A 57671-nucleotide genomic window follows, 5' to 3' on the forward strand; every position below is an offset into this window, starting at 1 on the left:
CTGAAAGAAAAACACCCTGTCAGCGTACCGCTACAGGGTGGGGGTGACCATCTCATTAACCCCCATGTTTCAGCGCCTGCGTGGCTATCGCTTTCTGAAGATGCGCACGGATAGCAACGGGGTGCTCGTCGGCTTTGATGGCGTTGCCGCCCACATTGCGCGCGTGCACCAGTTCGGCCAGTGCGATCAGATTGGCCCCGGCACCTTTGCCAAATACCCGGTGCGTGAATTGCTGGGCCTGTCTGCCGCCGACCTACAAGCGATTGAACACGCCGCGATCAACAGCCTGGGGAGTGCTGTCCCATGAGTGCCGAATTGATGCGCCTGCTGGCGAATATTTTACGCGTTGGCGTGGTGGCGGAAGTGAACCCGATAACCTGGCGCGTGCGTGTCAAAAGCGGCGAACTGGTTACCGACTGGTTGCGCTGGAATACTCAACGTGCCGGTGCGTTCAAGGTCTGGATCCCGCCTGCGGTGGGGGAACAGGTCTGGTTAGGTTGTCTCGGTGGCAACCCGGAAACCGCCGTCATTATCGGCAGCCTGTACAGCGACGAGAACCCCGCGCCGGGTAGCAGTCTGCAAGAGATTGTCATTACCGCACCGGACGGTGCCCGCTTTCGCTATGACGCGGCCGCCGGTGCGCTGGAAGCCGTCGGCATGAAAACCGCGCAGGTGAGCGCCCAAACCCGTATCACCCTGGACACGCCGGAAGTGATTTGTACCAACAAGTTGACGACGGGCACGCTGGAAGTACAAAAAGGCGGGAAGATGAGCGGCAACATTGCACACAGCGGCGGCGCGTTCACCTCCAACGGCGTGCAGATTGACGACCACGATCATGGCGCCGTGCAGCACGGTGGCAGTTGGACGGAGGGCACCCGATGAGTGCGCGTTATACCGGCATGAACCCCGACGGCGTTGGCGTGCTGACGGATACCGATCAGTTATGGCATTCCGTGCGCGACATTCTGACCACGCCGCTGGCGTCTCGCGTCATGCGCCGTGAATACGGCAGTCTGGTGCCTGACTTGCTGGATGCGCCGCAGAACGCCGCAACACGACTGCAATTGATGAGCGCGTGCGTGATTGCCCTGGCGCGCTGGGAGTCGCGGATTGCGCTGAATGCGGTTGATATCCGGTTTTCACCCACGGGCGCAACAGACGTTGAACTGTCAGGTCTGATCACCGAAAGCATGCAAACCGTGCGCACCACAATGACACTCAAGGGGGTAATCAATGGCAACCGTTGACCTATCGCAACTGCCCCAACCACAGATCATTGAAACACTGGATTTTGAAGTGATCCTTCAGGAAGTGAAAGCGCTCATGATTGCGGCATTTCCGGTGGAACAGCGCGCCTCGGTGGCGGCAGCGCTTGAACTGGAATCCGAGCCGTTAAATGTGATCGCGCAGGTCATTGCCTATCGCGAAATGATGTTACGCCAGCGGATTAACGAAGGGGCCGCTGCGTGCATGCTCAGCCATGCGGTGTTCTCCGACCTGAATAATCTGGCGGTGAATCTTAACACCCAGCGCCTGACCATCACGGAGACCACAGATATCGCTGATGCGGTGATGGAAAGCGACAGCGCATTTCGTCTGCGCGCGCAGTCTGCCTTTGAAGGGCTAAGCGTGGCGGGCCCGACGGGAGCCTATGAATATTTTGCCAAGAGCGCCAGCGGCCAGGTTGCCGACGCCAAAGCGATCAGCCCGTCACCGGCCACGGTAGTGGTATCCATTCTTTCGAGTGAAGGGGATGGCAGCGCCTCACAAACGTTGCTGACGCAGGTCAACGCAGCGCTCTCTGCGGAAGATAAACGCCCGGTGGCTGACCGGCTGACGGTACAGAGCGCAGAGATCATCAGCTACGCGATTAACGCGCGGCTCTACCTTTACCCCGGTCCGGAATCGGAACCCATCACCAAGGCCGCACAGGATTCACTGCGTGACTGGATTGGTAACCAGGGCAAGATTCGGCGTGATGTGGCCCGCTCCGCGATAATGGCCACCTTGCATGTACAAGGTGTTCAGCGCGTTGAAATCATCGCGCCCGCATAGGACATGGTGATCGGTGACACTCAGGCGGCGTATTGCACGGGTTTCACCCTGTTGGAAGGGGGGACGGATGAATAACGATCTGTTGCCACCCTCTGCCAATGCCTTTATGCGCCATGCCGCAGCGACCAGCCAAATCCTGACGGAAATGGCGGTTGATCTGAATACCTTGTGGGATGGCGAGAAATGCCCGGTAGACCTGCTGCCCTTTCTGGCCTGGGCGTTGTCCGTTGACCGCTGGGATAAACGCTGGTCAGAACAAACCAAGCGCCAGGTGATTAAATCGGCCTGGTTGATACATCGCCAGAAGGGCATCATTTCCGCTCTGCGCCGTGTTGTTGAGCCGTTTAGTTACTTGCTGCGCGTGATCGAATGGTGGCAAACCGGCGGCGTGCCGGGAACTTTTCATCTTGATATCGGTGTGCAGGACAGCGGTATTACCGAGGAAACCTTTTTAGAGATTGAGCGGCTGATTGCTGACGCCAAGCCGCTTAGCCGTCACTTGCTGGGGCTCAATATCACGTTGGATACGCAAGGTGCGGCGTATGTCGCGGCCAGCGTTTACGACGGCGATGATTTGACCGTATACCCCTATTTCCCTGAAACCATCACCGTGTTTTCACCGGACTGTACCGGTGCAGGCATTCATGTGATTGATACGATGAGCATAACCGTATGAGTACAAAGTATTTTGTCCTGTTAACCAACATTGGCGCAGCCAGGCTGGCAAACGCAACAGCGCTCGGTTCGCGCCTGGATATCACGCATATGGCAGTCGGTGACGGCGGCGGCGTATTACCGACGCCAAACCCGGCACAGACCAAGCTGATTAACGAGAAACGCCGTGCGGCCATCAATAGCCTGCGTGTCGATCCCGACAACGCCAATCAGATTATTGCCGAGCAGGTGATCCCTGAGAACGAAGGTGGTTTCTGGATCCGTGAACTCGGCCTTTTTGATGCTGAAGGTAATTTGATTGCGGTTGCCAACTGCGCTGAAACCTATAAGCCACAGTTGCAGGAAGGCAGCGGACGCATTCAGACCGTGCGCATGATTTTGATTGTCTCCAGCACAGAAACGGTATCACTCAAGATTGATCCGGCGGTAGTGCTGGCAACGCGTGGCTATGTGGATAGCGCGGTAATTGAGGTGAAAGCCTATGCCGACAATGTGATGAAAGCGCATCTTGCCGCTGCTGATCCTCATACACAGTATGCCCCTAAAGCCAGCCCCGCGTTGACAGGAACGCCCACGGCACCAACGGCATCGCAGACCGTTAACAACACTCAGATTGCGACCACGGCATTTGCGAAGGCGGCTATCGCGGCGTTAGTGGCTTCATCACCGGCGGCGCTGGATACGTTGGATGAACTGGCGGCAGCGTTGGGGGATGATCCTAATTTCTCTACAACAGTACTCAACGCGATTGCTGTAAAATTGGGAAAAACAGAAACAGCGGCGTCAGCAACAAAATTGGCAACAGCAAGGAAAATTAATGGCGTTGTGTTCGATGGGACAACCGATATCAAGCTAGACCTCGGTCTTTCATTAAAAGTGCTGGCACAATTCTCCACAGAAACGTGGATACAGGTAAACCTTACTGCAATTAATGCCAATACGGTCACAATGACCATAGACGATGCATCCAGAGGGTTATATGTCGTCCCTGGTCAAACACAAGTGGTATTGTGTGAGAATGCTGCCACCAATGTTACGGTCAGCGGTGTGTCTTACACTCGGTTTAATATGTTAGGTCGGTTTGCAATACCCAGCGCGCCGACTAAAAATGCTGATGGTTCGACCACGTACACCATTACTTATCCTGGTCATGGGATAGTTGTTGGGCAACAAAAGACGGTCAGGTTAGGGTCATTTGTTTACAGAGAGCTAGGCTATACGTATCAGGGGCAAGCTAGCAACCAGGACGGTCTTGTTTACCATCATAAGATCGTACTTAATTCAGTGGCCAGTGGTATCAATGTACCGGTGATCGGCTATGCGACTCCTGGTGTTCCTGACTGGTCATCACCGGGTGTGAATAATGCGGGGGCGGTGAACGCTATTGGCTGGGATATATTCCCACGAGATAATTACGGCTCACATCTATCTGCGTTCATGTCAACGCCTAGCCTTCTGTTAGCGTCAACAAACTATGGGACTCAGCCAACAGCATCTCATAGCCCTATGGTTACTGTTATTGTTTACGACTTCGTCTGACCAAACCCATTTCAGTGGTGATTCTTTATAATCCCCAATGAAAAGCCCGCTACTTTCGGCGGGCTCTGTTTATCGAGTACAGTCATTTTATCTATGCTTCAGCACAGTTAATAAAGACTGTGCTGGCCATCAGAATAACCCTTTCACCGCGTTCACCGCGTTCACCGCATCATTAGCGCTGCTGCGTGCATTGTCCATCAAGTCACTGAATGACGAGGATTGAAGCCGCTCGCGCAAATCTTCATCGCAGCGCTGAAAACTTATCGAAAACTCTATCTTCTTCGCCTTGCCATAGCAGTCAAGTTCTGTGCGCGTTGTCTGCATGCCGGTGAGCACATACATGCCATAAATCTGCCCGGTGCCCTCAATCAGCGGCCAGGGGCGACCACTGTACGCCTGGGTATTCAGTGCGGTTAATGACATCTCACCGCCGGTAATTTCCGGGTACAGATGCCGTCCAGCGTGATTTGATCTTCTCCCGCGCCGATGTACTGCCACTTTGCCGAGCGGTTGATACACTCATTTTTAACGTGCCGCCATTGCTTTGACTGGCGTAGCTGCTGGTGTGGCAAGGTTTTCAGTTCAAACACAAAAAGCCCATAAACCATCATCATGGTGACTTTCTCCTGTTAATCCGCGTCTCTGAAACTGCCGTGCTTCATCCGGTCAAGGCGCGCCAACTCAGCGTTAAATTTTTCACTGACAATGCGCCCGATTTCGCGCGCATCCTGCCGCTCTACGCCGTGCAGATGGATATGGATTTCAGGAGGGAGCGAACCCACTGCGGAAGGTAACGCCGGGGCACGGTTGGCGGGTGAAACGGGCGGAAGTTCCGCCTGAAACACTGGTTGTGACGCCGCAACGACCACGAGGCGCGAGGTGATTGCCGCGATATCAGCGTTAGGTTGCATTGCCAGCGTGCTGGGTTTGGCACCGGTTTTTGCCGTTGGCAGGCTGGCAAGTCGCGATTCCTGCCACTCACCCCGCACTGCCAGTGCGCGCGGCAGGTTTTTAAAGATGATATCGCCGGGGCCAATCTTCTTCGTGTTGTCGGCTGTTGTTTTGGTGTTGCTGTCAATATTCTGCAACCGGCGCATTGTGCCTTAATCACCGCTTAGCGGCAGTTTGTATCCGGGGGGGGGGACTGTGGGCCAACAAACGGATTATTCCCGTTATCACTTTTTTTAGTGGTAACTGAGGCAACAAACCCCTGAAGAAAGGCGGCTTTATCATTGAGAAGTGCCAATTGCTGGACTTCTTCTATTTTTTTGCGGGCTTTCTCGGCCTCATCAGGCAATACGCCAAGTTTTTCAAGTATCCATGCTAACGTATCAAGTAGCATTTTTGCCGGAGTAAGCACAAGTTCCAGCGCGCCTCCAAGGACTTTACCAAAGACTTCGCCCGCACTAGCGCACTTATCCAGTGTTTCTTTACTGGATTCCATCGGGATCAGTAAGTTCCTGAACCAGTTCACTACGTTGCTGATAGCCGTTCCTATTGCATCAAAGATAGGACTGAACTGCGAGAAGGTTTGTGAAAAGGCGTCACGTAGTGGGGCTAGCCTTTCCATAATTCCGCTAAACATGCCACTGAAAAAGGCTTTGATCGGCTCCCAGTTACGCCAGATAAGCACACCGACACCGACGAACGCGGCACCAATCAGCCCTATTGGGCTTAACAGCGCCGACAGCGCACCACCCAGCAGGGACACCGCACCGGTGATAATGCCCCATATCGCAGGCAAGCCCGTTAACCGTAACAACAGGCCGCCAATGCCTTTACCCAGCGACGCCAACGCTGAAAGCGGGGGAGGTGAACACGAAAAACAGCATGCCGCGCACAGGTGCCAGCAGCGCAGGCAACCGGGTAAATCCGCCTGATAGCGATTTCATTATCTGCGACCAACCGCCAACGCGTGCCATTGAACCGCCCGCGACACCACCCAGCGTTTGAAGTTTGAAACATCGTGATCGCGCCGCCAATACCGCGCCCACCGGTCAATAACGTAAAACCTAATTGCAGTTTTGCCAGCGGGCCCAGCAACAAACCCGCAGCCAGCGAGGTGGCACCAATGGCCGCCGTCAGGGCTAAAGCGCTTCCCCCCACAATCATCAGTGTTCTGGCTAGTTCAGGATTAGCCTGTACCCATCCACGCAACTGATTTACCCATTGTGTCGCAGTTTGCGTTAGGCCACGCAATCCGACCGTGATCCCGTTGAATACATCCGCTCGCAAACCGGATAGCGAACCAACCAATTTATCAAGATCACCTTGCAGGGTGTTCCTGAGCGTATTGCCCATTTGGTCAGCTTTGCCTTGCACGTCGCCAAGACGATCGGACGTGTTCGCCAGTGCAGATAGAAAAGCAGGGATTTGATCAACGGATAAATTTTCTATTGGGGTGCCGAACAGACTGATTGCTGCATTTGCCCGTTCTGCTGGATCACGAATAGCCAGTAACCCCCTGGCGGTTTTCTGCATGGCCGCTCGCGCGGGTACGCCCCCGCGGGCTATGGCGGATGACATGGCATCTGCAGTGAGCCCGATTTGCTTGTAAGCCTCAATGCTCTTTTTCGACATGTCGGAGCCGCGAATACTGAACTCTTTGATCGCATCTCCGGTTTTATCTAGGGCAAATTTCCCCTGCTGCGACATGTCAACCAGCAGTGACATGGCTTCCCGGCCAGTGAAGCCCATATTGCGGAAATGAGTAGAATATTCATGTAGAATTTCCGGCAACTCGCCGCGCATGCTAGCACTCATTTTTTGCATGCCTGCCGTCATCAGATCGAATGCTTCATCACTACTGTTGGCGAGTTTATTTTTCATCAGGATTGCGGCGGTCTGGATCCCTTCTGCAAGGTCAGTCTTAAAGACTTTCTGCATATCCAGTGTCTTGCGCGTGATGCGCGACAGTTCGCTATCACCCACATCACCAAGGGATCCTAGTGCGCTACGTACGACAGACAGCGCCTCGGACGCCGCTTCTAGGTTATGGCTGACCCCACTACTGTTGATATCCTGAATGAGGCGGGTATAGCGCCCACCGTCGGCAGCATTCTCGCCACTCTGCGCAGCAATTACTGCACCGCTCCCCTCTGCTTGTACCTGCGGGGTTAGCATCCGTGTACCAACGTACATCCCAGCAGTTGCGGTGGCCATGGCAACTACCCCACCATTACGCATCTTTTGGGCGGTCTGCTGCATGCGGTCATACTGTGCGCGAGCCTGCGTTACAGCGGCTAGTTGTCGCCGCTCTCGCTCTAACGTTTGGTTGTATTGTTCAGTGCGCCGGATGGCACTTTGAATCGTGGCCGTGCTTCCTGTCAGTGATACGCCGTGACCGCGCAATGCCTGTGCGCTGGCGCGCAGTTTGACCATTTCCTGATCACGTGTCGCGTTAAGGCGTTCCATTTTTGCCGCCAGGGCAGCCATGTGTTCGCGCTGTTTGTCCGTCAGCACGGTGCCATTGCGCTGGGCCTTGTTGAGTCCTTCCAGAGAACGGCCTGCCTCGTCAATCTGATGCGAGGTTTTTTGCACGCTATCGCGCAGGCGGTTAAAGGTTTTTGACTGCTTATCCAGATCGTTAATCGCGGTCTGAGTTTTTTTGAGGGATTCAGTCAGACCGCCCGCACTCTGGCGGGCGGCATTGACCGGGCGGGTTAGGCGGTCTACCGCGCTGAACGCAACGCGGATATCAAGGCTTTTCATCGTCACTGGCTCCACTGCGGATAGCCGCCCGCTCGCGCTAGGCTATCACCTCGCCCAGATCCATGCTGAAGAGTTCAGAGGGCGGCCAGTTAAAAACAACGGCAATATCGGCGACCAGATCGTCTGATCTGGTCAAACAGCAACAGCGTTATGCTGTCTCCGTCTCCACCTCGTTCAATTCGCCAGGCTCCACAGGTGCCAAAAAAGGCGTTAACGCCTCCGCGAGTCGGACAAAATCGCGGGTATCCATGGCGTTGATTTCTGCCAGTTTCAGTTTGGGAGACGTGACACGGGTTAACAACGTGGTGACTGAATTCGCATCCATATTCAGCACGTTAACCAGACGCAAAACACGCAGTGAACCGGCCTGTTTGATCTCGTCGGTAATGGCGACGCGGGTGATTTTATCGGCATCCCGTACAATCGGGGTGATCAGCGTTAAGACGTTATCGTTTTTCTTACTCATCGTTATGTTCTCCAGACGGCCAGAGTGACCGCCATCAGTGCAGTTAATTAGCTACCGAGACCCAGCGCAGAGGTAATGCGATCCGGGTAAATGTTTTTGCCGTCTTTCTTGTAGATGAAGTTCAGCAAATCAATTTCGATAATCGGTTGATCGTCAATCGATAGTTTGTAGTAGGTGTTCTTCAGCGCATAGGTGACAGAAGTGTCATCACCTTGTTTGGCTTCTCCGCTGTCAATTTCAATAACACGCCCGCGCATTTCCACTTCCGCTAACAGGCTTTCACCGTCGGTGTAATATTCACCGGCAAAACGCAAACGGGTTTCATCAATACCGCCGCCGTATTCCTGCAACAGCGTCTTGACCATGCCACCGACCACCATTGACGCATCCAGCGCGCCACCATCCAGACCGAGATCGACGGCCGTCGATCCAATCATGCCACCGCCGTGAAAATCTTTCGTCTTGCGGGTTAGTTTGGGCAACGTGACAGAAGTCACTTTACCGATTTGGTTATTGCCGTTCACAAAGGTGGTGAACAGGCGCAATTTATGCGGGATTGCCATTATTCACCTCCCAACGATGCAAACGCGGATTCAAAGTATTCATCCGTGAAGGTTTGGTACAGCGTCAGATCTTCCAGCGGCGGTACGGGCGTGTATTTGTAGCGCACACGCACTTGCCCCTGGCGTAACCCTGGCGTTGGGTTGTCCACAATGTCAAACCAGCAATCCGCGCCGATCAGTTGCCCTTTCGTCACCAATGAACTGAGTTTGCCTGAAATGCCGCTGACCACGTCTTTTACGTTGGCCGGGGTAAGCGGTTCATCCACGCTTTCAAATTGCGCCTCGGCAATATTGTCAGCGATAATTTGCGCCGTACGGGTATACACCTCAAAGATGTATTCACTGGTTTCCGTGGTGCGGTTGCCCCAAAAACGAAAACCATTGCGTTTGATCAGCGTGGTAACCTCTTTGCTGTTCAGCGCGTTGGCGTCGCTATCTTCTGCCTGCAATGACCAGAACACATAACGGGAAATGCTCAGCACATTATTCACCGGCACATTGGACTGTGACTTGTGCCAGCCCTGATCGTTATCGATGGCCGTACGTAAACCACAGGCATACGCCGGGGCCGGGAAGGTTTCATTTTCACCGGTCAACGAGTTATAGGCGATAAAGTCCGGCCAGATCAGCATTAACTCGCGATAGGCAAATTTCCCACGATAGGCGATGGCCTCCGCCATTGTGGTGCAGTCATGGCACCCGGCATAAACGAATGCCCGCAGGTTCTGAGCAATACCGCACAGTGCGGCGGTCACTTCCTCAGAATCATAGCCAGGAACGGCCAGCACGCGCGGGCGATAGTCAACTTTTGCCTCTGCTGTCAGCAAGGCATACATGCCGGTATAGCTGCCGTCAGCCAGCGTGCCGCCGATAATCAACTGCGATTGTGTCTTTTCGCCGTCTTCCGTTGCTGCTGCGACACGCACCACAATGACTTTGGGGCTGGTCTGGTCAGAAATGGCTTTCAGCGTTTTGTACAGGGAGCCGGTTTTACCCGCCTTGCCAAGTACACTGTTAACCCGTGTCAGTAGCACGGGAGTATTCAGGGGAAAGGTATCCGGGTCTGCATCATCCGCCACACACACTACGCCAATTACACTGGAATCAATGTCATTGATCGCGGTAACGAGGTCGGTATTTTCGCGAACGCGGGCACCGTGGAAACGTGTCTCTGACATGTTAACCACCATTACGTTATTGAGTTCGCGGTGATAATCCCTCATGTCAGACCGCGACTCACGCCGTTTGCGGTCTGACAAACACGCGACAACAAAAAGCCATTTTTCCCCGCTCGAGCGCGTGAAATCATGCGACAAAACACGGGGGCGATATGGCACTTTCAGGATTGGCAGACACGTTGAGCAGTAAGGTCACGAATTACAACAACACGCTGACCGATGCGGTAAAAGTCCCGGCGTTTAACGTAACGCTGGGCGGGAAATCGCTTAAAGAGCTAAGCGATCGTTTAATGTCTCTTTCACTTACCGATAATCGCGGGTTTGATGCTGACCAGTTGACGATCTCACTGGATGACACCGATGGTCTGATCGGTCTGCCCTCGCGCGGCGCAGAGATCGCGCTGTCTATTGGCTGGCTGGGTGAACCGTTGATTTACAAGGGTCTGTATACCGTTGATGAGATCGCCCATGAGGGCCCGCCGGATGTACTCAACATCACGGCACGCAGCGCTGATTTTCGTGATGAATTTAACGTTAAGCGTGAGGTGTCCTGGCACGATGTGACCGTTGAGCGTGTGGTGTCTGCTATCGCGCACCGCTACGGGCTGAAAGCGCAAATCAGCGACATGCTGATGAATATCGAGATTGACCACGCCGACCAGACACAAGAAAGCGATATGTCGTTTTTAACCCGAATGGCAGAAATGCTGGGCGCGATTGCCACGGTTAAAAACGGGGCATTGCTATTTATCCTGCCCGGTGGCGGAGTAACGGCATCCGGCAAGGCGTTACCATCAGTCAGTATTACCCGCAACAGCGGTGACGGGCACCGCTTCCGTATTGCTGATCGTGATGCTTACACTGGTGTGCGCGCCTACTGGCTGAATCTCAACTTTGGCAAAAAAAAGAAAGTCAGCGTAAAACAACGCAGAACCAAGGCCAAACAAAAAAAGGAGAAAAGCAGCAGCCGTGAGGGCGAATACATGGAGGGGGCCGACGGCAACGTGTATGTGTTGCGTAAAACCTACCAAAATGAAACCACCGCCAAACGCGCAGCGGCAGCAAAATGGCAACAGCTTCAACGAGGTGCCGCCGAGTTCTCTATCACCCTGGCGCGTGGCCGCGCTGATTTGTACCCGGAAATGCACGTTACCGTCACCGGCTTTAAAACAGAGATAGATAATCAGGAATGAATTATTTCACGCGCGGAACATGTGATTGACAGCAGTGGCTTTACCACGCGTTTGGAGCTGGAAGCGAAAATATCTGACTGGATTGCAGAAAGTGAATAGAATAACCGTGAGTTCAACTCCCGCAGGGGGGATCATTATGTTCACTTGTCCATTTTGCGGCGCAGTAGCCCATACCAGTCGCCGCTGTTGCGAAATGACTATCCGGCAGTATCATCAGTGTCAAAATCTGGAATGTAGCGAAACCTTTACCACGCTTAACACCGTAGAGCGCCAGGTGTCAAAGCGTGCGCGAGAGGAACCCTTGCCGCCTGACTTTATCCCGCAAGATGCTTTTCCGGCGTCGCACTATGGGCGGGATCAGTTGAATTTAGCTTTGTAATAAAATGTGTATAAGAATTTTCTGTGTTTATTATAAAATCCCAAAGCAACTAAAAATTTATAGAAGTTAATATGTCTGACATGGTTTTTTGTCGGGGATGTGGTAAGGAGATTCATAGCACGGCGAAAGCTTGTCCACAATGTGGTGCGGCTCAAAGTGCCGTAGGTACAAAAAGCCGCATTTCTGCGGCTTTGTTTGCTGCTTTCCTCGGCGGCTTTGGTGCTCATAAGTTCTATCTAGGAAAGATAGGGCAAGGATTCTTGTACCTTATCTTTAGCTGGACTTTGATTCCATCAATTATCGCCTTCATTGAGTTCATTATTTACCTTTGTAACTCTGATGAAGAGTTTGCAAGGAAGTATGGCTGAATCATATGGGGTTACCACAGAGAATGAAGCCGCGATAGTTCGCGGCTTTTTTGTCGATGTGGTCAATGTGTGGACATTGTAAGAAATAAATCATTATTTTTCATATATATATGAATATATTGCACACCATCCCTGTCTTTTGCCCGTCATGATGACGGGCTTTTTTTTGGCTGTTTTTTAGGAAAAGGCTTTCAAAAACAGTGGGGTGTTAGGGAACGAAACGCCAGATAAAACCAGTAAATTCATCCCTATGCTCAGTGATTACACCTGAGTTGATACCTAAAATCGGCGCTGTTCTTCGATTAACTGCCTAAAAAAAGTACCACAGCCCGCCTCGATTCAGCGTAAAATGTGATCTGCTTTGCAGATTTTGGTCAGTGCAGGCACTGCCTTTGGTGTAGCCCGGCCATTTTTCTGTTCGCGTGCAGCGTTCGATGCCTCTCCCAGCGGCGCGACGCGCTGCCGATTTTCTTTCTACGTTGTTGATATCTGCCAGTGTGCAGCCCATGACCCTTTCATCCCGTTCGATAGCATGGTTTCGTGTTATCAGCCTCGCTATGGCGGCCTTCATTTTTAATACCGCTGAATTTACGCCCGTTGCCTTGTTGTCCTATATTGCCGTCAGTTTTTCGATGAGTGCCGCACAGGTAGGGTTGATTATCACGATTTATGCCTGGGTGGTGGGCACCATGTTGTTGCCCTTTATGCTGGCATGCAGTGATATGGAACGGCGGGGACTGCTGATCAAAGTGTTTATCCTGTTCGCCGTGTGCAACATCATTTCCGGTTTGGCCTGGAATTTCTGGGTGCTGGTGTCGGCGCGTATCGGTGTGGCGCTGGCGCATGCCATTTTCTGGTCAATCACAGCCTCGTTGGCGGTGCGTTTGGCACCTCCGGGCAAAAAAGCGCAGACGCTGAGCCTGTTGGCAACCGGCACCGCGCTGGCAATGATACTGGGCCTGCCGCTCGGTCGTCTGATCGGGCAGTACATGGGATGGCGCGTCACCTTCAGCGGTATTGGCGTGGTAGCTTTTGAGATTCTGCTGGTGTTGATGAAACTGTTGCCTCCGATGCCCAGCAGCCATTCTGGCTCTCTGAAAAGCCTGCCATTGCTGCTCAAGCGCCCGGCGTTGCTGTGTATTTATGCATTGACGGTGCTGGTGGTGACGGCCCATTTTACCGCTTACAGCTATATCGAACCTTTCGTGCAGCGGTTCGCCGGATTAAGCGAAAATTTCACCACCGTATTGCTGCTGATTTTTGGCGGTGCCGGTATCATCGGCAGCATGCTTTTCAGCCGCTACAGCAACCGCTATCCAGCGGGCTTTCTGGTGGCGAGCATCGCGGCATTGCCGTTGTGCATGGCGCTGTTGCTGCCAATGGCCAATAACCCATTGGGATTGTCCATCGTCTGTGTGCTGTGGGGCATCGTTATCATGGCGCTGAGCCTTGGCATGCAGGTAAAAGTCCTGACGCTGGCTTCTGATGCCACGGATGTTGCCATGGCATTGTTCTCCGGCATCTATAATGTGGGTATCGGCGGTGGTGCGCTGTTGGGCAACCAGATCATCACGCATGTCGGCATGAACGAGATTGGTTTTGTGGGGGCTTCACTGGGCGGCATTGCGCTGCTGTGGTGCCTGTTCATTTTTCGGCGCTATGCGCTCGTGTTTAGCCATGCTGTCATGAAGTAATGTCATGATTGAATAACATGCTTTGTTGAGGCGAGGTGCGTGATGGATTTGCAGTATGCGCATTGGGTAACGCGCGCCGCACTGGTTGCGACAACCGTGGCGCTGCTGTTATTTATCATTAAAGCCTTCGCCTGGTGGTACACCGGTTCGGTCAGTTTATTGGCCTCGTTGGTGGATTCACTGGTGGATATCAGCGCGTCACTGGTGAACCTGCTGGCCGTGCGTTATGCGCTCCAACCCGCTGACGATGAGCATGCTTTTGGTCATGGCAAAGCAGAGTCACTGGCCGCCATTGCGCAGGGCATGTTCATTGCCGGCTCCGCGCTGTTCCTGATCCTCACCGGGTTCCAACGGCTAAGTGCGCCGCAACCGCTGTACGCACCAGAAGTGGGGATTGTCATCACCGTGATTGCCTTGGTGGCAACGCTGCTGCTGGTGACTTTTCAACGCTGGGTGGTACGCAAGACCCAGAGTCAGGCGATACGCGCCGATTCATTGCATTACCTGTCTGATGTGTTTATGAACGGCGCCATTCTGGTGGCGCTGGTATTAAGCTGGCGCGGTATCACCTACGCTGATGCCCTGTTTGCGTTGGGGATTGAGGTTTATATTCTCTATAGCGCCCTGCGCATCGGCTATGACGCGGTGCAATCGCTGCTGGATCGCGCGCTGCCAGAAGAAGAGCTGCAGGCCATTGTTGCGCTGATTCGTGGCTGGCCGGGTATTCATGGCGCACATCAACTGCGCACCCGGCGCTCAGGGCCGACCCGTTTTATTCAACTGCATCTGGAAATGGATGATTCGCTGCCGCTGGTTCGGGCACATGAGGTTGCGGACAGTTTGGAGCAGGCGCTGCGTCAGCGTTTTCCCGGTGCCGATATTCTTATCCATCAAGACCCGTCCTCTGCCGTACCGGAAGAACAGCGCGGGCGCATCGAGGTGTGATCCAGCCTGTATTTGTTTGAGAAATGTGATAGAAAATGGATTGTGCGGCATTATTTTGCCTGACCTGAATCAATTCAGCTCAGGACATTTGTTATAATATGCCTAAAAAGGTGAGCGATGGTTCGCCACGGCGGCCCGTCCGATAGAAACATCCTGCAAAACTACATCTACAAGTCCAGAGGTTGTCATGATCAAGAAAATCGGAGTATTGACGAGCGGTGGCGATGCTCCAGGCATGAATGCGGCGATTCGCGGCGTAGTACGCGCGGCGCTGACGGAAGGTTTGGAAGTCTACGGTATCTATGATGGCTATCAGGGCTTGTACCAGGATCGCATGGAGCAGTTGGACCGCTACAGCGTGTCTGATGTTATCAATCGCGGCGGCACCTTTTTAGGCTCTGCGCGTTTCCCCGAGTTTCGCGACGATCACGTACGTGAAGTCGCGGTACAGAACATGAAAAACCGTGGTCTGGATGCCTTGGTGGTTATCGGCGGTGACGGTTCTTACATGGGTGCCAAGCGCCTGACTGAAATGGACTTCCCGTGTATTGGCCTGCCGGGCACCATCGATAACGATGTGGCAGGCACCGACTACACCATTGGGTATTTCACCGCACTGGAAACCGTACTGGAAGCTATTGACCGCTTACGCGATACCTCTTCTTCTCACCAACGTATTTTCATCGTGGAAGTGATGGGACGCCACTGCGGCGATTTGACGCTGGCCGCGGCGATTGCCGGGGGCTGCGAATTTATTGTGCTACCGGAAGAAAAGTTTAAACTAGAAGATCTGGTGTGTGAAATCAAAGAAGGCATCGCCAAAGGGAAAAAACACGCCATTGTCGCCATTACTGAGCACATCTGCGATATCGACGAACTGGCACGCTATATTGAAAGAGAAACCGGGCGTGAAACGCGTTCTACGGTGTTGGGCCACATTCAGCGCGGTGGCTCCCCGGTAGCTTATGACCGTATTTTGGCGTCGCGTATGGGCGCGTACTCCATTGAACTGCTGCTGCAAGGCTACGGCGGTCGCTGCGTCGGCATTCAGAACGAAAAAATGGTGCACCACGATATCATCGATGTCATTGAGAACATGAAACGGCCCTTCAAGCGTGATTGGCTGGAGACGGCGAGAAAGCTGTTCTAAATCTGGTGTCTGTATTCTTTCGCAATAAAAGCCATTCCGCCGTATGACCACAGGGTGGTTTTTTTTCTTGATGTGGCAGTCTGTCGGGAGCGTGTCAGGTCGCTGTCGTGTTCGCGACAGCTGAGCGGGCGTAGGTTGAGGCTGTGTTTTTTATTTCTTTAAAAAATAGCGTTGAAAAAACAGCCATGAGGAAAACAACCATGAATACCAATCCGATTAAAACATTACTCCTTGCCCGCGCCTGGTCCCAGGAGCAACTGGCGAAACTATCCTCCTTGAGTGTCAGAACCGTTCAGCGAATCGAGAATGGTGAGCGTGCCAGTCTGGATACGCTCGGTGCCATCGCCGCAGCGTTTGGCGTTAATGTTACCGAGTTGATGACGGAAGAGAGCGAGCAAACTCTGAGCGGAGAATCGCTTGAGCTGCGCGTTCAGGCAGCAAAACGTCAGGTGCGACAAGAGAGCCGTTTCTGGCGCTCGCTTGTGGTTTATGTTGTGGTCAATCTGGTGCTGTTCGTGGTGAACCGAATGACATCTCCGGGCTCCCACTGGTTCTTGTGGCCGCTGCTTATCTGGGGCAGCTTTCTGGCGCTGAATGCCCTGAAGGTGTTCTGGTTGCGCGATCGTTGGCAGCGCTGGGAGCAGGCGCGTGTACAGCGGGTGCTGCGTAAGCCATAATAGCGTCGTACACTTAAACGGGTAGGGCTGGCATTGAGCCAGCGTAATAGACAGGTAATAGAGGTCTTCGCATGACAAAAGTGACCGTTGCCGCAACGCAGATGGCGTGTTCCTGGGATCTGCCCAAGAATATTGAGAATGCCGAAAAACTGGTGCGACAGGCGCACGCCAAGGGTGCTCAAATAATCCTGATTCAGGAGCTGTTCGCCGCGCCTTACTTCTGTATCGATCAGAGTCCTGAGCATTATGCTCTGGCGCAAACGCTGGAAACCAGCCCGCTTATCAAACACTTCTCCGAACTGGCTGCTGAGCTTGAGGTGGTATTGCCGCTGAGCTTCTTTGAGCACGCCAATAATGCCTATTACAACTCGCTGGTGATGATTGACGCCGATGGTAGCGTACTGGATGTGTACCGTAAAACTCACATTCCCAATGGCCCGGCGTATCAGGAAAAGCAGTTCTTTATCCCTGGCGATACCGGCTTCAAGGTGTGGCAGACCCGTTACGCCAAAGTGGGTGTGGGCATCTGCTGGGACCAGTGGTTCCCGGAAACTGCGCGCAGCCTGGCGTTGCAGGGCGCAGAGCTGATTTTTTACCCTACCGCTATCGGTTCTGAACCGGCTTACTCGGATATCGACAGCCAGCCACACTGGACGCGGGTGCAGCAAGGCCATGCGGCTGTTAATCTGGTGCCGGTGATTGCCTCTAACCGTATTGGGACGGAAGCGAGCAAATATCTCGATGGGCTGGAAATGACATTCTACGGCTCCTCCTTCATTGCCGATCAAACCGGTGCGCTGTTGGCGCAGGCGAACAAAACGGATGAAGCGGTGCTGGTGCACACCTTCGATCTGGAAGCGATCGCTGCTCAACGCGCCAGTTGGGGGCTGTTCCGCGACCGTCGTCCGGAGATGTACACGGCGCTTGTCACTTCTGACGGCAAGACCCGGAGATAATCGATGTCACCTGCAACTCTCACTTCGACGCCGCGTCAGGATGGCTTTTTCATGCCCGCCGAATGGGCACCTCATGATGCGGTGTGGATGATCTGGCCCTATCGGTTGGATAACTGGCGTAATAATGCCTTGCCTGCGCAGCAGACGTTTGCCGCAGTAGCACAGGCAATTGTTCAGAAGACGCTGGTGATCATGGGCGTGCCAGCGCAGCAGATGGCGCAGGCGCGTAGCCTGATGCCTGCAACGGTGACGCTGGTTGCGATGGAAAGCGATGACGCCTGGATGCGTGATACTGGACCGACCGAGGTGCTAAACGGTAACGGTGGGCGCCGGGGTATCGACTGGCAGTTTAACGCCTGGGGCGGCGAGCTGGGCGGGTTGTACGACGACTGGCGACAGGGATGAACAGGTCGCGCAGCAGGTGTTGGCGCACCACGGTGACGCACGCTATGCGGCACCGCTGATTCTGGAAGGCGGCTCTATCCACGTTGATGGAGAAGGCACGCTGTTGACCACGGCAGAATGCTTGCTGAACCCGAACCGCAACCCTCATCTGAGTAAGGCTGAGATTGAGCAGTTGATGCGTGACTACCTCAATATTTCCACCATTATCTGGTTGGAAGAAGGGGTGTATAACGACGAAACCGACGGTCACATCGATAACATGTGCTGCTTTGTGCGCCCCGGTGAAGTGGCGCTGCACTGGACGGATGATGAAAACGATCCGCAGTATGCGCGCTCTGTCGCGGCGTATCAGGTTTTATCCCAGGCTCGGGATGCGCAAGGGTGTGCTCTGAAGATCTGGAAGCTGCCTGCGCCGGGCCCGCTCTATGCTACGGAAGAGGAAGCTGCGGGTGTCGCATCGGGTGATGCGATTGAACGTTTAGCCGGTTCGTATCTGGCGGGTTCTTACGTGAATTTTCTGATCAGCAATCAGCAAATTATCTTCCCGTTACTGGATGCGCGTACCGATGGTACGGCGCGTGACCTGCTGCAACAGATGCTCCCGGATTACGCCATTGTAGGCGTGCCTGCGCGCGAAATTCTGTTAGGCAGTGGCAACATTCACTGCATTACTCAGCAGATCCCGTCGGTCCGTTAAGCCGGTTTCTCTATCATCAAAAGGCTCCGGTTATCACCGGAGCCTTTTTCATGTCTGACAGTGACCTATTTGGTTGGCTCTTTATCCAGATTATCCGCAGGCAGATAGCCAGGCAGTCGGCCTGCCGGGATGATCGCCATCATGGACAGGAAGGCCATGATCAGCAGACCAAACTTCAGCGCTTTCAGGCGCGATTCCTCGTTGACGCGCACCGCTTCAGCCACTTGTTCTGGCGTTGCCGTGGTTTGCGACAGCACGGTGAGCAGGCGATCGTTACTGATAAAGTTAATATTATCCAGATTCACCTGTGCCTGAATTTCAGGGGTCAGCACAGGCGTTTGCACAATGTTGCGCATCACGCTGGAACTGAGTAATCCCACCAACAGCGCACCGGCCACGGCGGTACCAATCGCGTTCGACAGATTGTTGGTGGTGCCGCGCAGTGAGCCGACGTCGCCCGCCAACTCTTTCGGTGAAGCACTCACCAGCACGTTAAACAGCAGGGTGACCAGCGAGCCCTGACCAATACCGAACGCCACCAGACCAAATAGCACCGCGAACTCACTCCAGTTGTTACGCACTACAAAAGCGAGCCACAGCAGCGAAGGGGTACAAATGATGAAGCCGTAGCGGCGAATCTTTTGCGGCGTTAGCTTGTGGTAAAAGCGCACGATAAGCGTTGCGGAGAAGAATACGGACAGATTGAACGGCATCATGGCGATGGCGGTTGCCAGCGGCGTGCTGCCCTGCACAATCTGAATGTAGAGTGGCACGGAAAAGTTCAGCATCGCTTCCAGCGCGACCACCGCAAACATGGCGACCACGGCTGCCCGCTCTGTGGGCGAGGTAATCACTTCCAGCTCCAGCAACGGGGTTTTGCCTTTTTCTTTTACGCGTCGCGTCCAGACCACGAAGAGCTGACCGAGTACGATACCCAGCGCGATCATAAAGGGCGCCGGAGAGAAGCCAAGCAGATCGAAAGGCGCAGCGTCTCGAACCAGACCCATTCCCCAGCGGTTAAGGTTGTTGAAGCCGAAAGAGAGCAGAATGATTGAGGTTGCTGCCAGTACCACGTCGACAATATCAATGCTGACTTCGGGCCGGCCCCTATCCGCTTTCATGCGGAAGCTGAGAAAGAAAATGACGGCGGACAAGACGATCAGCAGACCAAGCGCCGGACGCCAGCCAATATAGGTGCCCAGCACCCCGCCGATCAAAAATGCTGCCACACCTGCACCTGCACCTGCACCTGCGCGTGCCGAACCCAATGTGCCTAGCGCGGTGGCTTGTTGTGCACCGCGATAATTCTCCGCAATCAGTGCCACCAGTGAGGGCACCAACGCTGCTGCCGTCAGGCCGCTGAGCGCCTGAGCGCCTGTGCGCCTGTGCGCTGATCATGATGGTGGCGTTAGGGCTGAAAGTCATCATCACCTGAGCGACACCGAACAGCAGCACGGTAAAGCGGAAGATGATCAGTGGGCCAAATCGCTGGTTGAGTTTTGCACACAACATAACGAAACCGGCGACGGACAGTGAATAGACGACGATACCTGTCGCAATGGTAGTGGGCGGCACATTGAAACTGTTCACCATACCACCCAGCGCGACGGGGAGTGAGGCGACGTTGAATGACATCAGAATCTGGGCGAGTACGATGGTGATCATCGGTATCCATGACGCTTTCTCGTCTGTCACTGTGTGCGGTGTTGATTGATTCACCATAATGGTTATCCCCTTATTGTCCTTAGATTTTTATGCGAATTTTTGCGTTGGTTACAGCAACGATGATCAGCTTTTTTCGGTGTAAGGTTCGGAGACGAACATATCCATACCCAGGCTGCGGGAGAGAAAGCGTGCGGCCAACTGGCCTTTGACGCTGTTGCCCGCACCGTCAAGTAAGGGCGCAAAGGTGCCTAAACCGCCCTTACCGGGCGAGACAGTGACGATACCGCCGCCAATGCCGCTCTTGCCGGGGAGGTCGATATCGTAGAGCCAGTCGCCGGATGTTTCATACAGCCCAGCGGTGACCATCACGGCCAGGGCGTAATGGCACACGTCATTGTTGACCACGCGGTCGCGGGTGACAGGGTTAACGCCACCATCGGCCAGCGTCGCCCCCATCACCGCCAGATCGCGGGCGCTGATGTTGAGTGAGCATTGGCGGGTATATAAATCAACGGCAATGGCCGGATCACAGCCGAGCCGCCCGTAGCTGTATAGCAGATTGGCGATGCCGCGATTGCGGAAATTGGTCTCACTGGCGGATTGATACACTTCTTCGTTAAGGGTGAGTTCTCTGCCCGCGAAACCGCATAACCCGCTGTAAATAAAATTCCATTTCTCGTCGCTGGTGTTGCCGGGGATCAAGCTGGTGGTGGCGATTGTCCCCGGATTCACCATCGGATTGGTGCGGGCGTCTGCGGTGAACTCAACGGCCGTGACAGAGTTGAACGGCATACCGGTACTGTTTACGCCCAACTTTTCGCGTGCGACGCGGGCACCCAGTGCCTGACACACCAGCGCAAAGACAAAGGGCTATGATGGTGAACTAATAATCCACATCACCTGCGGCTTGTACTGCGCCGTTAGTGCCCACCATGCAAATGCCATAGAGCGCGGGAGGTACGCGTTCAAGTGCAGGATAAAACTTAGAAACGACGCCCTCGTGATTCTGCCCGAAATGCTGGTGGGCTTCCTGAATCAATTGTGTAACGGTGTCCTGGTCCGGCAGATGTCCGGTTGAAACATAGGGGCTGAAAGTATTGCTGGATTCGTCAAAGGGCATGGTGATATCTCCGTAATAGACCGAAATTTTCCTTACTTATCAATTTTATAGGAATGGCCTCACTGAGACGCTTTCTCCCTTCATAGAGCGTAGTACAGCGTGGCATGATGATTACGGTGTGATTTGAGACGTATACGTCTTGAGGTAAAAGGTAGGTTTTATAGAAAATAATAAATATCCAGATATTTAAAATATTTAATCCCGTAAATGGTTTTTTTGTTTTTCAGAAATAAAATTTTTAATTTAGTAACGTGAAAAATTCACTGCGAATGATTAAGTGCTTGGCGCGAGGCGGTACAAGAGTTTCAGAAAAGGAGTACAGCGAGAGGTGGGAGCAAGAGAGTAAAACAGCGCATCCGTAAAACAGACGCGCTGTTGCAGTATTACCGCATTACGCGCGCTTGGCTTCTGCGGCGGCTTTTACGATCACGGCAAAGGCATCGGCTTTCAGCGACGCGCCACCTACCAGTGCGCCGTCGATGTCCGGCTGCGTGAAGAGTTCTGCGGCGTTGGCTGCGTTGACCGAACCACCGTACTGAATGATGACCTGATCGGCGACCGCTTTGTCCTGCTTGGCGATATGGTTACGGATAAACTTATGCACCGCTTGTGCCTGAGCCGGGGTTGCTGATTTGCCAGTGCCAATGGCCCATACGGGTTCGTAGGCGATAACCGCATCGTTGAAGGCTGTGGCACCCAGTGTGCTCAATACCGAATCCAACTGACGGGCGACAACCGCTTCGGTTTCACCAGCTTCGTTTTCAGCTTCGGTTTCACCAATGCACAACACGGGGATCAGTCCGGCTTCTTTCAACACACCAAATTTTTTCGCAATGAATGCATCGCTTTCTTTGTGGTAGGTGCGGCGTTCGGAGTGGCCAATGATGATGTATTTCGCACCAATGTCTTTCAGCATGGTGGCAGAGGTTTCGCCCGTGTAGGCACCGGACAGGTTAACATCGACGTTCTGTGCGCCGAGCGCAATGCGGCCAACGGACAATTGATGATTTCCCTGATCCAGATACAGCTCGGGCGGCGCGATGGCGACGTTGCAGCCAGTCACTGTGCTGAGCTCTTTACGCAAACTGGCGATCAGCTCGATAACCATGTGCGTGCTGCCGTTCAGCTTCCAGTTACCCATTACTAATGGATGACGCATCTTTTTTCCTCCGAATAGGGATAGCAAGTAATTTTATTTTTCAGACAGTATAGAGACCAAACCCGCAAGAAGCTCGGATTTTCATCACTCAATGCCAGCGCGATCACGGTTCAGATAGCGTTAGCTTAATCGGTTCAACAGCGAATGTTATCCCTTTTTCCCCATTATCTTCCACTACATATCGCAATGCGCCTTCCGTTTGTTGGTAAAAGCCCTGACGTTTGCCGATATCCACCAATTCCGTAATCTTCTTGCTGCTTTGTTCCTCGGAGAGCGAGGGAATGAAGTGACGCAGCAGCGCGGCCATATACTGGATAGCCTGCGCACGGCGAGCGCCGGTTTCAGGATCGCCTGCCTGAGGGTGGTAGGTCAGTTGCATGGTTTTTATTTTGCCGGTGCCTCGCTCCAGCGCGGTTGAGGCGTAGAGTTGGGCATTGATTCTGCTCGCAGCTCGCGTCAGCGGTGCGGCAGGCTCTCCAGTATCCATCGCGCGGAATTCACCCATTGGTAATGAGGGGTTGCTGAGGTTATAGCGCGTGCGAAATTGTGGGATAGTCTGGTCGAATGTTGGCGCGTCGGGCAGCAGGTACGGTGCCACCGTGGCGTCTTTTGACGGCACAAGTGGTTGCGCGTGAACCTCCAGTCCAGACGTCAGTAAAAGCAGGAGTAACGCTGGGGCAACGAGTCGTATAGTCATAGTTCCGCTATTGAAGTGTTCCGTTTTCAAAAGAGAGCGTTGTCAGAGCAAGATCGGAGGCAATGACAACGGGCGCTTGTCTGATTAAAGCGGGATTTGGGCGCGATTGTCAAAAGGCACGTGCTTGCACACCCTTGTCGAACCATTCTGTCAGTAAGAAGTATTCACCCTGAGAATAAACGTATCGATACGAGAATATACAATACCTTTTCTTTGTTAGCGTTATATTACGCATTGTTGTTTATTTGTAGTTGTAGGGTGAATAAATATTATCAACTAAAATGAGAGGTTATTAACAGATTTAAAATATTCGCAATAATGTATCACGGTATACGTAAGTGACGATTTTTCTTGATATATAACCCGTTAACCAGTGTGTAAATTACATCGGTTTCAACATAATAATATATAGTATTGAGGGGAGCGAAATGAGAGTAAAATCAATTCTAACTGCCGCTATTCTTTCGTGTTTTGGAATGACCGCGAATGCGGAACAAGTCATGGACACGGATGTGGTGGTGGTCGGTGCTGGGGCATCAGGGTCTGCGGCAGCCTATGCATTAACCGAACAGGGTCTGAAAGTTATTAATCTGGAGAAACTTCCGCAAACCGGGGGAACCGGACAATTTTCGGAAGGGATATTTGCGGTAGAAAGTAAAATACAGCGGGAAAATAATCATGTATTTACCCGCGATCAGGCTTTTAACCTAGTGATGGATTATAGCCACTAGCGACCTAATGCCAAGCTGGTACGCAATTATATTAATAAATCAGCGGATACCATTGATTGGCTACAAGATCTCGGCGTTCATTTTGAGAAGCTGACCTCGAATTACCCCGGTGGCTATTATACCTGGCATATTTATCAGGGCCGTGGGCGCGCAGTGATTGATGTTCTACAACAGCATTTTGCCGAAAACAGCAGGCAAACAGCTCATCACCGATGAAAAAGGAAAAGTCGTAGGACTCATGGCAGAAAGCTCTGCCGGTCAAGCCATTCGTATCAATGCCAAAACCGTGGTTATTGCTACCGGTGGTTTCGGCAGCAATAAAGAGATGCTGACCGAGTATACCCGCTTCCCCGATGTGGAAGTGGTTAGTATCCCGGGGAAAGTGGGTGACGGCATTAAAATGGCCTGGGCAGCCGGCGCAGCAAAGGATGGCCGTGAATTTATCAATATGTCCTATCGTCCGGGGCCGTCAAAGAGTCCACCACCAACCATTACGCGGCTTCTGCCAAACAGCCTCATTTGTGGCTAAACACAAAGGGCGAACGATTCACCAACGAAGCCAATATTTAGCAGTGGCCTTTTGCTGGCAATGACCTGGAAAATCAGGGTGGAACCATGTTTGTGTTGTATGACGAGGACACCAAAAACTACATGGTCGATCACGGCATTGATGTTGGCGTTGGCGTGATGGTCCCCGTTGCTACCAAACTCACTAAACTCACTAAACTGGAAGAACACTTTGCCAAAGGTGAGGCGGCCGGAAAAGCGTTCCGTGCGAACTCCATCAAAGAGCTGGCGCAAAAAACCGGCATGGATTATCAAACGCTGAAAGACAACATTGAGCGTTATAACCAATTTTGCAACGTCAGCCACGATGAAGATTTCGTGAAAGATGCCCGCTATCTGCGCCCTGTTGCGAAAGCACCGTTCTATGCGGTAAAGAGTGTGGCAACCTCACTCGGTACCTTGGGCGGCGTGAAGGTGAACGAAAAATTGCAGGCGGTTGATGATAAAAACGTCCCGGTTTCTGGTCTGTACGTGATCGGCAACGATGCCGGAGGCATGTACGGTGACAGTTACGATCTGGTGATGGCAGGCAGCACCGTTGGCTTTGCTATCAACTAGGCGCGCATTGCGGCGGAAAACATTGCGCAAGACCTGGGGGCAAAAAAGCCACTGGTCATGAAAGCCAGCGATAAAAAGAGTTAATTGCTTTCCTCCTGAAATGCACTCACAGATTCACTCGGGTTGATTCAGCCTGAGTGAATCAACTTGCGGTTGTAATAGCGGTTAATCATTTCATAACATTGTTTTCAACAAACGCCTTTAACTTCCTCTCTCATCGATTATTTTATGCAACATGTCAACGACGTTATTTACCTTCCTTTATTCCTGCTGTCCTCGGGTTTAAAAATGCATGGGTAAATGAATGCCGTGAATTTAACAAAATGTGGTTTGACGCGGTAGTAATTCCAAACGGGAAACTGATGCGCATAATCGTACTCGATATTGATTAATCTATTTCTTTTACAATGAATTATATTTTGATGTGCTTATATCATTCCATAAAACAGGGAAATAATAATGAGACACATTTTCTACCAAATGCTCTGGATATACCCGAAAGATATTGTTGAACTTCGCGAATTATATCAACGATATGGAACTCTGAAACATTATAAGAAAGGCACCATCATCAAGAGTCGTGGGGAATCGCAGCGGTTATTCTATTTGGTTAATGGGCTCTGTATGTATTATGCCAACTATGTTGAAAATAACCCGATGTCATTCTCACTGGTGCTGCCAGAACGCACGATGGGGGATATCACTTGTATTACCAAACAGCATGTTAATGTCACCACCATCGTGATCCGGGATGCGGATATTCTGGTGGTGCCCCCTGATATTTTGCTGGATGCCATGCGGCAGGATGCTGAACTGGCGATAAAAATATGCCGTCACGTTGTGGCCAAGTAGGAGAGCAGCCTGGAGGCGGTAATCACCAACACCAGTTGTGAACCCGCGCAACGTCTTAAAATTCTGCTGAAAAGCATGTTATTAGAAGATGGGATTGAGCCTAAAGCAGGCTGGTATACCGTGCCGCTGACGTTGACCCATGAGGAATACGGTCAGATCATCAACGTGACTCGCGTCACCATTTCTAGAATACTGGCACTTTGGCAACGTGAAGGGCTGATATGTCGGGAAAATAAAACGATTATTGTCCATCATCAGCTGTTTGATGATGTATATGACTGGCTTAGTTATTTTTCTGAAAAATAACCTTTCATTAGCGCGAAAAAAACACCGCGTGGCCTAAACAGCCAGACAGTGGTAAGCCAGCCACACCGAATCTTCTCACCAATAATGCTCACTGGTAATATGCCCCGGACGGCGACGCAGGTGCTTGGTCATTTCCCGTTGCTCTTTCAGGCATTGCTGGGTGTCGCGCACCATTTGCGGGTTACCGCACAGCATCACATGGCTGGTTTGCGCATTGAGTGGCAATCCGACAGCCTTCTCCAACGCTCCGCTGCTGATAAGCGCCGGAACGCGCCCTGTCAGGGAGCCGACCTGCGTCTCCCGGCTGATGACCGTTTGTATCCGCAGTTTATCGCCGTAACACTGCTGTAGCTGCTGCATCTTGGGCAAGTAGCTAAGGTCATTGGCAAAGCGCGCCGCGTGCACTAATACGATGTGCTGGAAACGCTCCAGATCCTTCCCTTCCTCTAAAATCGACAAATAAGGGCCGATGGCGGTGCCGGTCGCGAGCATCCACAGCGTGTCGCAATCAGGGACTTCTTCCAGCACAAAGAAACCCGCCGCATCTTTGGTGATTTCCAGTGGCATTCCGGATTGCAGAGCGTGCAAATGAGGGCTGAGCTTACCATCCAGCACGGTGACCAGATAAAACTCAAGAGTGGGATTACTGGGGGCATTCACGTAGGAGTAGGCGCGCTGGATGCGCTCGCTGTCAATTTCCAATCCCAGTTTGGCGTACTGACCCGCAGTGAACGCAGCAATCGGCGCCTGAACCTGAATGCTGAAAAGGCTGTCCGTCCAATTTGTTACCTGAATAACGTTACCGGTTATCCACTCTGCCATAGTGCTGTGCTCCTGATGTTTTTCGGTCACTCAGGCCATCCGCTCACGAAACGGTGCGTCAGGGGATAGGGCCTTTACGATACGCGATTCTTTAAGAACAGTGAAACAATCAATGCAATAGACCTTGTGCATTCATGCGATTACAGCAGGAAGTCATGCAACGCGGGATCTTTGCGATCGAGATAATGTGTTGAACGAATACGCCGGATGGTGCGTGATTTGCCGCGAATCAGCAGGGTTTCGGTGGTGGCGATGTTACCCCGGCGCGCAATCCCTTCCAACAGGTCGCCTTTGGTGATACCGGTAGCCGAGAAGATCACGTTGTCATTACGCGCCATATCGCTCAGCGTGAGTACACGCCCGGCTTCAATTCCCATTTCTGCACAGCGTTTCAGTTCACGATCGCCTAAACGGCGGTTTTCCTCGCTGTCCCCTTTAACCTGATGACGTGCCAGCAGGCGACCTTGCATATCACCATCCAGCGCGCGGATCACCGCAGCGGAAATCACCCCTTCCGGCGCGCCGCCGATGCCATACAGCACATCGACTTCGCTGTCAGGCATACAGGTCAGAATCGAGGCCGCGACATCACCGTCGGGAATGACAAACACTTTCACGCCCAGTTGCTGCATTTCGGCAATCACTCCATCGTGGCGTGGTTTCGCTAGTGTGATCACTGTAAACTGCTGTAACGGTTTGCCAATTTTGATGGTGATATTGCGCAGGTTATCCGCCAATAGCAGTGCCAGGTTGATAGCGCCTTTGGCCTGCGGACCGACGATCAGCTTTTCCATATACATGTCGGGCGCATGCAGAAAGGTATCTTTTTCGCCGACGGCCAGTACAGCGAGCGCATTGGCTTGTCCCATCGCCGTCATTCGTGTGCCTTCAATGGGATCGACGGCAATATCCACCTCATCGCCCACGCCGGTGCCGACCTGCTCACCGATGTAAGGCATGAGGGCTTTGTCGATCTCGCCTTCACCGATCACGATCTGCCCGTTGATATCAACCTGATTGAGCATGATGCGCATGGCCTGCACCGCCGCGCCATCAGCGGCATTTTTATCGCCACGGCCAAGCCATTTGTAGCCTGCCAGCGCGGCAGCTTCTGTCACGCGGGAAAACTCAATCGCCAATTCACGTTTCATGGATACCTGTCTATTGTGTAATAGGAAAAGGGGAATTGAGCGCGATTTTACCACACTCGCTGCGGGCGGGAGCTGGATGATATCAAGGGAGTGGCGAATGCATCGGGCGCAATAAGCAAGGGCTGTGCTGACAAAACAGCTTTACCTTTCTTAGGTAGGCGGTAATGACTGTTGTAAGTCAATTTGTCAGTGACCTTTAACGCAGCTCAGTAGAGTGGCGTCATGAGTATTAACGGTGTGAAGCGGCGAGTTACGCTTTATTCTCACTGCCCAGCGCTTTAACCGTAATGGTTAATACCACAGAGAGCAGCAAGGCAACGGCCATAAAGCTATAGGACATGCTCGGGTTGCCGGTAATGCCGTTGAGGTAGCCGACCAGCCAGGCTCCGAGGAATGCGCCCAGTGCGCCAAAGCTGTTGATCAAACCAATCGATACCCCAAAAACGTTTTTAGGCAACAGTTCAGGAATCAGCGCGAAGAACGGACCATAGGGGGCATACATGCAGGCAGCCGCAACCACTAACAGCGCATAAGACACCCAGAAGTGCTGCGCGCCAATGGCGTAAGAGGTGAAGAAGGCTAACGACGCGATCAACAGCAGGGGCCAGATAAAGAGCTTGCGGTTTTGCATTTTGTCCGACAGCCAGGAGACCGTCAGAATCAGCACGATGGCAGCAAAGTAAGGCAGTGCCGAGAGCTAGCCGACGGAAACGATATCCAGAGAGGCATCCGATTTGAGGATTGACGGCATCCACATCATAAAGCCGTAAACCCCGATGCTCCACAAGGCATGAACGGCACACAGGATAATCACATTGCGTGAACGCAAAGCTTCACCATAGTTGCGTACCGGCTTGATGTTCTTCTGCTCCGCATCCATCACCGCCTGGAAATCCGCCTTTTCCTGAGCACTCATCCAGGTGACTTCAGAGGGCTTATCACGCACCAGGAACCACCAGATAAACGCCCAGATAATCGCTGGCGCGCCTTCGATAATGAACATTTCACGCCAGCCGAAAGCATTGATCAGGTAGCCGGAGACAATGGACATCCACAGCATGGTGACCGGATTACCCAATACCAGGAAGGTGTTGGCGCGTGAACGTTCCTCTTTGGTGAACCAGGTGCTGATGTAAATCAGCATGGAGGGCATCACCGCGGCTTCTACCACGCCGAGTATGAAACGGATCACCATTAGCATCGGGATATTATTGACCAACCCGGTGGCGGCGGCACACAATCCTCACAAGATCAGGCTGACAAAAATCAGTTTGCGCACACTGCGTTTAACGGCGTAAATGGAGCCTGGTACCTGAAAGAAGAAATAGCCGAGAAAGAACAGCGCGCCAATCAGTGAAGACGTTCCCTTACTGATGCCCAAATCTACCTCAATACCGGCTGCGGCTGCGAAACCATATTTGGCGCGATCGAGATAGGCGAGGCTGTAGGTAATAAAAATGATGGGCATTAAATACCACCAACGCTGAACAGCTAATTTTTTAGTCGTCATCTTGGTTACCTGTTTATTTTGCATTGTTATCATCTGCATCTTATCGTGCAGCAGGATAATGTTGAAAAACATTCCTGAATGCCAAATCAAATGATAAGGCACATAATTTTATGTAAAAGGGTTTACGTGATGCGTATTATTAATGCGCATCATCTTGCGTTGAGATCTATTTTAGAAATAGGTGCTCCGAGTGAATGTTAATTAATCAATGGCAATATAAATATTGCTGATACTTATTTTGCACTTCACTGTCATCAGGCATTGTTGACGTTGTAAATATGAGAACCTTTTTCAGCTTTTATTTTTGTGACATAAATCACTGTAAATCATGTTAAAAAAATGTTACCGGCAACGTTATCGGCCTGACATTTGGCGGTGAGTCACGCCGCATGTTGGTGGCTATGGCGCGTTTGGCAGGTGATTACAGCGTACCGCCCAGTGAAAGGCGATAATGCAAATCAACGTATTCAATCGTTGGCAGTTTATTGATTTTTTTAATCAATATTTCTGTTGCCACTTTACCCATCTCAAAACGGGGCGTGACTACGCTGGCAATGGCGGGTGTCGTGGCTTGCACAATATCCAAGCCGTGGAAACCGGAAATCGCGATGTGACCCGGTATGTTAAGCGACAGGCGCAAGCACTCTTGCAATACCCCAACGGCGATATCGTCATTGGTACAGAAGATGGCATCTACCTGTGGATACATCTGGCGTATCAGTGCCAGCATATCAGCACCAATCGACACAGAAGAGATCTTGTTGGGCGAAATTTGCATCGGTTCAAATCCCGCTTCCTGCATGGCGCGGCTATGGCCTTGATAGCGCTTGCGGTCGCGCACGTCGGACATGGAACCAAAGTAGAGCACGTGGCGTTTACCACTGGCCAGAATCGCCACCGTCATATCATAGGCGGCCTGGGTATTGTTGAACCCGACCACAATGCGGCCTGGCAACGGCTCCAGATCCATCACTTGAGCGACGGGAATATTGGCGGAATCGAGGTATTTGTTAGCACGCAGCGTGTGTTCGGAGTCGGTAAGAATCAAGCCAGCAATGTTACAGGACAGCAGGTTAACGATCTGTTCTTCTTCCCGCGTTTTATCGTAGTTGTAATTGACCACCAGTGTTTGGTAGCCGTTCAGCGCGGTAACCGATTCAATCCCGGCCAACAGATCGGAAAAAATCTGGTTATTAAACGAGGGTACCAGAATGCCGATGCGCTGGGCGGGCGCTTGTGTCGCCTCTTTACGTTCATCGGGGGTGTAATTCACTTCCGCCATCACCTGAGCGATGCGCTGCGCGGTTTCAGGCGACACTTTATCCGGCGTGCGCAGATAACGACTGACGGTCATCTTGGTGACGCCTGATAATTGTGTGATGTCCTGTAACGTAACACGCTGGTTCTTCATGCAGGAAAGCCCGAGTGTCGCCTGATTCAAAACGAGGATTATGCACTGCCGCTCTGGGAAAAGGAAAGCGTGTTACTGGAATACCTCTCGTAACATGGCAATGAGCGCAAAAATAATAAGTGTTTTTCGTGTGTTAGCGTGAGTCGGACGAACGGTAGCCGATATTCCAGTAGAAATACGCGCGAAGGATCACGTAAAAAGTAACCTCCTTTTGTAACATGATATTGAGTGATCTTTCTCACAGTTTTGCTGGCAATAAACCAGTTTGATAATAGGGCGTCTGGCATTGGCGATGTTATTTGCGCCGCGGTTATTATCACGACAGCGGCACCCCACACGATCACTTATTGAGCCTTCTTTTCAGCGGGCTTTGAGTTTCTTGTCGCTATCAATAGGACACGCCGTTCTATTATTTATCGAGAAAGCATAATGAAAGATCTTTTTTCGTTAACAAATAAAAAAGTCCTTATTACGGGTTCAGCGCAGGGTATTGGTTTTCTGTTGGCGAAAGGTTTAGCCGAGCAAGGTGCCGATATTATTATCAACGATATTATTGACGATCGTGCCCAACATGCTACCAGCCAATTACGTGATGCTGGGTTTGTGGCTGATGCCTGCGCCTTTGATGTGACCAACGGTCAGGCGGTTAATAACGCCATTGCTGATATTGAAGAAAATATTGGCGCAATTGACGTGCTGATTAATAATGCCGGCATCCAACGCCGTCATCCTTTCACTGAGTTTCCTGAAAATGAATGGGATGCGGTGATCGACGTCAATCAGAAATCTGTGTTTCTGGTTTCTCAGGCGGTATCTCGCTTTATGGTGAAACGGCAACGCGGCAAGATTATTAATATCTGCTCAATGCAGAGTGAGCTTGGGCGGGACACCATTACCCCCTATACCGCCTCTAAAGGGGCGGTGAAAATGCTGACGCTGGTATGTGCGTTGAACTTGCGCGTTATAACATTCAGGTCAATGGCATTGCGCCGGGTTATTTCAAAACTGACATGACCAAAGCGCTGATCGAGGATGAAGCCTTTACCCAATGGCTGTGTAAACGTACGCCCGCGGCGCGCTGGGGTAACTAGGAAGAGCTGATCGGCGCGGCGGTTTATCTCTACTCACGGGCATCTGATTTTGTTAACGGACATTTGTTGTTTGTTGATGGAGGCATGCTGGTCGCCGTTTAAGCACGCGGTGTAACAAGGAGCCGTTATGGCAGGACAATGCGTGGTGATCATGGGCGTATCCAGCACGGGAAAATCGAGCGTGGGTGCGCAGTTGGCGCAGCGGTTAGGGGCCAAGTTCATTGATGGTGACGATCTGCACCCGCGTCACAATATTCTCAAGATGTCACAGGGGCAGGCGCTGAATGATGATGACCGTGAACCTTGGCTTGAGCGGTTGAACGATGTGATCTTCAGTCTGCAACAAAAGAATGAGACAGGCATTCTGGTCTGTTCATCGCTGAAAAAACGCTACCGCGATCGGCTGAGGAAGGAAAATCACGGTATTACCTTTCTCTGGCTGACGGGGGATTACACGCTGGTGTTAGCGCGTATGCAGCAGCGTAAAGGCCATTTCATGCCAGAAAGTTTGCTCAAAATCCAGTTTATGGCGCTCGAAACGCCACAGGCGGACGAACCGGATGTGGTGGCGGTAGATATCGCTGTACCCGTCGACGGTGTGGTACAGCGCTGCATCAATGCGCTGACGCCTGAGCGATTACCCGTTGCCGGTTAATAAAAAAGGGCGCAGCGATAGCTGCGCCCTTGCGGTTTTCCCTACGGGAATTATTCGTGATCTTCCCACGCTTGAGCACGTGCCACGGCTTTCTTCCAGCCGCTATAACGATAGTTACGCTCCACGGTTTCAATGCTGGGGCGGAATTCACGTTCAATCGTTGCCTTGCTCTTCACTTCATCCAAATCATTCCAGAAGCCGGTAGCCAGACCAGCCAGGAACGCAGCACCCAGTGCAGTAGATTCGCGCACTTCAGGGCGTTCTACGCGAGTGCCGAGGATATCTGACTGGAACTGCATCAGGAAGTTGTTGGCAACCGCACCGCCGTCAACGCGCAGTGATTGCGGACGTGTGCCTGAATCTGCCTGCATGGCATCCAGTACATCACGCGTTTGATAAGCAATGGATTCCAGCGTAGCGCGGATGATGTGGTTGGAATTCACACCGCGTGTCAGGCCGAAGATGGCACCACGGGCATACGGGTCCCAATAAGGTGCGCCCAGCCCGGTAAAGGCAGGAACAACGTAGACACCGTTGGAATCTTTCACCTTGGTGGCGAAATATTCGGAGTCCATAGATTCGCCGATCAGTTTCAGTTCATCACGCAGTCATTGAATAGAAGCACCGCCGACGAACATAGAACCTTCCAACGCGTAGTTCACTTCGCCACGCGGGCCGCAGGCGATGGTGGTCAGCAGACCATGCTGGGATTTCACCGGCTCTTTACCTGTGTTCATCAGCAGGAAGCAGCCTGTACCGTAGGTATTTTTCGCCATGCCCGGTTGAACGCAAAGCTGGCCGTACAGGGCCGCTTGTTGGTCACCTGCGATACCGGCGATAGGAATACGTGTGCCGCCTTTACAGCCAATGTTGGTTTGACCATAGACTTCGGAAGAAGGGCGCACTTGTGGCAGCATAATACGCGGGATATCCAGCGCTTCCAGCATGCGATCGTCCCAGTCCAACGTCTTGATGTTGAACAGCATGGTACGTGAGGCGTTAGTGTAATCGGTCACGTGTACGCGACCCTGGGTCATTTTCCAAATCAGCCAGGTATCAATCGTGCCGAACAGCAGTTCGCCACGTTTGGCGCGCTCGCGTGCCCCTTCCACGTTGTCCAGAATCCACTTCACCTTGGTGCCGGAGAAGTAAGGGTCGACCACCAGACCGGTGTTGGTACGGATATAATCTTCCAGGCCTTGTTTTTTCAGGGTTTCACAAATATCAGCGGTACGGCGGCACTGCCATACGATAGCGTTGTAAACCGGTTTGCCTGTCTCTTTTTCCCACACCACCGTGGTTTCACGCTGGTTGGTGATACCTATACTGGCGACTTCATCAGAGCTGATATCGGCTTTGGCCAGCACTTCAACCAGCGTGGCGCTTTGCGTTGCCCAGATTTCCATCGGGTCGTGTTCAACGCAGCCTGCTTTGGGGTAAATCTGGGTGAATTCGCACTGGGAGATGGCGATGATGTTGGCATCATGATAGAGTATGATGGTACGGGAGCTGGTAGTACCCTGATCCAGCGCGACAATGTATTTTTTTTCCGGTGTCATAGGTTCTAATCCTGTTGTGTAGCGGGTAAAAAAGCGTATGCCGTGGGCGTAGCTTAGCGTGCTTCAGTACGCTGCGTTTCTTTGTACATCGCAAGGCAAATTACGGCCAATGAGGGCACGGTAGCCGAAAGCACCCAGGCATGCCCCAACGATTGGTCCGAAAATCGGCAAGAGGAAATACGGAATATCACGCGCGCCGGTGAAGGCCACTTGTCCCCAGTCTGCCAGATAGGCAAACAGCTTCGGACCGAAGTCACGTGCGGGGTTTAACGCAAACCCGTTCAACGGACCCATGGAGGCACCAATTATTGCTATCAGGATACCGATCAGCAGCGGCGCTAACGGACCGCGTGGCACGCCGTTGCCATCGTCGGTGAGCGCCAGAATCAAACACATCAGTACGGCGGTGATGACCATTTCCACCACAAAGGCCTGGAATACAGAAATCTGCGGATGCGGGTATGTCGAGAACGTGCCCGCCAGATTTAAACTTTCCACACTACAGCGCACGATGTTGTGAGTCTGTTCAAAATCTGCGAACAAATTGTGATAAAGACCGTACACCAACGCGGCGGCGCAGAATGCACCTGCTACCTGCGCAATGATGTAAGGAATCACCTTGCGCGCGTCGAAGCAGGCAAACAGCCACAGGGCGATGGTAACTGCCGGGTTAAGGCGGGCACCGGAAATAGCCGCAGTCAGGTAGACTGCCATGGCGACGCCTAAACCCCAGACAGCGCTGATTTCCCATTGACCAAAGCTGGCACCGGCAAGTTTTAATGCTGCCACGCAACCTACTCCAAAGAAGATTAGCAGACCGGTGCCGAGAAACTCGGCGATACATTGGCCTTTTAAGGTTGGCACTCTCGATTGACTCATAATGGTTTCCTGTTTACGGGGCTACAGAGTAATGTTCAGGCCGCTGACATAGAGCGACCCTGTATAAATGTGTGGACGATGTGAATTTATCATTAATGTTCGAAAACGAGAAATATTGAAATCAAAATGTGTGTTGTTCGTCATAAAAATGAGCGTATTCGCCTATCAAAGCGCCGCTGTACGGTTACTTACGCCCGTTTCATGTTAATGACGGCGTTAACGTTGTTAACATGAGCGCGAGTGGGCAAAAGGGTAGCGTGCAAATTATTACGCAAGCAAGCACGTAATTTCAGTTTGTACTGATTGTTGCGTTTAAAAAACGATCAAGACTTCCATCAGAGTGGATGGCTGCTAGACAGCGCCCTGACAGCCCCATACAATTTACCGATACACTGAACGAAAGAGGCGTGCTCGTGGAGTGCCATCCTAAACGCAAGCGTGATAGCGAGCGTATGTGAAGCGGGATTGGCATGGGAAGGGGAGATAGTACGCCTCATTGGTGCCTTGCGATTAAAAGGGGTTGAAGAATGTCATTTGAAGTGTTTGAGAAACTGGAAGCCAAAGTTCAACAAGCAATTGATACTATTACATTATTGCAAATGGAAATCGAAGAGCTGAAGGAAAAGAACGATCAGTTGAGCCAGGAAGTGCAACAGGCCGCTGAATCCCGTGAAACGCTGGTGCGTGAAAACGAACACTTGAAAGAAGAACAGTTTATCTGGCAGGAACGCCTGCGCGCGCTGTTGGGCAAGATGGAAGAAGTCTAAGCGAGAAACGCAAAAGTCAAAAAAGGGCGCACTGCGCCCTTTTTTATCAATATGCTACTGTCGAACTATTCGATATCCAGTGGATCTTCCGACAGGATAATGCCGGTATTGTCGGCATACAGATGATCGCCGGAGAAGAAGGTTACACCGCCGAAATTGACGCGAATATCGCTTTCGCCAACCCCTTCGCTGGCGGCACCCACCGGAATAGCGGCTATGGCCTGAATGCCGATATCCAACTCTTCCAGATCGTCCACCTGGCGCACCTCACCGTAGACCACGATGCCTTCCCAGGCGTTTTGTGTCGCCAGACGGGCCAGTTCAGCATCGATCAAGGCACGACGCACAGAACCGCCGCCATCCACCAGAAGTACACGACCTACGCCGCTCTCTTCCAGCACATCGTAGAGGATGCCGTTATCCTCAAAGCATTTCACCGTGGTGATTTTGCCACCAAAGGAAGTGCGTCCTCCAAAGTTGGAAAACAGAGGTTCAACAACGTTCACCTCTTCGTGATAGATATCGCACAGCTCGGAAGTATCGTATTTCATCGGATTTACGTCAGTTTGCCGCCGGGATCCTGAGTATATCCCTTAAAGGCAAGTGTTGGCAAAATCATCAAATGTTAACTTGATGCGTATCAGTAAATACTCACCGCTTAGCTGAGCATCACACCCACAGCAAACAGCAAATTGGTCAGCAGCGCACCCTTTACGGTTTTTTCCAGCATGGGACGCATGCTGAACGGACTGATTTCACGGCGCACATAGGCTGCCTGCTTGAGCAGTAGCGGCAGGGTCAGGATAAACAGCCAGCCAGCGTGTGCAGATAAAACATGGCAAACAGGGCCAGACACAGCGGCGCGGTCAGCAACAGCAGGGAATGGTAGCACCGGGCACGCTGCGCACCGAGGCGAACGGCCAGCGTGTTTTTACCACTGAGACGATCGTTGTCGATATCGCGCAAACTGTTGATGTTCAGCACCGCAGTAGCGAGCAGGCCACAGGCGGTGGCGGGCAGCATAACGATGCTGTCAAAATGGCCGGTTTGCAGGTAATAGGAGCCTGCGACGCTGAGCCAGCCAAAGAAAATCATGACGGATATGTCCCCCAGTCCCATATAACCGTAGGGTTTGTTGCCCACGGTATAGCTAATGGCGGCGACCATCGCCAGCACCCCGAGGATCAGAAAGCCGATGATATCCGACGGTTTTTCGCACGCCATGATGACCAGCGACAGCCCGGACACGATGGTCAGGACCACGGTGACGATCAGCGCCATGAGCAACTGCGACAGCGAGATAACGCCAGTTTGGATGCCGCGCAAAGGCCCGATACGGGTTTCGGTATCGCTGCCTTTTACCGCATCACCGTAATCGTTCGCCAGATTGGAGAGGATTTGCAGCAGTCCGGCGGTCAGTAGCGCCAGCAGAGCGATACCCGGTTTAAAATTGTTGTGCCAGCTGGCGATGGCGGAGCCCGTCACAATGGGCGCAAACGCTAATGGAAGCGTTTTCGGACGCAAGCTGTCCAGCCAGGCTTTGGTTTTGCTGCTTTGGGTTGATAAGATCATGATATGTTTCTTTTTTTCAATGCAATGTCTGTCGCATGCATGTGTGAATGAGAAGTCCAGTCCATGAGCGCTGGCCAGAAACGCAAATGGGAGGCATCAGCCTCCCATCATTTGCCAAACAGAGCGTTTGCGCAACAGGACAATCCGAATTGTAGGGATTATAAGATAAAACGGCTCAGATCTTCATCTGCTACGAGCTCGTCAAGATGACTACGCACGTATTCTGCGTCCACGGTAACAGTTTGACCGTTCATTTCGCTGGCATCGTAAGAGATCTCTTCGATCAAACGCTCCAAAACAGTGTGCAGACGACGTGCGCCGATGTTCTCGGTGCGCTCGTTGACCTGCCAGGCCGCTTCGGCAATCCGGCGAATGCCGTCCGTCGTGAAGACGATATCCACGCCTTCCGTCGCCAGCAACGCTTTGTACTGTTCGGTCAGTGATGCGCTGGGCTCCGTCAGGATGCGTTCGAAATCTTCCGTGGTCAGCGCTTGCAGCTCAACGCGGATAGGTAAACGCCCTTGCAGCTCGGGGATCAGATCTGACGGGCTGGAGACCTGGAACGCACCGGAGGCGATAAACAGGATATGATCGGTTTTCACCATGCCGTGTTTGGTAGAGATCGTACAGCCTTCCACCTGCGGCAGCAGATCGCGCTGTACCCCTTCACGAGAGACGTCCGGGCCAGAAGTTTCCCCGCGTTTGCAGATTTTGTCGATCTCATCGATAAACACGATACCGTGTTGCTCAACGGACTCGATAGCCTGCTGTTTCAGCTCTTCTGGGTTCACCAGTTTGGCGGCTTCTTCTTCGACCAGCAGCTTGAAGGCATCTTTGATTTTCATCTTGTGCGCTTTCTGCTTTTGACCTGCCAGATTCTGGAACATGGACTGCAACTGATTGGTCATTTCTTCCATGCCGGGAGGGGCCATGATTTCAACGCCCATCGGGGTAGCTGCCAGATTGATTTCAATTTCTTTGTCGTCTAACTGCCCTTCACGCAATTTTTTGCGGAAGGCCTGACGCGCCGCAGAAGGTTCTTGCGGCTCTTCCGGCTGACCCCAGTTATTTTTTGCTGGGGGAATCAGCGCATCCAGAATGCGTTCTTCGGCCATCTCTTCAGCGCGGAAGCGGTTTTTTTCCAGCGATTGTTGGCGCATTATTTTGATGGCCGCATCCGTCAGATCGCGGATGATGGAGTCGACTTCCTTACCAACATAGCCGACTTCAGTGAATTTAGTGGCTTCCACTTTGATAAACGGGGCGTTGGCCAGTTTGGCCAGACGACGGGCAATCTCAGTTTTACCGACACCGGTCGGCCCGATCATCAGGATGTTCTTGGGTGTCACTTCATTGCGTAACGCGTCGGAAAGCTGCATACGGCGCCAGCGGTTACGCAATGCGATTGCCACCGCACGTTTGGCCTTGTGCTGACCGATGATGTAGCTGTCGAGCTCGCTAACGATTTCGCGCGGGGTCATTTCAGACATGATGTCATTCCTTACGCCTTGGAGGCTAATTCTTCAATCGTGTGGAACTGATTGGTGTAGATGCAGATATCGCCTGCGATACCCAGCGACTTTTCAACAATCTCGCGCGCGCTGAGCTCGGTGTTCTCCAGCAGCGCTCTGGCTGCGGCTTGCGCATACGGGCCGCCAGAACCGATAGCAATCAAATCGTTTTCCGGTTGAATTACATCGCCGTTACCGGTGATGATAAGCGACGCGTTTTCGTCTGCGACGGCCAGCAGAGCCTCCAGACGGCGTAGCATACGGTCGGTGCGCCAGTCTTTTGCCAATTCCACGGCAGCCTTGACCAGGTGGCCTTGATGCAGTTCCAGCTTGCGTTCAAACATCTCGAACAGCGTAAAGGCGTCAGCGGTGCCGCCCGCAAAGCCCGAGATCACGTTGTCGTTGTACAGGCGGCGTACTTTGCGCACGTTGCCCTTCATGACCGTGTTTCTCAATGTGGCTTGGCCGTCGCCGCCAATCACCACGTGGCCGTTGCGACGTACACTTACTATAGTTGTCACGCGTCAATCCCCGCTAGATAAGGAAAAAGAACCCCACAATGCTGTGGGGCATATTAATGTTGTAGATGGGGGACCGCTTAGGAGTTTTCAACCCCCGGCAGCGAGAGGAATGCAGTTTGCTGCGCCAGCGTCTTTCAGGCGCGATAACATTTTGTCGGCGGTGGCGCGATCTTTATACGGCCCTAACGTGATGCGATTCCAGCCGCCACTGCTGGCGATGCGGCTTTCGATACCGGCAAAAGCCAACTGTGCGCGTACTGATTCTGCCGGTTCCAGCGTTTTAAACGAACCACACTGTACCATCCAGCGCTGTGCTTTTTCTGGTTTGGGCGTTTCCGGCTGCTTCGTGGTTTCCACCTGTTTTGTCGTTTCCTGCTTAGGTGTAGCGGGCTGTGTCGCGGGGGCAGTAACGGGCGCACGCGTACTCACGGGCGGCTGCGTCACCGTCGGCGTGGTTGCTACCGGCGGTACCACGACGGTTTTGGGCGCGGTGATGGTGACCTGGGAGCGAGGCACCGGCGTTTGATCGTTATAAGGCACTTCTGACAGCTGCGTCGGTGCACGGCGCATATCCTCCTGCATCTGCTCTAGCAGTTGGCGTTGTTCTTGCGTGAGTTGGACCGGTGATTTGATTTCTCCACCGGAATTGGGTGCCGTTGGCTCAGGAACGCCCAACTGACGATTCTCCAGTTCTTTAATATAACGCCAGCGCTCTTCCGGCTTCGGTGGCAGACCATTGCCGTTGTTGGTGGCGCTGCGCGGTAGCACTGGCGACTCAGCAGGCTTGTTGTTGGCGATAAAATAGAGCCCGCCCGCGAAGGTCACCAGAACGGCAACAGCCAGCATTATCATGAGCTTAGAGACGCTAGACGAAGAGCTACCTCTTCGACTGGTTGTCTTTTTTCGTCGCGCGCCTGAGCGCCCACGGCTGACGTAATCTCGTTGTGCCACTGTCGTTTCGCTACAAATGAAATGAAAGATTTAGGGAGCATGTTACTGAACCCTAAAAACTTTGACCAGCACCGGAATTCTTAAACCCGATAACGAGCGTAATTTGGTGTGGCCGTGCTGTCACGAATAACTAGTTTGCTGTTGAGTAACCGTGAACCGCTGGGCACCGCATGGCCCTGCAATTCTTCCAATAGCAGATGCATGGATTCACACCCCAGTTCATAGCGGGGCTGGGCGACGGTAGTGAGCGCTGGAAAACAGTATTGTGCCTGCTCGATATCATCAAAACCCACCAGCGACAGATCTTTGGGAACATCCAGCTTCATTTTTTTCGCTTGAGAGAGCACTCCCATCGCCATCATGTCGCTGTGGCAAAATATGGCGCTGGGCGGTGCCGGGTGCTTCATCAGCATCATCAGCCCGTTCACGCCGGTTTCATAACTGAAGCTGCCGCGATAGATATACTGATTATCCACTTGAATGCCGCTGCGGCGCAGCGCCTGAATATACCCTTGCAAGCGGTATTCGCTCAGATGCATGTTTTCGGGACCCGCGATACAGGCAATACGGCGATGTCCGAGCCGGTGCAGATAATAAACGGCATCAAAGGCGGCGGTGAGATTATCGATGTGCACCGTCGGCAATTTCAGATCGGGTGAGAACTCGTTGACCATCACCATCGGCGGCAGGTTGGCCCCGAGCAGCAACATGCCATCAATCTGCTTGGTGATAATCAAATCCACGAAGGACTTTTCTTTTTGATGCTGGTGAGCGCAATCGCCAATCAGTACCAGATAACCTTGTTTTGCGGCGGTTTCTTCGATACCACGCAGGACATCGGTAAAAAAGGGATCGCAAATATCTGGCACAATCTTGAGCAGCGTGCGTGACTCGCTGCGTTTTACGTGACGGGCAAGCGCATGCGGCGCGTAACCCACGGTGAGCACGGCTTGTTCAACCCGCTTACGCGTTTGGCTCGAGACCTTCTCCGGGTTCATTAACGTTCGGGAGACCGTGGCCGTCAATACACCCGCGACCTCTGCCACGTCTTTCATCGTCGCCGGCGTGGTGTCATTTTTATAGTCCAACGCGGTTCTCCTTACATCGTATGCGATTGGCGAACAGGACGGCGGCACGCACGCCGCCCGATTTTTTTGCCCTACAGGCTTATACCACCCATTTTGCTAAGGATACTGTTTCTCTGCATACGCTTAACAGATGGCGCGCAAGTTTTGCTGCTCAGATTGCATAAAAGATGTGACGGATGTCATTTTTTCGGCACCGTTAGCATTTTTTCGTGGTGCGTTAACGACGGCGATCAGTTATCGCTGGGGTCGACATCCAACACCCATTTCACTTTTCGCGCTTCGGGCAGTAGCGGGATAAGCGGCAGTGAGGCTTTAACGACACGCTGAAGCGTGGCGCGGGAAGGGTGCTGCAACAGCAATTGCCAGCGAAAGCGCCCGGCGCGTTTGGGTTGCAATGCGGGAACCGGACCGAGCAGCCAGAGCGCGTCATCCTTGAGCGGGCTGCTTTCCAGCAGGTTGCGCAGTTGCTGGAGGAAAAGCGGCGGATGCTGATTATCGTGATCGTCGGCGCGGAACAGAATGTGGCTGGTGTAGGGGGGCAGAAACACGCTTTGGCGCTCTTTCAGCGTCTGACTGGCGAAGGCGTCATAGCCCTTTTGTAGCAGCAATTGCAGTAACGGATGGTCAGGGTGATGGGTTTGCAGCACCACTTCGCCGCTCTTCCCGGCGCGTCCGGCGCGTCCGGAAACCTGCATATAGAGCTGGGCAAAACGTTCTGTTGCACGAAAATCGGCGGAAAACAGCGAGCTATCGACATCCAGCAGCGCCACCAGAGTGACATCCGGGAAATGGTGTCCTTTTGCCAGCATCTGCGTTCCTATAAGAATGCGCGCATCTCCTTGACGCACCTGCGCCAGTTGCTGTTCCAGCATGCCTTTGCGGCTGGTGGTGTCGCGATCGATACGGGTAATGGGCACATCGGTGAACAGGGAGGTCAGCGATTCCTCCAACTGCTCGGTGCCCAAACCAACTGGCACCAGATGCGTTGAACCGCAGTGCGGACACTGCTGCGGCACCGGACACTGGCTGTCACAATGGTGACAACGGAGCTGACGCTGCTGCTGGTGATAGGTGTAATAGTGCTCGCAGCGCTGGCATTCGGCGATCCAACCGCATTCGTGACACATCACTACCGGCGAAAAACCCCGGCGATTAAGAAACAGGATGACCTGATTGTTGTGTTCCAAATGGTGGCGAATGCGGGTAATCAGCGGCTGTGACAGGCCGCTGGTGAGCGGTAATCCTTTGACATCGAGGATATGCTGGCGCGCAGGTTGTGCATTGCCCGCACGCTTGCGAAGCGTGAGCTGACGGTATTTGCCGTTCTGCACATTGTAGAGCGTTTCCAGCGCAGGCGTGGCGGAGCCGAGCACGATGGGAATATTTTCCTCTCTGGCGCGGAACACCGCCAAATCACGCGCATGATAGCGCCATCCTTCATGCTGTTTATATGAGCCGTCGTGCTCTTCATCGATGATGATCATTCCCAGGCGGGCAAACGGAGTAAACAGCGCAGACCGGGTGCCAATGACAATCGTGGATTCTCCGCTGCGTGCGCGTAGCCAAACCGCCAGACGCTCGCTGTCGTTCAGTCCCGAGTGCAGCACATCCACTGGCGCGATGAAGCGTGCGCGGAAACGGGCAATGGTCTGCGGCGTCAGGCCGATCTCGGGCACCAGCACCAGTGCCTGCTTGCCTTGTGATAACACGTTTTCCAGCGCGCTCAGGTACACTTCGGTTTTGCCGGAGCCGGTGATCCCGGCCAGTAGCCAGGCGGTAAAATGGCTGTCTTCGCTGCGAATAGCACCCACTGCGGTCGCCTGCTCGGTATTGAGGCGCAGCCGTTCATCATGGGTGATGGGCTGGCGACGCCAGTCCTGCACCTCCGCGTCGATGGCCTTGAGATCGCACAACCCTTTGGTGCGCAGTGCCTGCAATGCTGTCTCCGTCAGACCGGATTCATTTACTTGATGGCGGTACAGCGCACCTTGCATCAGGGCTGCCAGCGCCTGCTGCTGTTTGCGGGCGCGCACCAGCGTGGCGAGCGGTGTGGCTTTACCTTGTTCGGTGGCGAACCACTGCCAGAGTGGAGCGCGATGGGCCGGTTTGCCCTGTCGCAGCAAAATCGGCAAGGCGTGGAACAGCACCTCACCTATAGGATAGTGATAGTAGCCCACGGCCCAGAGAAGAATGCGCCACAGGCTGTCAGGGAAAAGCGGCTGCGCATCGAGCACGTCGTGAATGGATTTGAGCTGTTCTACCGGAAGTTCGCTGCGATCGCTGCACGCCACGACAATACCAATCGCCTTGCGGTTGCCAAAAGGCACACTGACGCGCACGCCCGGCGATGGCGTCATGCCTGCGGGCAGCAGGTAATCGAATGTGCGTGCCAGCGGCACGGGCAATGCGACCTGAACGATGGACATGCTTTCTCCGGCTGATAACTCTGGCGCTCTGCTGTTTTCCCTGCACAGCGCAGCCCGACGGTACGATGTGTTACCGCTCCGCGGACGTCATGGGGGCTTGCTCCGCCAGTGTACAGGTTGCAGACTAAAATGTGTTACCTGATTGCATCGGCTGGCTAATTTCTGTATGATTCTCCGCCTTTATACGACTTTGCTATGCGCGGTGTAATGACCGGCGCGATGGCGAAGCGTATACTGATCGTAGAGCGTCAATGTGCTGTGCTTACAGTGCTTAACTTCGTGTGGTGTCTGGCGAAACAGGGCTGGATAGCGACACGGCCTTAACAGAGGTTTGCCATGAAAAAAGGTATTCACCCGAATTATGTAGCGATTACTGCAACGTGTTCTTGCGGTAACATTATCAAAACCCATTCTACCGTGGGTCACGATCTGAACCTGGACGTTTGTGGCGAATGCCACCCGTTCTATACCGGTAAACAACGTGTTGTTGACACCGGTGGTCGTGTTGAACGCTTCAACAAGCGTTTCAGCGTGCCGGGCAGCAAAAAATAAGCGTCCCCGCATAAACAATAAAGGCACCCTTGGGTGCCTTTATTGTTTCTATGGCCAGAGCAGTATACCGCCCGATCAACAGATCAATATTCCCACGTATCCGGGTCAATCCCCATCTCGCGCATGATCGCCTTGGCCACCTCAGGGATTTCATCGCTGCGCTCTTTACGCAAATCGTGATCATCCGGTAGTGGCTGGCCGGTAAATGCGTGCAGAAACGCTTCGCACAATAATTCACTGTTGGTTGCATGGCGCAGGTTATTGACCTGACGTCGGGTGCGCTCATCAGTCAGGATTTTCAGCACTTTAAGCGGAATCGAGACCGTGATCTTTTTAACTTGCTCGCTCTTTTTACCGTGTTCAGCGTAAGGGCTGACATACTCGCCGTTCCACTCAGCCATGGGATACCTTAAAAATATAGTCGTCAGGAAGATAAAACCGTCATGAGATGAGGGTAATTCTAACGGGATTTCCGTCAATGCTCAATCTATACGCAAAGAAGTTTAGAAGTCTAGATGTATTAACGTCCGTTGAGCTTGGGATTACTCTTGACAGCCTATACTCTGCCGCCAGTTAGGAAAATGACCATGACGCGTAAACAAGCAACGATTGCCGTTCGTAGCGGACTTAATGATGATGAACAATACGGCTGTGTGGTTTCGCCGATTCATCTCTCCAGCACCTACAACTTCACTGGTTTCAACCAGCCCAGAGCCCATGACTACTCGCGTCGCGGTAACCCGACGCGTGATGTGGTGCAGCGTGCGCTGGCGGAGTTGGAAGGCGGTGCTGGGTCGGTGATGACCAGCAGTGGCATGTCAGCCATTTTGTTGGTGTGCACCGTTTTTCTTCGTACGGATGATTTGCTTGTTGCGCCTCATGATTGCTATTGCGGCAGTTACCGTTTGTTTGACAGCTTGAACAAGCGCGGCGCATTTCGCGTAAAATTTGCCGATCAGGGCGACGCGGCTGCGTTGGCGTTGGCGTTGGCGGTGGCGGTGGCACTGGAAGAGAAACCCAAACTGGTGCTGGTGGAAAGCCCCAGCAATCCGCTGCTGCGCGTGGTGGATATCGCCGCCATTTGTCAGGCAGCGCGTGACGCCGGTGCGGTCAACGTGGTGGATAACACCTTCCTGAGCCCGGCGTTGCAGCGCCCGCTGGCATTGGGGGCCGATTTGGTGGTGCACTCCTGCACCAAGTATCTCAATGGGCACTCTGATGTGGTGGCTGGCACGGTGATTGCCAAAGACCCGGCGCTGGTGACAGAGCTGGCCTGGTGGGCGAACAATATCGGTGTGACGGGGGCGGCGTTTGACAGCTATCTGCTGCTGCGTGGGTTACGCACCCTTGGCCCGCGTATGGCCGCTGCGCAAAAAAATGCGCTGCAACTGATTGATTACCTGCAAACACAACCGCTGGTGAAAAAGCTTTATCACCCTTCGCTGCCGAACAACCCCGGCCATGAGATTGTGCGTCGTCAGCAGTCCGGTTTCGGTGCCATGTTGAGCTTCGAACTGGACGGCGATGAAGACACCCTGCGCCGTTTCCTGGGTGAGTTGGAAGTGTTTACGCTGGCAGAATCGCTGGGCGGCGTAGAAAGCCTGATTTCTCATGCGGCCACCATGACCCATGTGGGCATGGCACCGGAAGCGCGTGCGGCGGCAGGTATATCCGAAACCCTGCTGCGTATCTCGGTCGGCATTGAAGACGGTGACGATCTGGTGGTCGATCTGGTGACCGATCTAGATCGGGCATTCCGGGTGGCAACTGAGGGAGCAGCATGAGTGCGTTAGGCGTATCAGCGGCGGTTTCTGGCCGCCAACTGCATAAATTTGGCGGCAGCAGTCTGGCAGATGTGAAGTGTTATCAACGCGTCGCGGGGATTATGGCCGAGTACAGCCGCCCCGGCGATTTGATGGTGGTGTCAGCCGCGGGCGGTACCACCAATCAACTGATTAGCTGGCTGAAACTGAGCCAGAGCGATCGCCTTTCTGCCCATCAGGTGCAGCAGGCGCTGCGTCGTTACCAAAGTGATTTGATTGCAGGTTTGCTGCCTGCGGATGCCGCAGAGCGGCTGACCACTCTTTTTATCCGCGATCTGAAGCGTCTGTCGGCGCTGCTGGATGGCGGCGTGACCGATGCAGTTTATGCCGAAGTGGTGGGGCACGGCGAAATTTGGTCCGCACGTCTGATGGCAGCGGTGTTGAACTTGAGCAACATCGACGCCAACTGGCTGGACGCCCGCGACTTTTTACGTGCTGAACGGGCAGCACAGCCGCAGGTGGATGAAGGGCGCTCCTGGCCGCTGCTGCAACAGTTGTTGACGCAGCATGCGGGGCAAAGGCTGGTGGTGACCGGTTTTATCAGCCGCAACGAGGCCGGTGAAACAGTCTTGCTGGGGCGCAACGGCAGTGACTATTCGGCGACGCAAATCGGTGCGCTGGCGGGCGTGGAGCGTGTGACCATTTGGAGCGATGTGGCCGGTGTTTACAGCGCCGATCCCCGTAAGGTGAAAGATGCCTGTCTGCTGCCGCTGCTGCGCCTTGATGAGGCCAGCGAGCTGGCGCGTCTGGCGGCACCGGTGCTGCATGCACGCACCTTGCAGCCAGTGTCTGCGAGCGATATCGATCTGCAACTGCGTTGCAGTTACAACCCGGAGCAAGGCTCTACGCGCATTGAACGCGTGTTAGCGTCGGGCACGGGGGCGAAGATTGTCACCAGCCACGATGACGTTTGCCTGATCGACGTACAGATTCCTACACAGCATGATTTTGCGGGCGTGCACAAAGAGATCGAACAATACGTTAGCCGTGCGCAAGTGCGTCCGCTGGCGATTGGCGTGCATGCCGATCGCAATCTGGTGCAGTTGTGTTACACCTCGGAAGTGGTGGACAGCGCCTGGCATGCATTGGAACAGGCCGAATTGCCCGTGACGTTCACGTTGCGTGAAAGGTTGGCGCTGGTGGCCATGGTCGGGGCCGGCGTGTGCCGTAACCCGCTGCACAGCCACCGTTTTTATCAGCAGTTAAAAGATCAGTCCATCGAGTTTGTCTGGCAGTCCGACGATGGCATCAGCCTGGTGGCGGTGCTGCGTGTGGGACCGACGGAGCATTTGATCCGTGGTTTGCATCAGTCGTTATTCCGTGCAGAAAAACGGATCGGGTTGGTACTGTTCGGCAAGGGCAATATTGGTTCCCGCTGGCTGGAGCTGTTTGCGCGTGAGCAGGCGCTGATTTCGGCACGTACCGGTTTTGAGTTTGTGCTGGCGGGCGTGGTAGACAGCACGCGTAGCCTGCTGAACTACGACGGTCTGGAAGCCAGTCGCGTGCTGGCCTTCTTTGATGATGAAGCGCAGGAGCGTGATGGCGAAGACCTGTTCCTGTGGATGCGTGCTCACCCCTATGATGACCTGGTGGTGTTGGATGTGACCGCCAGTGAAGCCGTGTCAGATCTCTATCTTGATTTCGCCAGCTACGGTTTTCACGTGATAAGCGCCAACAAGATTGAGGGCGCATCCAGCGGCGATCGTTATCGCCAGATCCGCGACGCCTTTGCCAAAACCGGCCGTCACTGGTTGTATAACGCCACGGTGGGCGCAGGGCTGCCGGTGAACTATGCGGTGCACGATCTGCGTGACAGCGGTGACAGTATTCTGGCCATCAGCGGCATCTTCTCCGGCACCTTGTCGTGGCTGTTCCTGCAATTTGATGGCAGCGTACCGTTCACCGAACTGGTGGATCAGGCCTGGCAACAGGGGCTGACGGAGCCGGACCCACGCGTCGATCTTTCCGGGCAGGATGTGATGCGCAAATTGGTGATTTTGGCGCGCGAAGCGGGTTATGACATCGAACCCAATCAGGTGCGGGTGGAATCACTGGTGCCTGCGGGCTGTGAAGCGGGGTCGATCGATCAGTTTTTCGAAAATGGTGATTCGCTCAACGAGCAGATGGTACAGCGTCTGGAAGCGGCACAAGAGATGGGATTGGTGCTGCGTCACGTAGCGCGTTTTGATGTCAGCGGCAAAGCGCGCGTGGGCGTGGAAGCGGTGCGACCGGATCATCCGTTGGCTTCTCTGCTGCCGTGTGACAACGTGTTCGCGATCGAAAGCCGTTGGTATCGCGACAATCCGTTGGTGATTCGTGGGCCGGGTGCCGGACGCGATGTAACGGTCGGGGCGATTCAGTCGGATCTCAACCGATTGGCGCAATTGCTGTAAGGCCTCTTCTCTTGCTAGCGGTGGCGTTTGACCACCGCTATTCCTTTTCACTCTGTCACTGAAATGTCATGGCGTTAACACGTCGTTGACATCATTACCCCGGACAATCTGTGCTATCGAAAGGTTTGTTTGGGTGCACAGGTGTGCAAAATAGAACGTCTTCTTCCGCTGCGCTAACGCCGCATATTACGCTCGATCACCTGCATGCCGGGTACGGCGCTACGCCTGTTTTAAATGATATTCACCTGGAGATTGCTCAAGGGGAATTTGTCGCGCTGCTCGGAGCCTCTGGTTGCGGCAAGACCACCTTGCTGCGCACTATAGCAGGGTTTGCGGCACCGGATGCTGGTGCGGTTTTGGTCAACGGCCAAGTATTACCCACTATCCGCCGGAAAAACGTGGCATGGCGCTGGTGTTTCAAAGCTACGCGCTGTGGCCGCATATGGCAGTGGCGCAGCATATTGCCTACGGACTCAAATTACGGCGCATGCCGAGAGCGGAGATTGCCCGCCGTGTGACCCAGCTTGAAAACATGCTGGGACTGACCGGATTGGGTGAGCGCAAACCGGCACAGCTCTCCGGCGGCCAGCGTCAGCACGTCACTCTGGGGCGAGCATTGGCGATACAGCCAGACATCTTGCTGCTCGATGAGCCCCTCTCCAATCTGGATACCCGCATTCGCTTGCAACTGCGCGACGAGATTCGCGCTTTGCAGCAGCGTTTGGGCCTTACGGCCATTCACGTGACCCACGATCGTGAAGAAGCCATGGTGATAGCGGATCGCATCGTCATCCTGCACCAAGGACGCGTGATGCAGGCGGGCAGGCCGCAACAGGCTTACCACCACCCGGCCAGTGCCTTTGTCGCGGCGTTTATGGGGGCTGAAAACCAACTGATGCTGGAAGCCTACTATGACGGCGATCGGTTGACGCTGCGTGGCGATGAGCAGGGTGCGGCGTTGGTGCCACGGCATGCGACATTGCAACCCGGCACGGTAGAAGCGCGCTTTCGCGCCGAAGCTGCACAGCTCTACGATGCGACACAAGCGCCGCCAGCGGCTCCCGGTATGCTGGTGCGTCAGGGCACCGTGTTGGCACAAAGCTATCCTGGCGGTCATTGGCAGCACACGGTTGTCAGTGGCGTATGGCGGATACAGGTGCATGCCTCTGCGCCTTATGACGTCGGTCAGCGCGTTGAGGTGCAGATCCCGACTGAAGCGCTGTTCCTGTTTCCGGCGTCTGACACGCCAGCCCCGTTCGCTGCAACATCACTGGCTTCTGCTTCTCACGATCCGCTTCCCGGCCTGACTACCCAATCTTGTACTGGAGACCACTGACATGAAACGCATTTTTGCTGCAACGCTCATGATGGGCGCTTCAATTTCTGCCGCGCAGGCGCAATAGCTGACCGTGTTGACGGCTGGCGATCAAAATATGGTCGATTATGTGAACGACTATCTGGGGCCGCTGTTTGAGCAACAGCATCCAGGCGTCAAAGTCAGAGCCGTTGGCACCGGGCCGGGCGATGTCGGCTCACAGAAGATCCTTGAGCGCTTTAGCGCGCAACAAGCCGCAGGCAGCAAAGTCTGGGATATCGACGTTGCCGTGGTGCACGAAAAATTTGTCGGTCCGATGATGAAGGGCGGCCAACTGCTGCAATACCGTGATGCGATTGCGAGCGACAAATTGGTGACCATGGCGGCGGCAGACAAAGCGTTAGGCAGTGATGTCAAAGGCTATGTGATGCCGATGTTCAGCAGCCAAACCGCGCTGGCCTATAACCCGGCGCTGGTATCGAACCCGCCGAAAAGCTATGACGAACTGCAACAGTGGGCGGCCGCGCACCCAAAACAGTTCGGCTATAACGGCATTAAAGGGGGCGCATCGGGCGCCAGCTTTGTGATGGGATGGGTTTACGCTTACGGCGGCGATGCCAATAAGCTGATGAACAGCCCGTTTGAAGAAGCGGAAGCACAGAAATGGCAACCGGCCTTTGAACGCCTGAAAGCGTTCAATAAAAAACGTCACCCTGACGCTGGGCAATGCGGGCACGCTGGATATGCTGAGCCGTAGAGAGATTGCCATCGGCCCGGAGTGGGTAGATATGTTCTACTCGTGGAAAGCCAATGGCCAGTTGCCGGATAACTTTAAACTTCTGTTGCCTGCACCGGGCATGCCCGGCCAGCCGATGCACTACGTGATCCCGGCACAAGCGCCCAATCGTGAACTGGCCCAGCAGTTTGTCGAACTGGCGACCAGCCCGAAAGTACAGGCGCAGGGCATTGTTGAGCGCTTCAATTGGTATCCGGGCATTGATGCCAAATACGTTCAATCGGAACTGAAGCCGGAAGTCTGGCAGCGCCTGTTTACCGATATTTCGTCGCAGGATCTGGCGACCAAAGGGAAAACCTTCCCCATCGCCCCGTATAACGCCGCGATCCTCAATGCTTATGAGCTCGCGATGGCGCAGTAATCGCCCGCATTATTGACCTGATTGATAGCATCCTTCCCGGCCTGTCTGGCCGGGAAGGGGAGAACCGAATGTTACCACTCCCTTCTTTTTCTTCTCGTCTGGCTGGTATTGCGCTGGTGCTGCCTGCGCTACTGGTGGTGGCGCTGTGCTTTATCGCACCGCTCGGGCTGTCCGTTGGTGGAGCCTTTGTCAGCGAGCAGGGCATCGGTGGGGCCAATTTTGTTACCGCGTTGACGCTCTACGCCCCGGATATTCTGTTTACGTTGCTGATTGTTGGCGTGCCTACGCTACTGATTGGCCTGTTTTCTGTGTTGATCGGTGGTTACCTGACGTTGGGTGAAAATCCGCGTTGGGTCGCATTGCTGCGCTGGGTTTATCGCTGGCCGCTGTTTATTCCGTTTATCGTCACCGGACAGATCCTACGCACCTTTCTGGCCAAAAACGGCTGGCTAAACGGGGCGTTGGATATGGTGGGCATCGTCGATATCACCAGCGCCAATAACTGGCTCGACTGGCGCGGTATCGTGTTTGCCTTTGTCTGGAAACAGACGCCGTTTGTGGCACTGCTGGTATCTGGCACAATGGCATCGCTGGATCGTGGAACGATGGAGTCAGCGCGCAATCTCGGCGCGGGTCGGCTGCGTATTCTGTTCGAAATTGTGGTGCCGCAAGTGTGGCACACGTTGTTGACCGGCCTGATTCTGTCTTTCGTGACCATGATGTCGGTGCTGTCGGTGCCGCTGATGATCAATGCGCAATCCCCAACGCTGCTGAGCGCCAATATTGCCTTTCGTATCAATGCCTATGGTGACTATGGCGTGGCGAACGCGCTGGGTGCCATTTCGTTGCTGATGACGGCTGTATTTGCGGTTATCTATCTGCGTATCAGCATGAGGGAGAAAGCATGAGACACGTATTTGGATTGATTGCCCAGGTGCTTATGCTGGGCATTCTGATTTTCCTCATCTTTGGTCCGTTGGCTAATCTGCTGCTGTGGGCTGTGGCGGAAAAATGGTTTTATCCGCACCTGCTGCCCACTGAATGGGGTTTTGCCTTTTGGCGGCGCGTGTTCTCGGCGCGCAGCGTTGCCTGGGAAGCGCTGGGCAATAGCGTGCTGGTGGCGATATTCACGGTGCTGGCCTCGCTGGCGCTGGCTATTCCTGCCGAGTATGCACTGGCGCGGCTGGCGTTGCCTGCGCGCGGCGTTATTCTGCTGATTTTTCTGATTCCACAGGCGTTTCCCAATCTGACAGTATACGTGAATATCGCTCGCCTGTTTTATCAGTGGGGGCTGAACGGCACGCTGTTTGGCGTAGTGCTGGTGCATACGGTGCACGGGTTGGTGTTTGTGGTGTGGATTGCCTCAGCGGCGTTTGCCGCTATCAGCCGCGAGATGGAACAGGCCGCCCTTTCGATAGGGGCCGGGCCGTGGCGCACGTTTATCGATATCTCCCTGCCGCAAGCACTTCCGGGGCTGATGGCGGCGGCCATATTTGTCTTTCTGGAATCGTTGGATGAATTCACGGGAAGCTACTTTGTCGGCGCGACGGATGTGCAGATGATGCCGCTGATGCTGTACAGCGCCGGGGCGGGTGGCAATTATCAGATTGCATCGATAACCGCGCTGGTATTACTGGTGCCTTCCATCGTTTTCATGTTGGTGGTGGAACGTTTCCTGAAAGCAGATGTGCTGGCGAGGATCGGTAAATGAGCATCAACAAACAGCGCTATGTCAGCGCGCAGGATGTGGCGCGCCGCGCGGGGGTATCGCGTTCGGCGGTGTCGCGCAGCTTCACACCGGGCGCTAGCGTCTCGGCAGAGACCTACGCCAAAGTTATGACGGCAGCGCAGCAACTTGGCTATCAGGTCAACGATCTGGCTCGCGGTCTGCTGGCGAACAGCAGCCGGTTGGTGGGATTGGTGGTTACACAGCCGGAAGTGGGCTTTCGAGCCAATCTGGTCGCCGCACTTTCTCAGGCACTTATTCAGCGCGGTTCGATTCCGGTGCTGATCAACAGCGGACACACGCGCGGCGCGATGGCGGCGGCACGTTCGATTCTGTTAGGCCATCGTGCTGAAGCGACTATCGTGTTGTCTGGCTCACCACCGCAGGAATTTGTTGAACTGGCGCAGTTGAACGGTCAATCGTTGATCGTCATTGGACGCAATAACGACGCCTGCGACAGCGTGCATATCGACAATGACACGGCAGCACGCACGGCGGCGCGCTTGTTCGCCGCTGACAGCAGAAAACAGGTGGCGCTGATGGGCTGCGCATCGGCCACTCCGAACATTGTTGAGCGCGAGCAGGCGTTTTGCGATGAAGCGCGCACGTTGGGATTGGACGTGAGCAGGGTACGTGGCGCTGATTTAGACTATGTGGGGGGCCTTGGTGCCTGTCAGGCGCTGTTTGCACAGCCGCCGCTGGATTGGCCGGATGCCGTGTTTTGCATCAACGATTTAATGGCGTTTGATGTGATTGATTGCGCGCGTCAGCGAGGATTGTCAGTCCCTGACGATCTGGCTGTTATCGGTTTCGATGATATTCCTGCCGCAGGCTGGGATGCCTATTCGCTGACCACCTTCCGCCAGGATCCGGTGGTGATGGCCGCACAGGCGCTATAGTTGCTGAAACGTCGACAAGCACAGCCGCAGGCACCGGCCAGCAAAGCCGAGGTCAGCGCGCCACTGGTGCGCTGCCAATCGGCCTGAATATCTTGAACCTGCCACGCATTGTGATGCACAGAAGGAAACCATGAAAATCATTCAGCTCTCTGACCTTCATTTAACGACGCCAGGCCGTGTGTTGCACGGACGCGATCCGCTGCAACACTTTCAGGCAGCAATTGCGGATATTAATACGCACCAGCGTGACGCTGCGCTGGTGGTTATTCCGGCGATCTTTCCGATGATGGCTGCGCGCCCTCGCTGATACGCTGGCCGAATTACAGGTTCCCTGGCGCGTTACGTTAGGAAACCATGATGACCGAGCGGCCTTTTTACACGCGTTTCCCGCGTTAGCCGATGAGCACGGTTTTATCCAAAATGTCACGAACCTCGGCGATCATTGTGTAATTCTGCTGGATTCACTGCAAAATGGTGATGTTGCGAGAAACCTATGCAGTACGCGCTTACAGTGGTTGGAAGGCCAACTGCGCCGCGCCCAGGACAAAGCCGTATTGTTGTTTTTGCATCATCCACCGATGCCCATCGGCTTGCCGTCGCTGGATGAGGTGCGGTTAGCGCCGGGCGCTGCCGATGCGTTGCATCAATGCTGCCTGCGTTATGGCAACGTTCGGCACATTGCCGCAGGCCATGTGCACCGTCCTGCCAGCGGTAACTGGCGCGGCATAACCTTTACTACGGTGCGCGGCACTAACCACCAGTCTGCACTGCGTTTTGTCCCCGGTTTTGACATCAGCCAGGAAACGCCACAGTACGCTATTTTTTGGGTAACGGCGCAGGGGCATATCGTACATTTCAACGACGTTCCCGTCTCGTAAGGTGGGGCGAGACAGCATGATGAAAAAAATTCATTTACCTTGAGCAATCATCAACAGATTTTAAACGAAATTCGTTGACTCTTGGCTGAAATTCCGTCATTTTATATATGGACGTATAGACGTTCGATAAATAATGACGGTAACGTGACGACAAGGGTGGCAAGGGTATGAGTTTTTTTCACGCAAACCAGCGGGAAGCGCTGAATCAAAGCCTGGTGGAGCTCCAGGGGCAAATCAATGTTTCCTTTGAGTTTTTCCCGCCGAAAACCAGCGAAATGGAAGATACGCTGTGGAACTCAATTGACCGCCTGAGCAACCTGAAACCCAAGTTTGTTTCTGTTACTTATGGCGCAAACTCTGGTGAACGTGACCGTACTCACAGCATTATCAAGACAATCAAAGAGCGTACCGGGCTGGAAGCTGCGCCGCACCTGACTTGTATTGATGCTTCTCGCGAACAACTGATTGAAATAGGACAGGATTACTGGTAAAGCGGCATTCGCCATATTGTGGCACTGCGTGGGGATTTACCGCCGCAAGGGGGCAAACCGGACATGTATGCCACCGATTTGGTGAGCCTGCTTAAAAGCGTCGGTGATTTTGATATCTCGGTCGCGGCTTATCCGGAAGTTCACCCGGAGGCCAAAAGCGCGCAGGCCGATCTGATCAACCTGAAGAAAAAGATTGATGCGGGGGCGAATCGCGCCATCACGCAGTTCTTTTTCGATGCGGAAAGCTATTTACGTTTTCGCGATCGCTGCGTCGCCACGGGCATTGATGTGGAGATTGTGCCGGGCATTCTGCCGGTTTCCAACTTCAAACAGTTACAACGCTTCGCCACCATGACGAACGTGCGCGTGCCGAACTGGATGACGGCAATGTTTGATGGGCTGGATAATGATGCTGATACCCGCAAAATAGTGGGGGCGGCGATCGCCATGGACATGGTGAAAATCCTCAGCCGTGAGGGGGTGAAAGATTTCCACTTCTATACGCTTAACCGTGCGGAGTTGAGTTATGCGATTTGCCATACACTGGGTGTAAGACCTGCTGCTAGCTGATCAAAAGTCATCATGGCAGTGCGTAACCGTTGCGCACTGTCATTTCGTGCGTTTTTCTTTTCCTCTTTCCCCTATTGCTTTGCTGGTTGTTGGGCGATTCCTGTTATCGGGTTCTGACTCTGATTCACAGAGTGACATCTCAGAATCCGTATCGTAGTCTTTGGCTCGCTCGTCAAGAATATAGCCATAGGTTTTTTCCTCCAGTTTATCCAGCCGAGGAATTTTACTGAAGTTATGCTTTTGAGGATTATTGATAATAATCTCTAAACATCTTCGCGTATCTTTTAATATGGATTCCAGTTCTTTTTTTCGCTTAGCGCGCAATACCGGGGGATTATCGGGCATTGATTTAACGCGCCATAACCTTATGATGAGATCGTTGATATCACCGTTGCTGACATGCTTATCCGCAGGTAAACGTGAGTAGTGGTGACATCTCCCTTGCTGGTATATTTTCATTAATATTCTTTCTCAGTTTACGGCCTTTTCCGGACCTTAACCCGATTGACGCTGATGGAGTACTAAATTTCGCTACTGATGTGTGTGATGCGCCGGGCTCGATTCCACTTTTTATTCAAGCTTCATTGATATGTTGCAGGGTAAAATAATTATGTCATTATTGATGCTATATGTTATTACCACTACCTCGGTAAAGTGTGTCGGCTTTGTGTGTTTTTAATATTTGGCATCTTATGATTATCCAGCATTGAAAGACTTATAAAATTTCAATAGTGAAACAAATTTCATTTTCTTAACGCCGTCGCTGGTTATATTTTTTAACCGATAAGATACCGTTGTTTTCGGGAACCAAACTTTTTCTTTGTTGATCGGGTTTACCATTGATTGGTATCATACCTATCGTTTTTGGCTATCGTGTTAAGGATAATGATAAATGAACATTCGGGATCTAGAGTATCTGGTGGCGTTAGCTGAACACCGTCATTTCCGGCGTGCAGCGGACTCCTGTCATGTCAGCCAACCAACACTCAGTGGTCAAATTCGTAAACTGGAAGATGAACTGGGTGTGATATTATTGGAGCGCACCAGCAGAAAAGTGTTGTTTACTCAGGCTGGCTTGCTACTGGTCGAGCAGGCAAGAACCGTGCTGCGCGAAGTCAAAGTACTTAAAGAGATGGCGAGCCAGCAGGGAGAGACCATGTCTGGTCCACTGCATATTGGTCTGATCCCCACCGTTGGGCCTTACCTGCTGCCGCATATCATTCCCATGCTGCATCGCACGTTTCCTAAGCTGGAAATGTACCTGCATGAAGCACAGACGCATCAGCTACTGGCACATCTGGATAGCGGCAAGCTGGACTGCGCCATTCTCGCGATGGTCAAGGAATCGGAAGCATTTATCGAAGTACCACTGTTTGATGAACCAATGAAACTGGCGATTTATCAGGATCATCCGTGGGCAAACCGTGAGCGTGTTGCCATGTCCGATCTGGCCGGTGAAAAACTGCTGATGCTGGAAGATGGGCACTGCCTGCGCGATCAGGCATTGGGGTTCTGCTTCCAGACAGGGGCAGATGAAGATACGCATTTTCGCGCCACCAGCCTGGAAACGTTGCGCAACATGGTCGCAGCTGGCTGTGGGATCACCTTGCTGCCTTCACTGGCGGTGCCTCATGAGCGCCAGCG

The 57671-nt window shown here is 53.3% G+C and carries 48 protein-coding genes and 14 pseudogenes (1 of these 62 running past the window's edge); 35 read left to right on the forward strand and 27 right to left on the reverse strand.

Going from position 1 to position 57671, the window contains the following annotated elements; genetic code table 11:
• Positions 1-16: 16 nt before the first annotated feature.
• From CS369_RS12845 to CS369_RS12870, 6 genes and pseudogenes are all read left to right on the forward strand, one after another.
• Positions 17-307 carry a phage virion morphogenesis protein gene (locus tag CS369_RS12845; RefSeq protein WP_196907446.1) on the forward strand — a complete coding sequence of 97 codons (291 nt, stop codon included), beginning with the start codon at positions 17-19 and terminating at the stop codon, positions 305-307.
• Positions 304-885, forward strand: coding sequence for a phage baseplate assembly protein V (locus CS369_RS12850; protein WP_196907403.1), 582 nt, complete (start codon positions 304-306; stop codon positions 883-885). Before CS369_RS12845 ends, CS369_RS12850 begins: the two co-directional genes overlap by 4 nt.
• Positions 882-1250, forward strand: coding sequence for a GPW/gp25 family protein (locus tag CS369_RS12855; protein WP_196907404.1), 369 nt, complete (start codon positions 882-884; stop codon positions 1248-1250). Before CS369_RS12850 ends, CS369_RS12855 begins: the two co-directional genes overlap by 4 nt.
• Positions 1237-2133 (forward strand): annotated as a pseudogene (locus CS369_RS12860) (baseplate J/gp47 family protein). The gene CS369_RS12855 and the pseudogene CS369_RS12860 overlap by 14 nt, the downstream one beginning before the upstream one ends.
• The gene (locus CS369_RS12865) at positions 2126-2734 is read left to right on the forward strand and encodes a phage tail protein I (RefSeq protein WP_196907405.1); all 609 of its coding nucleotides are present in this window, start codon (positions 2126-2128) and stop codon (positions 2732-2734) included. The pseudogene CS369_RS12860 and the gene CS369_RS12865 overlap by 8 nt, the downstream one beginning before the upstream one ends.
• Positions 2731-4272 (forward strand): phage tail protein, encoded by a 1542-nt coding sequence (locus CS369_RS12870; RefSeq protein ID WP_196907406.1) that lies wholly within the window; start codon positions 2731-2733, stop codon positions 4270-4272. Before CS369_RS12865 ends, CS369_RS12870 begins: the two co-directional genes overlap by 4 nt.
• A 129-nt stretch (positions 4273-4401) precedes the next feature.
• Here the strand turns inward: CS369_RS12870 and CS369_RS12875 are convergent.
• From CS369_RS12875 to CS369_RS12900, 8 genes and pseudogenes are all read right to left on the reverse strand, one after another.
• Positions 4402-4886: pseudogene (locus tag CS369_RS12875) on the reverse strand (phage tail protein).
• Between the two features lie 15 nt (positions 4887-4901).
• Positions 4902-5369: a hypothetical protein gene (locus CS369_RS25220; RefSeq protein ID WP_374191063.1), complete on the reverse strand. Its 468-nt coding sequence runs from the start codon at positions 5367-5369 to the stop codon at positions 4902-4904.
• Positions 5370-5386: 17 nt separating this feature from the next.
• Positions 5387-6067 (reverse strand): hypothetical protein, encoded by a 681-nt coding sequence (locus CS369_RS25225; RefSeq protein WP_374191064.1) that lies wholly within the window; start codon positions 6065-6067, stop codon positions 5387-5389.
• Complete coding sequence (locus CS369_RS23670; protein WP_244664982.1) at positions 6022-7983, reverse strand: phage tail tape measure protein; 1962 nt, start codon at positions 7981-7983, stop codon at positions 6022-6024. The genes CS369_RS25225 and CS369_RS23670 overlap by 46 nt, the downstream gene beginning before the upstream one ends.
• A gap of 40 nt (positions 7984-8023) precedes the next feature.
• Positions 8024-8119, reverse strand: a pseudogene (locus CS369_RS12885) (GpE family phage tail protein); the annotation flags it as partial.
• 12 nt (positions 8120-8131) lie between these two features.
• The gene (locus CS369_RS12890; RefSeq protein ID WP_196907408.1) at positions 8132-8449 is read right to left on the reverse strand and encodes a phage tail assembly protein; all 318 of its coding nucleotides are present in this window, start codon (positions 8447-8449) and stop codon (positions 8132-8134) included.
• Between the two features lie 47 nt (positions 8450-8496).
• Entirely contained in the window at positions 8497-9012 is a 516-nt protein-coding gene (locus tag CS369_RS12895) for a phage major tail tube protein (RefSeq protein ID WP_196907409.1), read from the reverse strand.
• Positions 9012-10190 carry a phage tail sheath family protein gene (locus CS369_RS12900; protein WP_196907410.1) on the reverse strand — a complete coding sequence of 393 codons (1179 nt, stop codon included), beginning with the start codon at positions 10188-10190 and terminating at the stop codon, positions 9012-9014. The genes CS369_RS12895 and CS369_RS12900 overlap by 1 nt, the downstream gene beginning before the upstream one ends.
• 152 nt (positions 10191-10342) lie before the next feature.
• On the opposite strand from CS369_RS12900, the pseudogene CS369_RS12905 reads away from it, so the two are divergent.
• The 9 genes and pseudogenes from CS369_RS12905 to aguA all read left to right on the forward strand — a co-directional run bounded on the left by CS369_RS12905 (position 10343) and on the right by aguA (position 18654).
• Positions 10343-11482, forward strand: a pseudogene (locus CS369_RS12905) (phage late control D family protein).
• 37 nt (positions 11483-11519) lie between these two features.
• Positions 11520-11762, forward strand: coding sequence for an ogr/Delta-like zinc finger family protein (locus CS369_RS12910; protein ID WP_196907411.1), 243 nt, complete (start codon positions 11520-11522; stop codon positions 11760-11762).
• Between the two features lie 71 nt (positions 11763-11833).
• On the forward strand, positions 11834-12130 hold the full coding sequence (locus tag CS369_RS12915) for a TM2 domain-containing protein (RefSeq protein ID WP_196907412.1): 297 nt from the start codon (positions 11834-11836) through the stop codon (positions 12128-12130).
• A 506-nt stretch (positions 12131-12636) separates the two neighbouring features.
• Positions 12637-13824 carry a sugar transporter gene (locus CS369_RS12920; protein WP_196907447.1) on the forward strand — a complete coding sequence of 396 codons (1188 nt, stop codon included), beginning with the start codon at positions 12637-12639 and terminating at the stop codon, positions 13822-13824.
• Between the two features lie 42 nt (positions 13825-13866).
• Positions 13867-14769, forward strand: a complete 903-nt coding sequence (gene fieF / locus CS369_RS12925) for a CDF family cation-efflux transporter FieF (protein ID WP_196907448.1) — start codon at positions 13867-13869, stop codon at positions 14767-14769.
• 187 nt (positions 14770-14956) lie between these two features.
• Positions 14957-15919 (forward strand): 6-phosphofructokinase, encoded by a 963-nt coding sequence (gene pfkA, locus CS369_RS12930; RefSeq protein ID WP_196907413.1) that lies wholly within the window; start codon positions 14957-14959, stop codon positions 15917-15919.
• A gap of 200 nt (positions 15920-16119) precedes the next feature.
• On the forward strand, positions 16120-16596 hold the full coding sequence (locus tag CS369_RS12935) for a 2TM domain-containing protein (RefSeq protein WP_196907414.1): 477 nt from the start codon (positions 16120-16122) through the stop codon (positions 16594-16596).
• Positions 16597-16667: 71 nt separating this feature from the next.
• Positions 16668-17552 carry an N-carbamoylputrescine amidase gene (gene aguB, locus CS369_RS12940; protein ID WP_196907415.1) on the forward strand — a complete coding sequence of 295 codons (885 nt, stop codon included), beginning with the start codon at positions 16668-16670 and terminating at the stop codon, positions 17550-17552.
• A 3-nt stretch (positions 17553-17555) separates the two neighbouring features.
• Positions 17556-18654 (forward strand): annotated as a pseudogene (gene aguA / locus CS369_RS12945) (agmatine deiminase).
• A gap of 65 nt (positions 18655-18719) precedes the next feature.
• Here the strand turns inward: aguA and CS369_RS12950 are convergent.
• The 4 genes and pseudogenes from CS369_RS12950 to CS369_RS12965 all read right to left on the reverse strand — a co-directional run bounded on the left by CS369_RS12950 (position 18720) and on the right by CS369_RS12965 (position 23295).
• Positions 18720-20376, reverse strand: a pseudogene (locus tag CS369_RS12950) (MFS transporter).
• Positions 20377-20442: 66 nt separating this feature from the next.
• Positions 20443-21439: pseudogene (gene glsA, locus CS369_RS12955) on the reverse strand (glutaminase A).
• A gap of 391 nt (positions 21440-21830) precedes the next feature.
• Complete coding sequence (gene tpiA, locus CS369_RS12960; protein WP_196907416.1) at positions 21831-22598, reverse strand: triose-phosphate isomerase; 768 nt, start codon at positions 22596-22598, stop codon at positions 21831-21833.
• A gap of 103 nt (positions 22599-22701) precedes the next feature.
• Positions 22702-23295: a DUF1454 family protein gene (locus CS369_RS12965; RefSeq protein WP_196907417.1), complete on the reverse strand. Its 594-nt coding sequence runs from the start codon at positions 23293-23295 to the stop codon at positions 22702-22704.
• Between the two features lie 428 nt (positions 23296-23723).
• On the opposite strand from CS369_RS12965, the gene CS369_RS12970 reads away from it, so the two are divergent.
• From CS369_RS12970 to CS369_RS12990, 5 genes are all read left to right on the forward strand, one after another.
• Entirely contained in the window at positions 23724-24026 is a 303-nt protein-coding gene (locus tag CS369_RS12970) for an FAD-dependent oxidoreductase (RefSeq protein WP_196907418.1), read from the forward strand.
• A 160-nt stretch (positions 24027-24186) separates the two neighbouring features.
• A complete protein-coding gene (locus CS369_RS12975) occupies positions 24187-24555 on the forward strand; it encodes an FAD-binding protein (protein ID WP_210769493.1) in 369 nt (122 codons plus the stop codon).
• 86 nt (positions 24556-24641) lie between these two features.
• The gene (locus tag CS369_RS12980; protein ID WP_196907420.1) at positions 24642-25151 is read left to right on the forward strand and encodes an FAD-binding protein; all 510 of its coding nucleotides are present in this window, start codon (positions 24642-24644) and stop codon (positions 25149-25151) included.
• A 480-nt stretch (positions 25152-25631) separates the two neighbouring features.
• Positions 25632-26003: a Crp/Fnr family transcriptional regulator gene (locus CS369_RS12985; protein ID WP_244664986.1), complete on the forward strand. Its 372-nt coding sequence runs from the start codon at positions 25632-25634 to the stop codon at positions 26001-26003.
• 75 nt (positions 26004-26078) lie between these two features.
• Entirely contained in the window at positions 26079-26309 is a 231-nt protein-coding gene (locus tag CS369_RS12990; RefSeq protein WP_196907422.1) for a helix-turn-helix domain-containing protein, read from the forward strand.
• Positions 26310-26384: 75 nt separating this feature from the next.
• Here CS369_RS12990 and fpr read toward each other — a convergent pair whose 3' ends face one another.
• The 4 genes and pseudogenes from fpr to CS369_RS13010 form a co-directional block, all read right to left on the reverse strand.
• The gene (fpr, locus tag CS369_RS12995; RefSeq protein WP_196907449.1) at positions 26385-27131 is read right to left on the reverse strand and encodes a ferredoxin--NADP(+) reductase; all 747 of its coding nucleotides are present in this window, start codon (positions 27129-27131) and stop codon (positions 26385-26387) included.
• Positions 27132-27271: 140 nt separating this feature from the next.
• Complete coding sequence (glpX, locus tag CS369_RS13000; RefSeq protein WP_196907423.1) at positions 27272-28282, reverse strand: class II fructose-bisphosphatase; 1011 nt, start codon at positions 28280-28282, stop codon at positions 27272-27274.
• A gap of 250 nt (positions 28283-28532) precedes the next feature.
• Positions 28533-29792, reverse strand: a pseudogene (locus tag CS369_RS13005) (MFS transporter).
• A gap of 421 nt (positions 29793-30213) precedes the next feature.
• Positions 30214-31203, reverse strand: a complete 990-nt coding sequence (locus tag CS369_RS13010; protein WP_196907424.1) for a substrate-binding domain-containing protein — start codon at positions 31201-31203, stop codon at positions 30214-30216.
• A gap of 429 nt (positions 31204-31632) precedes the next feature.
• Here CS369_RS13010 and idnO point away from each other — a divergent pair.
• Both idnO and CS369_RS13020 read left to right on the forward strand, forming a co-directional pair.
• Positions 31633-32396: pseudogene (gene idnO / locus CS369_RS13015) on the forward strand (gluconate 5-dehydrogenase).
• A gap of 25 nt (positions 32397-32421) precedes the next feature.
• Positions 32422-32949: a gluconokinase gene (locus CS369_RS13020; protein ID WP_196907425.1), complete on the forward strand. Its 528-nt coding sequence runs from the start codon at positions 32422-32424 to the stop codon at positions 32947-32949.
• 50 nt (positions 32950-32999) lie between these two features.
• Here the strand turns inward: CS369_RS13020 and glpK are convergent.
• Together glpK and CS369_RS13030 are read right to left on the reverse strand one after the other, a co-directional pair.
• Positions 33000-34508, reverse strand: a pseudogene (gene glpK, locus CS369_RS13025) (glycerol kinase GlpK).
• Between the two features lie 63 nt (positions 34509-34571).
• The gene (locus CS369_RS13030) at positions 34572-35387 is read right to left on the reverse strand and encodes an MIP/aquaporin family protein (protein ID WP_196907426.1); all 816 of its coding nucleotides are present in this window, start codon (positions 35385-35387) and stop codon (positions 34572-34574) included.
• Between the two features lie 527 nt (positions 35388-35914).
• On the opposite strand from CS369_RS13030, the gene zapB reads away from it, so the two are divergent.
• Positions 35915-36154: a septal ring assembly protein ZapB gene (gene zapB, locus CS369_RS13035; RefSeq protein ID WP_196907427.1), complete on the forward strand. Its 240-nt coding sequence runs from the start codon at positions 35915-35917 to the stop codon at positions 36152-36154.
• Between the two features lie 65 nt (positions 36155-36219).
• Here zapB and rraA read toward each other — a convergent pair whose 3' ends face one another.
• From rraA to priA, 7 genes and pseudogenes are all read right to left on the reverse strand, one after another.
• A complete protein-coding gene (gene rraA, locus CS369_RS13040) occupies positions 36220-36705 on the reverse strand; it encodes a ribonuclease E activity regulator RraA (protein ID WP_196907428.1) in 486 nt (161 codons plus the stop codon).
• Between the two features lie 107 nt (positions 36706-36812).
• A pseudogene (locus tag CS369_RS13045) lies at positions 36813-37726 on the reverse strand (1,4-dihydroxy-2-naphthoate polyprenyltransferase).
• A gap of 158 nt (positions 37727-37884) precedes the next feature.
• On the reverse strand, positions 37885-39216 hold the full coding sequence (gene hslU / locus CS369_RS13050) for an HslU--HslV peptidase ATPase subunit (RefSeq protein WP_196907429.1): 1332 nt from the start codon (positions 39214-39216) through the stop codon (positions 37885-37887).
• A gap of 11 nt (positions 39217-39227) precedes the next feature.
• Positions 39228-39758, reverse strand: a complete 531-nt coding sequence (hslV, locus tag CS369_RS13055) for an ATP-dependent protease subunit HslV (protein WP_196907430.1) — start codon at positions 39756-39758, stop codon at positions 39228-39230.
• 87 nt (positions 39759-39845) lie between these two features.
• Entirely contained in the window at positions 39846-40709 is an 864-nt protein-coding gene (ftsN, locus tag CS369_RS13060; protein WP_196907431.1) for a cell division protein FtsN, read from the reverse strand.
• Positions 40710-40789: 80 nt separating this feature from the next.
• Positions 40790-41764 carry a DNA-binding transcriptional regulator CytR gene (cytR, locus tag CS369_RS13065; protein ID WP_374191065.1) on the reverse strand — a complete coding sequence of 325 codons (975 nt, stop codon included), beginning with the start codon at positions 41762-41764 and terminating at the stop codon, positions 40790-40792.
• Positions 41765-42027: 263 nt separating this feature from the next.
• Positions 42028-44223, reverse strand: a complete 2196-nt coding sequence (gene priA / locus CS369_RS13070; protein ID WP_196907433.1) for a primosomal protein N' — start codon at positions 44221-44223, stop codon at positions 42028-42030.
• A 336-nt stretch (positions 44224-44559) separates the two neighbouring features.
• Between priA and rpmE the strand changes: the two genes are divergently transcribed.
• Entirely contained in the window at positions 44560-44775 is a 216-nt protein-coding gene (gene rpmE / locus CS369_RS13075; protein WP_196907434.1) for a 50S ribosomal protein L31, read from the forward strand.
• 83 nt (positions 44776-44858) lie between these two features.
• On the opposite strand, the gene metJ is transcribed toward rpmE, so the two are convergent.
• A complete protein-coding gene (gene metJ, locus CS369_RS13080; RefSeq protein WP_196907435.1) occupies positions 44859-45176 on the reverse strand; it encodes a met regulon transcriptional regulator MetJ in 318 nt (105 codons plus the stop codon).
• A 186-nt stretch (positions 45177-45362) separates the two neighbouring features.
• Between metJ and metB the strand changes: the two genes are divergently transcribed.
• The 10 genes and pseudogenes from metB to metF all read left to right on the forward strand — a co-directional run bounded on the left by metB (position 45363) and on the right by metF (position 56027).
• Positions 45363-46559 carry a cystathionine gamma-synthase gene (metB, locus tag CS369_RS13085; protein WP_196907436.1) on the forward strand — a complete coding sequence of 399 codons (1197 nt, stop codon included), beginning with the start codon at positions 45363-45365 and terminating at the stop codon, positions 46557-46559.
• Positions 46556-48991: a bifunctional aspartate kinase/homoserine dehydrogenase II gene (locus CS369_RS13090; RefSeq protein ID WP_196907437.1), complete on the forward strand. Its 2436-nt coding sequence runs from the start codon at positions 46556-46558 to the stop codon at positions 48989-48991. Before metB ends, CS369_RS13090 begins: the two co-directional genes overlap by 4 nt.
• A gap of 143 nt (positions 48992-49134) precedes the next feature.
• Positions 49135-50327: pseudogene (locus CS369_RS13095) on the forward strand (ABC transporter ATP-binding protein).
• 28 nt (positions 50328-50355) lie between these two features.
• Positions 50356-51463: pseudogene (locus CS369_RS13100) on the forward strand (extracellular solute-binding protein).
• 68 nt (positions 51464-51531) lie between these two features.
• Positions 51532-52371 carry an ABC transporter permease gene (locus CS369_RS13105; protein ID WP_196907438.1) on the forward strand — a complete coding sequence of 280 codons (840 nt, stop codon included), beginning with the start codon at positions 51532-51534 and terminating at the stop codon, positions 52369-52371.
• Positions 52368-53174, forward strand: a complete 807-nt coding sequence (locus tag CS369_RS13110; RefSeq protein WP_196907439.1) for an ABC transporter permease — start codon at positions 52368-52370, stop codon at positions 53172-53174. Before CS369_RS13105 ends, CS369_RS13110 begins: the two co-directional genes overlap by 4 nt.
• Entirely contained in the window at positions 53171-54088 is a 918-nt protein-coding gene (locus CS369_RS13115; protein ID WP_244664984.1) for a LacI family DNA-binding transcriptional regulator, read from the forward strand. Before CS369_RS13110 ends, CS369_RS13115 begins: the two co-directional genes overlap by 4 nt.
• A 130-nt stretch (positions 54089-54218) precedes the next feature.
• A complete protein-coding gene (locus CS369_RS23675) occupies positions 54219-54395 on the forward strand; it encodes a hypothetical protein (RefSeq protein WP_244664985.1) in 177 nt (58 codons plus the stop codon).
• A gap of 4 nt (positions 54396-54399) precedes the next feature.
• Positions 54400-54966 carry a metallophosphoesterase gene (locus tag CS369_RS13120; protein WP_244664987.1) on the forward strand — a complete coding sequence of 189 codons (567 nt, stop codon included), beginning with the start codon at positions 54400-54402 and terminating at the stop codon, positions 54964-54966.
• A 167-nt stretch (positions 54967-55133) separates the two neighbouring features.
• Positions 55134-56027 (forward strand): annotated as a pseudogene (metF, locus tag CS369_RS13125) (methylenetetrahydrofolate reductase).
• Positions 56028-56066: 39 nt separating this feature from the next.
• On the opposite strand, the gene CS369_RS13130 reads toward metF, so the two are convergent.
• Entirely contained in the window at positions 56067-56486 is a 420-nt protein-coding gene (locus CS369_RS13130) for a hypothetical protein (RefSeq protein WP_196907440.1), read from the reverse strand.
• A 433-nt stretch (positions 56487-56919) separates the two neighbouring features.
• Here CS369_RS13130 and oxyR point away from each other — a divergent pair, with 433 nt between their 5' ends.
• On the forward strand, positions 56920-57671 hold the 5' portion of the coding sequence (gene oxyR, locus CS369_RS13135; RefSeq protein WP_196907441.1) for a DNA-binding transcriptional regulator OxyR. It continues 166 nt past the right edge of the window; 752 of the gene's 918 nt are visible here — the first part of the coding sequence; it begins with the start codon at positions 56920-56922; its stop codon lies beyond the right edge, outside the window.

It is taken from the genome of Candidatus Symbiopectobacterium sp. 'North America' (assembly GCF_015762685.1).
In the GTDB taxonomy this organism is placed as follows: domain Bacteria; phylum Pseudomonadota; class Gammaproteobacteria; order Enterobacterales; family Enterobacteriaceae; genus Symbiopectobacterium.

Bases quoted from the DNA above. Each gene is read 5' to 3' on its own strand.
- CS369_RS13105 (WP_196907438.1), top strand. From the start codon at position 51,532: ATGTTACCACTCCCTTCTTTTTCTTCTCGTCTGGCTGGTATTGCGCTG.
- metB (WP_196907436.1), top strand. From the start codon at position 45,363: ATGACGCGTAAACAAGCAACGATTGCCGTTCGTAGCGGACTTAATGAT.
- tpiA (WP_196907416.1), bottom strand. From the start codon at position 22,598: ATGCGTCATCCATTAGTAATGGGTAACTGGAAGCTGAACGGCAGCACG.
- pfkA (WP_196907413.1), top strand. From the start codon at position 14,957: ATGATCAAGAAAATCGGAGTATTGACGAGCGGTGGCGATGCTCCAGGC.
- CS369_RS12920 (WP_196907447.1), top strand. From the start codon at position 12,637: ATGACCCTTTCATCCCGTTCGATAGCATGGTTTCGTGTTATCAGCCTC.
- CS369_RS12870 (WP_196907406.1), top strand. From the start codon at position 2,731: ATGAGTACAAAGTATTTTGTCCTGTTAACCAACATTGGCGCAGCCAGG.
- CS369_RS25220 (WP_374191063.1), bottom strand. From the start codon at position 5,369: ATGCGCCGGTTGCAGAATATTGACAGCAACACCAAAACAACAGCCGAC.
- zapB (WP_196907427.1), top strand. From the start codon at position 35,915: ATGTCATTTGAAGTGTTTGAGAAACTGGAAGCCAAAGTTCAACAAGCA.
- CS369_RS12935 (WP_196907414.1), top strand. From the start codon at position 16,120: ATGAATACCAATCCGATTAAAACATTACTCCTTGCCCGCGCCTGGTCC.
- CS369_RS13130 (WP_196907440.1), bottom strand. From the start codon at position 56,486: ATGAAAATATACCAGCAAGGGAGATGTCACCACTACTCACGTTTACCT.
- glpX (WP_196907423.1), bottom strand. From the start codon at position 28,282: ATGAAACGTGAATTGGCGATTGAGTTTTCCCGCGTGACAGAAGCTGCC.
- CS369_RS12965 (WP_196907417.1), bottom strand. From the start codon at position 23,295: ATGACTATACGACTCGTTGCCCCAGCGTTACTCCTGCTTTTACTGACG.
- CS369_RS12890 (WP_196907408.1), bottom strand. From the start codon at position 8,449: ATGAGTAAGAAAAACGATAACGTCTTAACGCTGATCACCCCGATTGTA.
- CS369_RS13020 (WP_196907425.1), top strand. From the start codon at position 32,422: ATGGCAGGACAATGCGTGGTGATCATGGGCGTATCCAGCACGGGAAAA.
- rpmE (WP_196907434.1), top strand. From the start codon at position 44,560: ATGAAAAAAGGTATTCACCCGAATTATGTAGCGATTACTGCAACGTGT.
- metJ (WP_196907435.1), bottom strand. From the start codon at position 45,176: ATGGCTGAGTGGAACGGCGAGTATGTCAGCCCTTACGCTGAACACGGT.
- CS369_RS12970 (WP_196907418.1), top strand. From the start codon at position 23,724: ATGAGAGTAAAATCAATTCTAACTGCCGCTATTCTTTCGTGTTTTGGA.
- CS369_RS13010 (WP_196907424.1), bottom strand. From the start codon at position 31,203: ATGAAGAACCAGCGTGTTACGTTACAGGACATCACACAATTATCAGGC.
- aguB (WP_196907415.1), top strand. From the start codon at position 16,668: ATGACAAAAGTGACCGTTGCCGCAACGCAGATGGCGTGTTCCTGGGAT.
- CS369_RS12855 (WP_196907404.1), top strand. From the start codon at position 882: ATGAGTGCGCGTTATACCGGCATGAACCCCGACGGCGTTGGCGTGCTG.
- CS369_RS13090 (WP_196907437.1), top strand. From the start codon at position 46,556: ATGAGTGCGTTAGGCGTATCAGCGGCGGTTTCTGGCCGCCAACTGCAT.
- rraA (WP_196907428.1), bottom strand. From the start codon at position 36,705: ATGAAATACGATACTTCCGAGCTGTGCGATATCTATCACGAAGAGGTG.
- fpr (WP_196907449.1), bottom strand. From the start codon at position 27,131: ATGGCAGAGTGGATAACCGGTAACGTTATTCAGGTAACAAATTGGACG.
- CS369_RS12980 (WP_196907420.1), top strand. From the start codon at position 24,642: ATGTTTGTGTTGTATGACGAGGACACCAAAAACTACATGGTCGATCAC.
- CS369_RS12990 (WP_196907422.1), top strand. From the start codon at position 26,079: ATGTTATTAGAAGATGGGATTGAGCCTAAAGCAGGCTGGTATACCGTG.
- CS369_RS12850 (WP_196907403.1), top strand. From the start codon at position 304: ATGAGTGCCGAATTGATGCGCCTGCTGGCGAATATTTTACGCGTTGGC.
- CS369_RS12985 (WP_244664986.1), top strand. From the start codon at position 25,632: ATGCTCTGGATATACCCGAAAGATATTGTTGAACTTCGCGAATTATAT.
- CS369_RS12915 (WP_196907412.1), top strand. From the start codon at position 11,834: ATGTCTGACATGGTTTTTTGTCGGGGATGTGGTAAGGAGATTCATAGC.
- CS369_RS13115 (WP_244664984.1), top strand. From the start codon at position 53,171: ATGAGCATCAACAAACAGCGCTATGTCAGCGCGCAGGATGTGGCGCGC.
- hslU (WP_196907429.1), bottom strand. From the start codon at position 39,216: ATGTCTGAAATGACCCCGCGCGAAATCGTTAGCGAGCTCGACAGCTAC.
- CS369_RS13110 (WP_196907439.1), top strand. From the start codon at position 52,368: ATGAGACACGTATTTGGATTGATTGCCCAGGTGCTTATGCTGGGCATT.
- CS369_RS23670 (WP_244664982.1), bottom strand. From the start codon at position 7,983: ATGAAAAGCCTTGATATCCGCGTTGCGTTCAGCGCGGTAGACCGCCTA.
- CS369_RS23675 (WP_244664985.1), top strand. From the start codon at position 54,219: ATGAAAATCATTCAGCTCTCTGACCTTCATTTAACGACGCCAGGCCGT.
- CS369_RS12865 (WP_196907405.1), top strand. From the start codon at position 2,126: ATGAATAACGATCTGTTGCCACCCTCTGCCAATGCCTTTATGCGCCAT.
- CS369_RS12895 (WP_196907409.1), bottom strand. From the start codon at position 9,012: ATGGCAATCCCGCATAAATTGCGCCTGTTCACCACCTTTGTGAACGGC.
- CS369_RS12910 (WP_196907411.1), top strand. From the start codon at position 11,520: ATGTTCACTTGTCCATTTTGCGGCGCAGTAGCCCATACCAGTCGCCGC.
- CS369_RS12900 (WP_196907410.1), bottom strand. From the start codon at position 10,190: ATGTCAGAGACACGTTTCCACGGTGCCCGCGTTCGCGAAAATACCGAC.
- fieF (WP_196907448.1), top strand. From the start codon at position 13,867: ATGGATTTGCAGTATGCGCATTGGGTAACGCGCGCCGCACTGGTTGCG.
- CS369_RS12975 (WP_210769493.1), top strand. From the start codon at position 24,187: ATGTTCTACAACAGCATTTTGCCGAAAACAGCAGGCAAACAGCTCATC.
- priA (WP_196907433.1), bottom strand. From the start codon at position 44,223: ATGTCCATCGTTCAGGTCGCATTGCCCGTGCCGCTGGCACGCACATTC.
- cytR (WP_374191065.1), bottom strand. From the start codon at position 41,764: ATGAAAGACGTGGCAGAGGTCGCGGGTGTATTGACGGCCACGGTCTCC.
- CS369_RS13030 (WP_196907426.1), bottom strand. From the start codon at position 35,387: ATGAGTCAATCGAGAGTGCCAACCTTAAAAGGCCAATGTATCGCCGAG.